Source organism: Pseudomonas nitroreducens, assembly GCF_014204515.1.
Taxonomy (GTDB): domain Bacteria; phylum Pseudomonadota; class Gammaproteobacteria; order Pseudomonadales; family Pseudomonadaceae; genus Pseudomonas; species Pseudomonas nitritireducens_A.
In genome coordinates this window covers 56,307-104,208 of record NZ_JACHLI010000028.1, presented here as the reverse complement: position 1 = coordinate 104,208, position 47,902 = coordinate 56,307, and the positions used below count along the sequence as shown (strand labels likewise).

The window sequence follows — 47,902 nt, the reverse complement described above, 5'->3', positions numbered from 1 at the left end:
GTGCTCGAACACTGCGGACCTGCAGCTTGCCTTGCGCCGCTCTCACCTCCGATCGTATCGGGAAAGGCAGACACAAGCGGACTCCGTCCGCGATGGGTGGGTTTGGCATCGCCGGGAGGTCGGAGCGGTGTCGACTCGATCGCGGACAGAGTCCGCTCCTACGGGAGCAGACCTGCAACGCGACTGGATCATTTTTTGATCGAATCCCTGCAGGCCACGCCACTCAATGCCTGCAGGCATTCATCCACAGGTTGGCGACAGGTTGCGCGAGCAACCGTCCCCAGCACCTGGGGACAACTCAGGCGCCCATCACCTTGCGGATATCCGCCGCCAGCGCCTCGACCCTGGCGATCTCGGTATCCCACGAGCACATGAAGCGCGCGCCACCGGCGCCGATGAAGGTGTAGAAGCGCCAGCCCAGCTGGCGCAGGGCTTCCAGCGCGGGTTCGGACATTTGCAGGAACACGCCGTTGGCTTCCACCGGGAACATCAGTTGCACGCCCGGCACGTCGGCGACGCGCTCGGCCAGCAGTTGTGCACAGCGGTTGGCGTGGCTGGCGTAGTGCATCCAGGCGTCATCCTGCAGCACGCCGACCCAGGGCGCGGCGAGGAAGCGCATCTTCGAGGCCAGCTGGCCGGCCTGCTTGCAGCGGTAGTCGAAACCTTCGGCCAGGTCGCGGTTGAAGAACAGGATGGCCTCGCCCACCGCCATGCCGTTCTTGGTGCCGCCGAAGCAGAGCACCTCGACACCGGCCTTCCAGGTCAGCTCGGCCGGCGTGGCGCCGAGGAAGGCGCAGGCATTGGAGAAGCGCGCGCCGTCCATGTGCAGGTGCAGGCCCAGCTCGCGGCAGGTGGCGCTCAGCGCCTGCAGCTCGTCCGGGCGGTAGACGGTGCCGACCTCGGTGGCCTGGGTGATGGTGACCACGCGCGGCTTGGGATAGTGGATGTCCTGGCGTTTCAGGGCGATCTCGCGGATCGCCTCGGACGTCAGCTTGCCCTGGGCGTCGGTGCGCGCCAGCAGCAGCTTGGAGCCGTTGGAGAAGAATTCCGGCGCACCGCACTCGTCGGTCTCGACGTGCGCGGTCTCGGCACAGATCACACTGTGGTAGCTCTGGCACAGCGCCGCCAGGGCCAGGGAGTTGGCCGCGGTGCCGTTGAAGGCGAAGAACACTTCGCAATCGGTCTCGAACAGCTCGCGGAAATAGTCGGAGGCGCGGGCGGTCCACTGGTCGTCGCCGTAGGCGCGCTCATGGCCGCGGTTGGCCTCGGCCATGGCCGCCCAGGCTTCGGGGCAGATGCCGGAATAGTTGTCGCTGGCGAACTGTTGGGTGTTGTCGGTCATGGGGCTGCCTGCACTGCGCAAAAAGGTCAGTCAGCAGCGTAGCGAAATCCCCGCTCCTCGTGCACCCGTCCGGCTTACAGGCGCTGGTTCACGTAGGCCGTGACGAACTGCCGGGCATCCTGGTTGGCGCTGAGCTCCTGGTCGAAGCAGACCTTCCGCCCGTCCTTCTCGCCGGGCAGCATCACTTCGCCGCAGTCGCCGTGCAGCACCAGGGCAATGTGTTCTTCGCGCTGGGCGTGGAGCTTGAACAGTGACTCGTCCAGCAGGCTGAGGCCGTCCATGCGCTGGATGCGCATGTTCCAGTCATGGTCCACGCCGCCGATGCGCACGAGGAACATGTTGGCCTTGCGCGGGCCGATCTGTTCCAGCCACACCTTGACGCCGTCCGCGCCGCTATAGGCTTTCACCTCGGGCATCGGTTGCACCGGCATCTGCGTGGCCTGGCCGGTCAGCGAAAAGACGGCCGCCAGTAGCAGCGGCAGGCTCTTGATAATGAATTTCATGGTCCTCCACCTCTTCCTGGCGTACGGGTTGATGAGCAACGCCGGGAATTTTCCCAATAACCAGGGAGGTGGGGGATCAGAGAGTCGGAGAGCTGCCTGTCAGATATCTCCCGATTGCTTACGGCAGCTTGGTCAGCGCCATCTGCTCGGAGATCGGCACGAACAGCTCGCGCAGGGACTGCGCGGTGCCGCCGTTGGGCTTGTCCGGCGAGGTCATGTTGAGCACGTAGCGACCCTTGATCAGGCCGGTCATGCTGGATTCGCCGGCCTTCTCGTCCGGGCCCGGCACGCTGATGGCCAGCGGGTCGCCCATGCGGGTGCTGTCGATCACCGGCAGGTACTGCTCACCGCCGAACTGCGCGGCGGTGCCGTTCTGCAGTGCGGCCTGGCGGGCCTGGTTGAGCAGCGACACGTTCTTCGCGGTGGTGTCGCGCAGCTTGGCCTGGGCAGCCAGGTATTGCTTGGCCGCCTCGCCCTGCTGGTCGGCGCCCGGCGCCGGCAGGCCGGTGTCGGTCAGGGTCACCACCAGTTGCTGGCTGCCGTCGGTCTTGCCGTAGACGATGGTGGCGCTGTCGTAGCCGCACTCGCGGGACAGGTAGGCATAGCCGTAGACGGCCTTGGCCGGCGGCAGCGCCCTCTCCAGGACGTGGCCGGTGCAGCTGTCGCCGGCCGGAGTAGCGGCAGTGTTGCTGGCGGCCTGGGGCGCTTCGGCCTTGGCGGGTTGGCTGTCGTCACCACAACCCTGCAGCGTCGCGGTGAGCAGCAGGGCGGAAAGCAGAGTCAGGGAACGGTTCATGGCGTCCTCGCATTTCGAAGACGCGCAGTTTAGTCCCTTGGCCGAACGGTTCCTATCGGCAGCTTCATTGCGGGGCTTTGCAGAGCCAGCGGCCGGCCTTCTCGTTGTAGCCGGCGTCGACCACCACCAGCTCGTCGTCGCGCGACTGCAGGCAGAAGGTCTTCATGAAGGTCGCCCGTGCGCCATCGCCAGCGCTGTCACGCCCACCAACCGTGACGTTGTACATCCCCGGCTGCAATGGCCGCGCCGGGGTTTTTTCGCTGAAACCGGGAATCGCCCGGCCGTAGGCGAAGCAGGTGTCGCTGCGCAGCGGCACACCCTGGTTAGCCTCGCCGCTGGCCGCCGACCAGAACGGCTCGTAGGGTTCGCGGGCCACCTCGATGTAATGCACCGCGACCTGCCGCTCATCCACCTGCAGCGTGCGGGGGAAGAACAGGCCAGGCGACTTGAACGCCGCGCCGCCGAAGCACAGCGTGCTTCCCTGCATCCAGACCCGTGCGTCGCCATCGAACAGGCGGGACATGGCATTGGCGGATTGGAGCGAGCAGATGCCAAAGCTGAAGATGGAAATCGCCGCGCACCATCCACGAATAGCAGAAGGACAGTCGCCGCCGGAATGACTCTTCATTTAGATACTCTTGTTACTCCAGAACCAAAGGCAAAACTTCCGCCATTGGCAGGCTAAAACTCTTTGAGTAATAAGCTTTGTAACCTAACGCAGAAATCTTGACCTTGCATGGAATAGAGGACCTTGCTCCCAGCAGCTCAACTAACCGTTCTCGACGCAAGTAACGGTAAGTCCCCCCCTCGTCAGCGGTCTCACCAAAGAAAAAATTAGCCTTGTACATAAAGCGGCCGTCAACGGATCCATCCCGATCCAAATGGCCTGCTCCAAAACTAGCTATTACATGATTCATTTCGAACACAGCCGGCTGTTCCAGCGAACACTCCAGTCCTTCGGAAGCCCTACTGATACCCTTAGAGCGGCTTAATATGGAGTCCAGGCTGATGTCGGAGGAAAAGTACAGGTAGAAGTAGTCTGGTTGTGGCGCTTTCTCGATGTGCGAATACCTCAAATCGACCAAGGGGTCGCTGGTGTCCTTCACGCACCCCACGAGGCAGAGAGACAAAACTATCGTTAGAAACAGATGCTGCCTCTTCACTTGAGGTACTCCATGATGCTGTCTTGCACGTACTCCAGTGCGGACCGACCACCGTATAGGGGGCTGACGAACATGAGACCGGCGTCCGCGTGATTGATATCAACGAATGCACTTATGTCTGGCCCCTTCATCACGTACCATCGCTCACCAAACTCTGCCACCGTATCTGACGCGTTCGGCAACTTGGGATGAGCAGCAACATTGATCCAGAACGCTGCCTTCGGCTCAGGAGCGTCACGGTAAATGTTGGAAAACAACCAAACCAGAACTCCTTCTCCTACGGGATCCAAAGTAACCAACATCGCAACTCTGTAGCCCTTCTCCGTCAGAATCCTGGATAGATGTGCGCCATTCCAAGCGCCGAGGCTATGCCCCACGATGTAAATCGGCATCGCCTTGGATGGTACTGCCCTGAGGAAATGCTCTTCGATTTCTGCATCTCCCTTCGCTTGCTTATAGTCCAGATGCGCTGAGAAATAGCTCTCTCCATACGGGTTCAGTTGCAGATCCAGAGCCCGTTTTGCGTCTAGAACGTTATTGTTCGGCCCCTGAGAGTAATACGACTCCTTGTCCGCCGCCCCGCCGATGAAGAACACCACAGCCTTCTTCACCACCACCGGAACCTGTTTCGCCGTTTGATCCGCTGCTGGTGTCAGCGTCCGGGTATCAGCAACCCTGGGCTCCTTCAGAACGGCATTGGCTCCTCCGCTCATGCTCCTCCTCCCACCAGAATCTGGACTTTCTCTGCCTCGCCCATGCAACTGACCATGTGCGTGAAACCCTGATCATCCGATATGCCTTTCTCCATGGCGCCGTTGGCGCGGCGTATCGCATACGGGTAGTTGGGCAGTGGCTCACCGGTTTGCGAGCAAACCAGCTGAAACTTGTCCTGGAAGCTATTGGGCAGGGGTGCCGGCGGGGTGAACGGCGCCGGCGTGTGCTGCGTGCCGACGAGCACGTCTCCCGACCCCGTGATAATCACTCCTCCATGCGCGGTGGCGCTCCCCAGGAAGGCGATGGGCTGGCCATTGACCAGAATAGTGGCGATGCCCTCCGTCACCACATCACCGCACGCCGTGCTGTCACCCACACGCAAGGCAGCCAGTCCATCGATGATGACGTTGGGAGAACCGGTGACGGCGGGGTTCACGCCATGGCCGGGCAAGGGACAGGCGTTCTGATCGCTCAGGCGAGCGGCGGGCTTGGACATGCTCGAACTCCTTTCGGCAACGCGCCAGGCTGGCGTGGTGTGTCGCATTCTGCGAGCCGACCGGCTGCGCATCCAGGCCCCTTGGGCATTTCCGGACATGTCCTATATGTCGCGCCTGGCGTATTCCTACATGTCGCAAACGCACCTACCCGCGACGTGCGCAGGCATCTGGACCGACAGGGCCAGTCATACCATCGCTGCCATGGGGGCCAGTCCGTGCCCGCACCAGCCATGGCGCTCCAGCGCGCCGCAGGGAGACCAGCGATGTTCAGCAAGCAAGACCAGATCCAGGGTTATGACGACGAACTGCTCGCGGCAATGGATGCCGAGGAAGCGCGCCAGGAGGACCACCTCGAGCTGATCGCTTCGGAGAACTACACCAGCAAGCGCGTCATGCAGGCCCAGGGCAGCGGGCTGACCAACAAGTACGCCGAAGGGTATCCGGGCAAGCGTTACTACGGTGGCTGCGAGCATGTGGATAAAGTCGAGCAGCTGGCCATCGACCGCGCCAAGCAGCTGTTCGGCGCCGACTACGCCAACGTCCAGCCGCACTCGGGCTCCTCGGCCAACTCCGCTGTCTACCTGGCGCTGATCAATGCCGGTGACACCATCCTGGGCATGAGCCTGGCCCACGGCGGCCACCTGACCCACGGCGCCAAGGTGTCGTCCTCGGGCAAGCTGTACAACGCCGTGCAGTACGGCCTGAACACCGACACCGGGCTGATCGACTACGACGAGGTCGAGCGCCTGGCCGTGGAGCACAAGCCGAAGATGATCGTCGCCGGCTTCTCCGCCTACTCCAAGACGCTGGACTTCCCGCGCTTCCGCGCCATCGCCGACAAGGTCGGGGCGCTGCTGTTCGTCGACATGGCCCACGTTGCCGGCCTGGTCGCCGCCGGCCTGTACCCCAACCCGCTGCCCTACGCCGACGTGGTCACCACCACCACCCACAAGACCCTGCGTGGCCCGCGCGGCGGCCTGATCCTGGCGAAATCCAACGAAGAGATCGAGAAGAAGCTCAACTCGGCCGTCTTCCCCGGCGCCCAGGGCGGCCCGCTGATGCACGTGATCGCCGCCAAGGCAGTGTGCTTCAAGGAAGCGCTGGAGCCCGGCTTCAAGGACTACCAGGCCCAGGTGATCAGGAACGCCCAGGCCATGGCCAAGGTGTTCATCGAACGCGGCTACGACGTGGTCTCCGGCGGCACCGACAACCACCTGATGCTGATCAGCCTGGTGAAGCAGGGCCTGACCGGCAAGGAAGCCGACGCCGCCCTCGGCCGCGTCGGCATCACGGTGAACAAGAATGCCGTGCCGAACGACCCGCAGAGCCCGTTCGTCACCTCCGGCATCCGCATCGGCACCCCGGCCGTCACGACCCGTGGCCTGAAGGAAGAACAGTGCCGCGAGCTGGCCGGCTGGATCAGCGACGTGCTGGATCACCTGGGCGATGCCGACGTCGAGGCCAAGGTGGCCACCCAGGTCGCCGGCCTGTGTGCGGATTTCCCGGTCTACCGTTGAGAAGTTTCAGCCGTATGTAGGAGCGAGCTTGCTCGCGATCCCGACAACTCATTCGCGAGCAAGCTCGCTCCTACAAAGAGCAGCCACGGCGACAAGAACAATCAGGAGCACCCCATGCAACGCTACTCCGGCTTCGGCCTCCTCAAGCACTCCCTGAGCCACCACGAGAACTGGCAGCGCATGTGGCGCACGCCCACGCCCAAGCCGGTGTATGACGTGGTCATCGTCGGCGGCGGCGGGCACGGCCTGGCCACGGCCTACTACCTGGCCAAGGAGCACGGCATCACCAATGTCGCGGTGGTCGAGAAGGGCTGGCTGGGCGGCGGCAACACCGCGCGCAACACCACCATCGTGCGTTCCAACTACCTGTGGGATGAGTCGGCGCTGCTCTACGAACACGCCATGAAGCTGTGGGAAGGCCTGTCCCAGGACTTGAACTACAACGTCATGTTCTCCCAGCGTGGCGTCTATAACCTCTGCCACACCCTGCAGGACATGCGCGACGGCGAACGCCGCGTCAGCGCCAACCGCCTCAACGGCGTGGACGGCGAACTGCTCAACGCCCAGCAGGTGGCCGAAGAGATTCCCTACCTCAATTGCACCAAGAGCGCCCGCTACCCGGTCATGGGCTCCACCGTGCAGCGCCGTGGCGGCGTGGCCCGTCACGATGCCGTGGCCTGGGGCTTCGCCCGCGCCGCCGACGCCCTGGGCGTGGACCTGATCCAGCAGACCGAAGTGATCGGCTTCCGCAAGCAGGACGGCGTGGTGATTGGCGTCGAGACCAACCGCGGCTTCATCGGCGCCAAGCGCGTCGGCGTGGTCACCGCCGGCAACTCCGGGCACATGGCCAAGCTTGCCGGCTTCCGCCTGCCGATCGAATCGCACCCGCTGCAGGCGCTGGTTTCCGAACCGCTGAAACCCATCATCGACAGCGTGATCATGTCCAACGCCGTGCACGGCTATATCAGCCAGTCGGACAAGGGCGACCTGGTCATCGGCGCCGGCATCGACGGCTACAACGGCTACGGCCAGCGCGGCTCCTACCCGGTGATCGAGCACACCCTGCAGGCCATCGTCGAGATGTTCCCGGTGCTCTCGCGGGTACGCATGAACCGCCAGTGGGGCGGCATCGTCGACACCACCCCGGACGCCTGCCCGATCATCGGCAAGACCCCGGTGAAGAATCTGTTCTTCAACTGCGGCTGGGGCACCGGCGGCTTCAAGGCCACCCCCGGCTCGGGCAACGTCTTCGCCGCCACCCTCGCCAAGGGCGAGCCGCACCCGCTGGCCGTGCCCTTCTCCATCGAGCGCTTCCACACCGGCGCGCTGATCGACGAACACGGCGCTGCGGCCGTCGCGCACTGAAAACCGCCCGAAGGGCGAAATCTGATGACCTTCTCCCTTCAGGGAGAGGGTGCCCGAAGGGCGGGAGAGGGTGTTCCAGGCGCGAGCCAGCCCTCGACCGAAACGAAACAACGGGAGAGCGACCCTCTCCCCAACCCTCTCCCTGAAGGGAGAGGGGGCCGGTCAGCCGGCAAGATCAGTTTCCGGAGGCTCCAACCATGCTGAATATCTTCTGCCCCCATTGCGGCGAGCTGCGTTCCGAAGAGGAATTCCACGCCAAGGGCCAGGCGCACATCCCGCGCCCGCTCGATCCGGCTGCCTGCACCGACGCCGAGTGGGGGGAATACATGTTCTTCCGCGACAACCCGCGCGGCATCCACCACGAGCTGTGGGTGCACGCCGCCGGCTGTCGCCAGTATTTCAACGTCACCCGCCACACGGTGACCTACGAGATTCTCGAAACCTACAAGATCGGCGAGAAACCCAGCGTGACCGCCACTGATGCCGAGAAGAAGTCCGCCGTCCAGCCCGCCGTGGAGAAGGCCTAAATGAGCCAGATCAATCGCCTGTCCCGTGGCGGTCGCATCGACCGCAACAAGCCGCTCACCTTCAGCTTCAACGGCCAGAGCTACCAGGGCTTCGCCGGTGACACCCTGGCCGCCGCCCTGCTGGCCAACGGCGTCGACATCCTCGGCCGCAGCTTCAAGTACTCGCGCCCGCGCGGCATCGTCGCCGCCGGCGCCGAAGAGCCCAACGCCATCCTGCAGATCGGCTCGCGCGAATCCACCCAGGTGCCCAACGTGCGCGCCACCCAGCAGGCGCTGTACAACGGCCTGGTGGCGACCGCCACCAACGGCTGGCCAAACGTGCAGAACGACCTCATGGGGATCTTCGGCAAGGTCGGCGGCAAGCTGATGCCGCCCGGCTTCTACTACAAGACCTTCATGTACCCGCAGTCCATGTGGCTGACCTACGAGAAGTACATCCGCAAGGCCGCCGGCCTGGGCCGCGCGCCCACCGAAGTGGACCCGGACAGCTACGACTGGATGAACCACCACGCCGACGTGCTGATCGTCGGCGCCGGCCCCGCGGGCCTTGCCGCCGCACTGGCCGCCTCGCGCAGCGGTGCGCGGGTGATCCTCGCCGATGAACAGGAAGAGTTCGGCGGCAGCCTGCTCGACAGCCGCGAGACCCTCGACGGCAAGCCGGCCGAGGAGTGGGTGGCCAAGGCCATCGCCGAGCTGCAAGGCAACCCGGACGTGATCCTGCTGCCACGCGCCACGGTCAACGGCTACCACGACCACAACTTCCTCACCATCCACGAGCGCCGCACCGACCATATTGGCGAGACCGCCCCGCTGGGTCAGGTACGCATGCGCGTGCACCGTGTACGCGCCAACCGCGTGGTCCTGGCCGCCGGCGCCCACGAGCGTCCGCTGGTCTACGCGAACAACGATGTGCCGGGCAACATGCTCGCCGGCGCCGTTTCCACCTACGTGCGCCGCTACGGCGTGGCACCGGGCAAGAAACTGGTGCTGTCCACCAACAATGACTACGCCTACCGCGTCGCCCTGGACTGGCAGGAAGCCGGTCTGCAGGTGGTCGCCATCGCCGACGCCCGCCCCAATCCGCGCGGCGAGTGGGTCGAGGAAGCGCGCAAGCGCGGTATGCGCGTCATCACCGGCAGCGCAGTGATCGAGGCACGTGGCAGCAAACGCGTGACCGGTGCGAAGGTCGCCTCCATCGACACCTTCCGCCACAAGGTCAATGCGCCCGGTGAGTGGCTGGACTGCGACCTGGTCGCCAGCTCCGGCGGCTACAGCCCGGTGGTGCACCTGGCGTCGCACCTGGGCGGCAAGCCGGAATGGCGCGAGGACATCCTCGCCTTCGTTCCCGGCCTGGCGTTCCAGAAGCGCAGCTGCGCCGGCGCGGTGAACGGTGTATTCCGCCTCGCCGATGCCCTGGCCGACGGCTACCAGACGGGCAGCCAGGCGGCGGTCGACGGCGGCTTCAAGGCCGTCGAAGGCGAGCTGCCGGTGGTCGCCGAGCGCGCCGAGGACGCTACCCTCGCGCTGTTCCAGGTGCCCCACGAGAAGTCCACCGCTCGCGCACCCAAGCAGTTTGTCGACACCCAGAACGACGTCACCGCCGCGGCCATCGAACTGGCCTGCCGCGAGGGCTTCGAGTCCATCGAGCACGTCAAGCGCTACACCGCGCTGGGCTTCGGCACCGACCAGGGCAAGCTGGGCAACATCAACGGCCTGGCCATCGCCGCCCGCGCCCAGGGCAAGAGCATCGCCGACACCGGCACTACGATGTTCCGCCCCAACTACACCCCAGTGACCTTCGGCGCCGTCGCCGGCCGTCACTGTGGCCACCTGTTCGAGCCCGTACGCTTCACCGCCCTGCACGCCTGGCACGTGAAGAACGGCGCCGAGTTCGAGGACGTCGGCCAGTGGAAGCGCCCGTGGTACTTCCCTAAGCGCGGCGAAGACATGCACGCCGCCGTGGCCCGCGAATGCCGCGCCGTGCGTGAGTCGGTCGGCCTGCTGGACGCCTCGACCCTGGGCAAGATCGACATCCAGGGCCCGGACGCCCGCGAGTTCCTCAACCGCGTCTACACCAACGCCTGGACCAAGCTGGACGTGGGCAAGGCCCGCTACGGCCTGATGTGCAAGGAAGACGGCATGGTCTTCGACGATGGTGTGACCGCCTGTCTGGCGGACAACCACTTCGTCATGACCACCACCACCGGCGGCGCCGCCCGCGTGCTGGAGTGGCTGGAGCTATACCACCAGACCGAATGGCCGGAGCTGAAGGTGTACTTCACCTCGGTCACCGACCACTGGGCCACCCTCACCCTGTCCGGCCCCAACAGCCGCAAGCTGCTGGCCGAAGTCACCGACATCGACCTGGACAAGGACGCCTTCCCCTTCATGACGTGGAAGGAAGGCAAGGTCGCCGGCGTACCGGCGCGGGTGTTCCGCATCTCCTTCACCGGCGAGCTGAGCTACGAGGTGAACATCCAGGCCAACTACGCCAAGGGTGTGCTGGAAGCCATCGTCGCCGCTGGCGCCAAGTACAACCTGACCCCTTACGGCACCGAGACCATGCACGTCCTGCGCGCCGAGAAGGGCTTCATCATCGTCGGCCAGGACACCGACGCCTCGGTCACCCCGGACGACCTGAACATGGGTTGGGCGGTGGGCCGCACCAAACCTTTCTCCTGGATCGGCTGGCGCGGCATGAACCGCGCCGACTGCCAGCGCGAAGACCGCAAGCAGCTGGTGGGCCTGAAACCCACCAACCCGATGGACCTGCTGCCCGAAGGCGCGCAACTGCTGTTCACCCCGCAGCACAGCGTCCCGGCGACCATGGTCGGCCACGTCACCTCCAGCTACATGAGCAGCAGCCTGGGCTACAGCTTCGCCCTGGCGGTGGTGAAGGGCGGCATCAAGCGCCTGGGCGAGAAGGTCTACGCCCCGCTGCCGGACGGCCGGGTGATCGAGGCGGAAATCTGCAGCTCGGTGTTCTACGACCCGAAAGGTGAACGGCAGAACGTGGATTGATTGAAAGCGGCTACAGGCGGCAGGCGACAAGCTGCAGGCCAAAGCCGCTTTGCCCTCTCCCTGGGGAGGGGGTGTGACCGAAGCTCCCGGATGGCACCGTGTGCCAGCACACACGGACATCCCCTCTCCCTTCGGAGCGGGGCGCGTAGCCAGGGTTCGGGAGAGGGCAGACTGACTTCCAGGGCGCACCGCGCGCCAAGGTGAACAGAACATGAGCAAAGCCAATCTCTACCAGCAACGCCCCGCCGACGGCATCCAGGCCGAGTCGCCCCTGCACCACGCCGAGCTGGACAAGCTCGCCGCGCGCAAGGTGGCCAACGCCGGCGTGACCCTGCGCGAGAAGAAATTCCTCGGCCACCTGACCCTGCGTGGCGACGCCCACGACCCGGCCTTCGCCGGCGGCGTGCACAAGGCCCTGGGCCTGGAGCTGCCGGTGGCCCTGGGCCTGGTGGCCAAGGGCGAGACCTCGCTGCAGTGGCTCGGCCCGGACGAGTGGCTGCTGATCGTCCCCGGCGGCGAGGAATTCGCCGTCGAGCAGCGCCTGCGCGAAGCCCTCGGCGAGGACCTGCACTACTCGGTGATCAACGTCAGCGGCGGCCAGACCCTGCTGGAGCTCGAAGGCGCCAAGGTCCGCGAAGTGCTGATGAAGTCCACCGGCTACGACGTGCACCCGAGCAACTTCCCGGTGGGCAAGGCGGTGGGTACCAACTTCGCCAAGTCCCAGCTGGTGATCCGCCACACCGGCGAGCACACCTGGGAGCTGGTGGTGCGCCGCAGCTTCTCCGACTACATCTGGCTGTGGCTGCAGGACGCCTGCGCCGAGTACGGCCTGCAGGTAGCGGCATAAACAGTGCTTTGCCCCTCTCTCTGGAGCGGGGCGCGCAGCCAGGGCCGGGGTGAGGGAGATCCCACCCCAACCTCTCCAGCGAGAGCCGCTCCAACGAGAGAAAAGCTTCGGAGCCAGACCATGAGCCGCACCCCCGATACCTGGATCCTCACCGCCGACAGCCCGAGCCTGCTGGGCACGGTGGACGTGGTCACGCGCTACCTGTTCGAGCAGCGCTGCTACGTCACCGAGCACCACTCCTTCGACGACCGCCTGGCGCAGCGCTTCTTCATCCGCATCGAATTCCGCGCCGGCGACGGCTTCGACGAAGCGGCCTTCCGCGCCGGCCTCGCCGACCGCGTCTCGCCCTTCCAGATGAACGTCGAGCTGACCCCGCCGGGCTACCGCAGCAAGGTGGTGATCATGGTCTCCAAGGCCGACCACTGCCTGAACGACCTGCTCTACCGCCAGCGCATCGGCCAGTTGCCGATGGACGTGGTGGCGGTGGTCTCCAACCACCCGGACCTGGAACCGCTGGCGCGCTGGCACGGCATCCCCTACCACCACTTCGCCCTCGACCCGAACGACAAGGGTGCGCAGGAGGCGAAGGTCTGGCAGGTGATCGAGGAAACCGGCGCCGAGCTGGTGATCCTCGCCCGCTACATGCAGGTGCTCTCCCCCGAGCTGTGCCGGCGCCTGGACGGCTGGGCGATCAACATCCACCACTCCCTACTGCCCGGCTTCAAGGGCGCCAAGCCCTACCACCAGGCCTACCAGAAGGGCGTGAAGCTGGTCGGCGCCACTGCCCACTACATCAACAACGACCTCGACGAGGGCCCGATCATCGCCCAGGGCGTCGAGCCCGTGGACCACTCCCACTACCCCGAGGACCTGATCGCCAAGGGCCGCGACGTGGAGTGCCTGACCCTGGCCAAGGCCGTGGGTTACCACATCGAGAAACGCGTTTTCCTGAATGCCAACCGGACGGTGGTGCTGTAGAGCGGCGGCAGGCTTCAGGCGACAGGCCGCAGGCGAGGAGCGGCGGCTTTGTGTAAGGAGGATAACGCTACCGGCGTTATCCGCCGCCAGCCATTGAACGGCGGATGGATGGAGCTCATCCGCCCTACGTTTCCAGCGGGACTGTGGTGCTCGCGATAAAGCACCCTCTCCCCAGCCCTCTCCCTGAAGGGAGAGGGGGCAAGAGCAGTGCGGAGTCGCCGGATGACACGGCACTCCCTCTACACACGGATATCCCCTCTCCCGCTTGCGGGAGAGGGCTAGGGAGAGGGGCTCTTGAAGCCCGGCTCCCAAGCACGAGCAACACCGACAGCCCCGCCGGCTGCCTGCAGTACCGACCGGCCCTGTCGCGCAACACACGACATCCCAGTGCAAAACCGCGTGGCGATCCACGCATTTGTACCCACAAACACAATGAGGAATGCGTATGTCTGGCAATCGTGGTGTGGTCTATCTCGGCCCAGGAAAGGTCGAAGTCCAGAACATCCCCTATCCGAAGATGCAGGACCCGCAAGGCAAGCAGATCGATCACGGGGTGATCCTGCGCGTGGTGTCCACCAACATCTGCGGCTCCGACCAGCACATGGTGCGTGGCCGTACCACCGCACCGGAAGGCCTGGTGCTGGGTCACGAGATCACCGGCGAGGTGGTGGAGATCGGCCGTGGCGTGGAAACCATGAAGATCGGTGACCTGGTCTCGGTGCCGTTCAACGTCGCCTGCGGCCACTGCCGTACCTGCAAGGAACAGCACACCGGCGTCTGCCTGACGGTCAACCCGTCCCGCGCGGGCGGCGCCTATGGCTACGTCGACATGGGCGGCTGGGTCGGTGGCCAGGCCGAGTACGTGATGGTCCCCTACGCCGACTTCAACCTGCTGCGCCTGCCCAACCGCGACGCGGCGATGGAGAAGATCCGCGACCTGACCTGCCTCTCCGACATCCTGCCCACCGGCTACCACGGCGCGGTGACGGCCGGCGTCGGTCCGGGCAGCACCGTGTACATCGCCGGTGCCGGTCCGGTCGGCCTTGCCGCCGCCGCTTCGGCCCGCCTGCTGGGCGCCGCCGTGGTGATCGTCGGTGACGTCAACCCGACCCGCCTGGCCCACGCCAAGGCCCAGGGCTTCGAGATCGCCGACCTGTCCAAGGACACCCCGCTGCACGAGCAGATCGCCGATCTGCTGGGCGAGCCGGAAGTGGACTGTGCGGTGGACGCGGTGGGCTTCGAGGCCCGTGGCCACGGCCACTCGGGCTCGCAGCACGAGGCTCCGGCCACCGTGCTGAACTCGCTGATGGGCGTGGTGCGGGTCGCCGGCAAGATCGGCATTCCGGGCCTCTACGTCACCGAGGACCCGGGCGCGGTGGACGCGGCAGCCAAGCAGGGCTCGCTGAGCATCCGCTTCGGCCTGGGCTGGGCCAAGTCGCACAGCTTCCACACCGGCCAGACCCCGGTGATGAAGTACAACCGCCAGCTGATGCAGGCCATCATGTGGGACCGCATCAAGATCGCCGACGTGGTCGGGGTGGAAGTCATCACCCTGGATCAGGCGCCCAAGGGCTACGGCGAGTTCGATGCCGGCGTGCCGAAGAAATTCGTCATCGACCCGCACAGTCTGTTCAGCGCCGCCTGACGGCGCAATCGACCCCCGGCCGCGACTCCACTTCCGCGGCCGTCTCTCCAGGGGAGCCGCAAGGCTCCCTTTTTTTCTGCCCGATCTCCGGCCCCGACACACCCTGTAGGAGCAAACCTGCGTCAGCCGGAAATCACTGTCGGAATCGGCGCTTGTAGGATGGGTGGAGCGGAGCGATACCCATGCTGGCGGTGCCAAGAATTGATGGGTATCGCTTCGCTCCACACCATCCTACAAAGGCAGTCAGGGCCTGGGCGCGGGGCAGTTGAAATCGCCTTCCTGGCAATCGGAAAGCGTCTGCAGTTCCTTGATACGGTTGTCGGTCATGGCCTTCAGACAGTTGCTGTACGCCATCGGGTAACCCGAGCCGCCCTTGGCGCCGGCCGTCTCGAACTGGCAGCTGAGGTCGCGGTAGTTCAGCCAGGCCTTCTGCGCGGCGGTCAGGGCCTTCTTCTGGCCGGCGTCCAGGCGCTGGCGATACTGCCCGTAGATGTCGTTGAGGCGCTTGTCGCTGGCCTTGTAGGCGGAGCCAATGCAGGCGTTGATTGCGGCCTGAGTCTGGGCGTCGGCGCAATCGTCGGCGGCCTGGGCGAAGGAGGAGATGGCCAGCAGGCCGAGGGGAAGGAGCAGGTACTTCATGGGGCGCTATCCGTTGTATTGGATGGAACCCCCACTCTAGCCGCTTCGGCCAGAAAGCGGCGGATAACGCTTGAGGCGTTATGCGCCCTACGCAAGCGATCGATCCGGGCCGAAACGTAGGGCGCATAACCGCTTGCGGTTATCCGCCGCCACGTCGCGTACGGCTAGCCCAGCAGCTTCACCGCCATCCGCTCCAGCGCCTGGCGCTGGAAGGCGCGGAAGTCCGCGTCCGGTTGCTGGCCTTCGAGCATCGGCAGGAAGGGATCGACCACCTCGGTGCGCACGCCAGCCATTTCCTCGATCACCGCGTGGCCGCAGAACGGCACGTAGGCTTCCGCGTAGCCGCCTTCGTGGACCACCACCAGTTTGCCATCGCACAGGCGCCCGGCGGCATCGCGCACGGCGGCGGTCATGAAGCGGAAGGTCTCGCTGTGGGCGAGCATGCGCGCCAGCGGGTCCACGCCGTTGGCGTCGAAGCCGCTGGCGACCACGATCAGCTCGGGCTGGAAGCGCTCCAGCGCCGGCACGATGAGGGTCTCCATGGCCACGCGGTAGGCGTCGTCACCGCTGCCCGGATAGAGCGGCACGTTGAGGTTGTAGCCCTTGCCCGCGCCCTCGCCGATGTCGTCCACCGCACCGCTGCCGGTGGGGTAGCAGTCGGCCTGGTGGATCGACAGGGTCAGCACGTCGTCGCGGCCGTAGAAGATCGTCTCGGTGCCGTTGCCGTGGTGCACATCCCAGTCGAGCACCGCCACGCGCTGGATGCCGTGGCGCGCCTTGGCCGTTTCCACCGCCACGGCGATGTTCGCCAGGTAGCAGAAGCCCATGCCGCGATCCGGCAGGCAGTGGTGGCCCGGCGGCCGGGACAGCGCGTAGGCGTTGTCCAGCTCGCCGCGCAGTACCGCATCCACCGCGGCGATGGTCAGGCCGGCGGACTGCCGGGCGATGTCGTAGGTGCCATGGCTGACCATGGTTTCCTCGCCCATGTCGCCGTGGCCGGCTTCGCTGTACGCCTTGAAGCGCTCCAGGTAGCTGGCCGGGTGCACGCGCAGCAGGTCTTCCTCGCTGGCCAGCTGCGCGCTGGACAGGTGCAGCTGGCTGCTGAGGCCGGAGACGTCCATCAGGCTTTTCAGCCGACGCTTGCTCTCCGGCGACTCGGCGTGGCCGCCGCCCACGGGCGGCTGCAGCCAGCCGCCGACGGGAAGGATCAGCGCATGCAGCCCGGTCGCGTGCCAGAAGCAGCGCTCGTCGAAGAAGAACCCGGTACGACGACTCATGCGCGGGCCGCCTTCAGGGCGCGCTGGCGCTTGCGGCTGAACAGCCAGTAGACCGGTGAGACCACGCCCAAGCCGACCACCCAGGAGACGTCCGCGCCGTTCATGGCCTGCGCCGCGGCGCCGGTGTAGAGCGCGGTGGACATGAACGGCACCTGCACCAGGATGCCGAGGATGTAGCAGTTCACCGCGGTCCAGTTGAAGGTGCCGTAGATGCCGCCGTCGCGGCGGAAGAACGACAGCACGTCGTACTCTCCGTGGGCGATCAGGTAGTAGTCGACCAGGTTGATCGCGCTCCAGGGCACCAGCACGTAGAGCAGCAGCAGGATGAAGTTGGTGTAGTTGGCCATGAAGTTGTCCTGGCCGAGCAGGGCGATGGTCAGCGAGCCGCCGAACAGCGCCAGGGCAATCACTGCGCGCCAGCCGGCCTTGGCCGACCAGGCGGGAATCAGCGTCTGGCCGACGGTGATGGCCGAGAGGGTGCCGCAGTACAGGTTCATCGAGTTGGTGGCGGCGATGCCGATGGAGAACATCGCAACCATGATGGCGCTGAAGCCGCCGGTCATCTCGATCAGGCCGGCTATAACGTCGCCCTCGCCCACCGACAGGCCGACCAGCACGCCCAGCAGCATCGGCAGGATCGAACCCAGGCAGCAGCCCCAGTAGCTCGACCAGAACGCGGTGCGCGAACCGGTGCCCTGCGGCATATAGCGCGAGTAGTCGGACACGTAGGGCGCATACGCCAGTTGCCACAGCGCGGCGATGGACAGCGCACCGAGGAAGCCGGGGATGTTGTTCTCGTTGCGCTGCAGCAGGTCCGCCGGCAGGCCGTGGACGAACACCAGCCAGACGAAGCTGACCAGCAGCACCGCGCCGGACAGCCAGGACATCACGCGGGTGTAGCCGTGGATCAGGCGGTAGCCGAACACTGTGGCGATCACGCTGATCGCGCCCACCAGCAGGATGCCGGTGTTGGTGCCGATGACCTCGAAGCGCGCGTGCAGCGCCTGGCCGCCGAGCACCAGGTTCGAGGCGAAGAAGCCCAGGTACATGATCACCACCAGGGCAACCACCAGCAAAGAGCCGAAGGAGCCGAACTGGCCGCGGGTCTGCACCATCTGCGGTACGCCCAGCTGCGGGCCCTGGGCCGAGTGCAGCGCCATGAACACGCCACCCACCAGGTTGCCGAGCACCAGCGCCAGCACGGCGGCGAAGAACGGCAGCTTGAACACGGTGACCGCCAGGGCGCCGGTGACCACGGTCAGCAGCATGATGTTGCTGCCGAACCAGATGGTGAAGAGGTCGCGGGCGCGGCCGTGTCGTTCGTGGGCGGCGATGGGCTGGATGGTGCTCAGCTCCAGCGTCGTCGCCTGGTTTTGCGTCGTTGTCATTGTGCTTCTCACGCGTCGTTGGCAAGGCAGGCCCGGCGCGGACGCCGGGCTTGGATCAGGTAGGGGAACTCAGCGGGCGGCCCAGGCGTTGAAGCGCTGTTCCAGCTCTTCGCCGTGGTCGACCCAGAAGGCCGCGTCCACCGAGCGGGCGCCTTCGAGGTTGGCCGGTGCGGTGGGCAGCGCATCGCGCACGTCCGCCGGCAGCAGGTCCAGCGTGCCCTTGTGCACCGGGCCGTAGGGGATGTTCTCGGAGAAGGTCTTCTGGGTCTGCGGCTGGCTGGCGAAGGCGATGAACTTCTCGGCCAGCGCCTTGTTCGGCGTGCCCTTCACCACGGCCCAGTATTCCGGGTCGTAGAGGCTTCCCGGCCAGACGATGCCCAGCTTCACGCCTTCCTTCTGCGCGGCGGCGATGCGGCCGTTGTAGGCGGCGCTCATCACCACGTCGCCGGCGGCCAGCCACTGCGGCGGCTGCGCCCCGGCTTCCCACCACTGGATGTTGCCCTTGAGCTGATCGAGCTTGGCGAAGGCGCGGTCGACGCCTTCCTTGGTGCCGAGCACCTTGTACAGGTCTTCCTGCTTCACGCCGTCGGCCAGCAGGGCGATCTCCAGGGTGTACTTGGCGCCCTTGCGCAGGCCGCGCTTGCCCGGGTATTCGGCGGTGTTCCAGAAATCGGCCCAGGATTGCGGGGCCTTGGCGACCTTGGCGCCGTTGTAGGCCATGACCATGGACCAGACGTAGGTGGCCACGCCGCACTCGCTGAGGGTGCCGGGAACGAAGTTCTTCGCGTCGCCGATGGCCGCCGGGTCGATGTGCTCGAACAGGCCTTCGTCGCAACCGCGCAGCAGCTCGGGGCTCTCCACCTCGACCACGTCCCAGGTGACCTTGCCGACGTCGACCATGGCCTTCACCTTGGCCATCTCGCCGTTGTACTCACCGGCGACAATCTTGCCGGCGCCGCTGGCCTCGAAGGGCTTGAAGTAAGCCTGCTCCTGGGCCGCCTTGGTGGCGCCGCCGAAGGAGATGACGGTGATGCTTTGAGGCTCTGTTGAAGAAGCCTGGGCATTGACGCTACCGACAGCGGCAGCGAGAGCACAGGTTAGAGAGACACGCGTGAGCAAGGACACTTTCATGGAACGACTCCCACAGCCGGATTGGCGTTGTTGTGTTGCTGGGCAGTACCCCCGGCCAGAAGCCGGGCAAAAGGGTTCCATCGCGCGGGCGTCTTCGCGCTCGCGGCGTTGTTGTCGGGAATTCTTGAGCCTGTAGGGCGCATAACCTGGAACAGGTTATCCGCCGGTCAATCCACGGCGGATAACGCTGGCGCGTTATGCACCCTACAGGTGGCTCTGGCGCCTTACAGCACGCCGATTTCCTGTGCCGTGCGGTCTACCGCGCGGCGGGTCTTGTCCACCAGCTCGTCGATCTCGGCACGGCCGGCGACCAGCGCCGGGGCCATGATCATGCGGCCGAGGGTGGAACGGATGATCACGCCTTCCTCGAAGCCGATGGTGCGGCAGCGCCAGGCGATGTCGTTCTCGTTGTCGAAGCGCTTGCGGGTGGCCTTGTCCTGGACGAACTGCAGCGCGGCGACGAAGCCGGCGCCCTGGATGTCGCCCACCAGCGGGTGGTTGCCGAAGACTTCGCGCAGGCACTGCTGCAGGTACGGGCCGGTGTCGTTCTTCACCGCAGTCACCCAGCCCTCGTCACGCAGCGCGCGCAGGTTGGCCACCGCCACCGCTGCCGCCACCGGGTGGCCGGAGTAGGTCAGGCCGTGGGCGAACACGCCGCCCTCTTCCACCAGCGCCTGGGCAATGCGCTTGCTCAGCACCAGGCCGCCCATGGGGATATAGCCGCTGGTCAGGCCCTTGGCGATGGACAGGGTATCGGGCTGGAAGCCGAAGTGCTGGTGGGCGAACCACTCGCCGGTACGGCCGAAGCCGCCGATCACTTCGTCGGCGCACAGCAGCACGTCGTACTGGCGGCAGATGCGCTGGATTTCCGGCCAGTAGCTTTCCGGCGGGAAGATCATGCCGCCAGCGCCCTGGAACGGCTCGGCGATGAAGCCGGCGACGTTGTCGGCGCCCAGTTCGAGGATCTTCTCTTCCAGCTGCAGCGCGCAGCGACGGCCGAACTCGGCCGGGGTCAGGTCACCGCCGGCGGCGAAGAAGTAGGGCTCGTCGATGTGCGCGATGTCCGGGATCAGGCCGCCCATCTCGTGCATGAACTTCATGCCGCCCAGCGCGGTGGCTGCCAGGGTGGAGCCGTGGTAGCCGTTCCAGCGGCCGATCATGATCTTCTTCTGCGGCTTGCCTTCGATCTGCCAGAAGCGGCGCACGGTGCGGATCAGCACCTCGTTGGCCTCGGAGCCGGAGTTGGTGTAGATCGCGTGGCTGTAGTGGTCGGGCAGCAGGCTGAAGAGGGTTTCGGAGAGTTCGATCACCGCCGGGTGGGTGGTGTGGAAGAACATGTTGTAGTACGGCAGCTCGCCCAGCTGGGCGGTGGCCGCGGCGGTCAGGTCCTGGCGGCCGTAGCCCAGGTTGGTGCACCACAGGCCGGACATGCCGTCGAGGTACTTGTTGCCGTCGTTGTCCCACAGGTGCAGGCCTTCGCCGCGCACCATCACGCGCGGGCCTTCGGCGTTCAGCGCCTTCTGGTCGAGGAAGGCATGGATGTGGTGGGCCGCGTCCGCCTTCTGGTAGTCACGGGTGTCGCGGTTGGCTCTGGTCTTGTCGGTCATCGACTTTCTCCTCTATCCCTCGGCGGTGCTCCGGCAGCCGGCCTGAGGGGTCTTCAGGGGATCGAGGGCGACGGACTTACCTGGGCAGTCTCACCGGCCGTCTCGAACGGTTCGGTTAGGAATTCTCGTGTTGCTCAGGCGCCGGGCACTGGCCCGGCGGCCTGTCTTGCAGCTAGTCGCGCAGCTGGAACCAGGTGGTCTTGAGCTGCGTGTATTTGTCGAAGGAGTGCAGCGACAGGTCGCGGCCGAAGCCCGACTGCTTGCCGCCACCGAACGGAATCGCCGGGTCCAGCGCGTCCACGGTGTTCACCGACACGGTGCCGGCGTTCAGTTTGCGCGCTACGCGGTGGGCACGGTGCAGGTCGTCGCTCCACAGGGAAGCGGCCAGGCCGTAGATGCTGTCGTTGACCAGGCGCACAGCTTCTTCTTCGCTGTCGAAGGGCATGACTGCAAGCACCGGGCCGAACACTTCGTCGCGGGCCAGGGACTGCTCCGGGCGCACGCCGGTGAAGATGGTCGGCTCGATGAAGTTGTCCGAACCATTGAAGCTCAGCTGGCGGCCACCGCAGGCGAGCGTCGCGCCGTCGCCCTGGGCGCGGTCGATGCAGGCCAGGATGCCGGCGGTCTGCTTGTTGTCGACGATGGAGCCGGCGCGGCTGGCCGGGTCCAGCGGGTCGCCCGGCGCCCAGTCGCGGGCCTTGGCGATCAGGCGTTCGACGAACTCGTCGTGGATCGAGCGTTCCACCAGCAGACGCGAGTTGGCCGAGCAGACTTCGCCCTGGTTGAAGAAGATGCCGAAGGCGGCCTTCTCGGCGGCCAGGTCGAGGTCGCGGCAGTCGGCGAACACCAGGTTCGGGCTCTTGCCGCCGCACTCCAGCCAGACCTGCTTGAGGTTGGACTGCGCGGAATACTGCATGAAGTACTTGCCGACCTGGGTCGAGCCGGTGAACACCAGGGCGTCCACGTCCGGATGCAGGCCCAGGGCCTTGCCGGCGGTTTCGCCCAGGCCCGGCACGACGTTCAGCACGCCTTCGGGGATGCCGGCTTCCAGCGCCAGCTCGGCCAGGCGCAGGGCGGAGAACGGCGACTGTTCGGCGGGCTTGAGCACCACCGAGTTGCCGGCGGCCAACGCGGGCGCCAGCTTCCAGGCGGCCATGTCGAGGGGGAAGTTCCACGGCACCACGGCGCCGATCACGCCCAGCGGCGTGCGGGTGATGGTGGCCAGGGCGTTCTGCGCGGTCGGCGCGACCTGGTCGTAGAGCTTGTCGAGGCTTTCGGCGTACCAGGAGAACACGCCGGCGGCGCCGGGCACGTCGATGTTCCAGGCGTCCATCACCGGCTTGCCCATGTTCAGGGTATCGAGCAGGGCCAGTTCGTCGCGGTTGGCCATCATCAGCTCGGCGAGTTTCTGCAGCACGGCCTTGCGCTCACGCGGCGCCATGCGCGCCCAGGGGCCGGTCTCGAAGGCCTGGCGGGCGGTGCGCACGGCAGCGTCGATCTCGGCGGCACCGCAGGCGGCGACATTGGCCAGCAGGCGATTGGTCGCCGGGTCGATGGCCGCGAAGGTCGCGCCATCCTGCGCCGCCACGCGGCGGCCGCCGATCAGCGCGCTGTCGATGAAGGTCTGCCGGGCAGCACGCTGCCGCCAATCGTTGAGCTCGTACACCAGGGCACTCCTGCTTCGCTCGCCCTCGAGGGACGTTGTTGTTCGAATGTGGATTGGATGGTCGCCCAAGGCCCTGCCAAGGAAAATTATTAAATTTGTCTTCGGGATATATGAAAAAGCTGGGCAGCCACGCACCGGCCCGGAGCGTTGTGCGCCATCGCGGTGCACGTCTGCGCACCGCTGCAGGGCCCGTCGTCAGCGGGTCAGCGCGTCGTACAGCTCGGGCCGGCGACCCGCCAGGTAGGGGAAAGTCTCGGCCTGACGGGCGCGTTGCTGCGGGTCGAGATCGACGATGAGCAGACTCTCCGCGGGCCCGGCGGCAGCCAGACGCTCACCGTCCGGCGCGACGATGCAGGAGCCGCCGAGGAAGGCCAGCCCGTCCTCGACACCGCAGTGGTTGCAGTAGGCGACGAACAGCTGGTTCTCCACCGCCCGCGCCGGGACTATCACGCCCGGCACCGCGCCGTATTCCGGGGTCAGCGCGGTGGGAATCAGGATCAACCCGGCGCCGTTCAGCGCGTGGGTGCGTACGGCTTCCGGGTACTCCACGTCGAAGCAGATCAGCAGGCCGATGCGCCAGCCGGCATAGTCGAACGGGGCTTGCAACGCATCGCCGGCGCTGAACACCTCGCGCTCCATGGCACCGAACAGGTGCGCCTTGCGATAGTGCCCGATGGCCGCGCCGGACGGACCGATCACCTGCACCGAGTTGTACGGCTTGCCGCCCTCGGGATGGCGCTCGGCGTAGCCGTAGGCGATGGCCAACCCGAAGCGCTGCGCCAGTTCGCCGATGCGCCGGGCCGACGGCCCGTCCGCCGCTTCGGCCAGCGCGTTCATGCGCTGCGGCATGTTGTAGCCGCCCAGCCACAGTTCTGGGCAGAGCAGCAATTGCGCGCCGGCAGCCGCTGCGGCGCCGGCCTGGCGCTCCAGTTGCTCGAGGTTGCCGGCGACATCGCCGGGGAGGCCGCAGGTCTGCCAAAGGGCCATGCGCATGAGCTTTACTCCAGGCTGCGTGTACGGGATTTGCAGGGCGTTTTCACCCGCTGCGCTGGAGTATGCCCGCGCCCGGAGGGTCGCAGCAGGCGGCCAAGGCCATGAAAAATGTGCTCGCCGGCGAGGAAAATCTTCGCCATTGGCCGCCCCCGCCGGCCGGCGCAACGCGGTATCTTGTATAAAAAAGCAGCAACGAGGCGTGCAGTGGCTTCCTATACCTTGCGGCAATTGAAGTATTTCGTGACCACCGTGGAATGCGGCAGCGTGGCCGAGGCGTCGCGCAAGCTGTACATCGCGCAGCCGTCCATTTCCACGGCGATCAAGGGCCTGGAAGAGAGCTTCGGCGTGCAGCTGTTCATCCGCCACCACGCCCAGGGCGTGTCGCTCACCCCCAGCGGCGCGCGCTTCTACCGCAAGGCGCAGGAACTGCTGCGCATGGCCCACGAGTTCGAGCAGAACGCCCTGGCCGACAACGACGTGGTGGCCGGGCAGATCGACATCGGCTGCTTCGAGACCGTCGCCCCGCTCTACCTGCCGCGGCTGATCTCAGGCTTCCGCGAGCGCTATCCCGGCGTGGAAATCCGCATCAGCGACGGCGAGCAGCAGGAACTGGTGCAGGGCCTCACCGGCGGGCGCTTCGACCTCGCGCTGCTCTACGAGCACGACCTCGATGCGACCATCGCCACCGACCCGCTGATGCCCGCCCAGCGTCCCTACGCGCTGCTGCCGGAGAACCACCGCTTCGCCAAGCAGGACAAGGTGTCCCTGCGCGACCTGGTGCTGGAACCGATGATCCTGCTGGACGTGCAGCCCAGCCGCACCTACTTCGTGCGCATCTTCGAGGAGCTGGGGCTGAACCCGCACATCGCCTTCAGCTCGCCATCGATCGAGATGGTGCGTGGCATGGTCGGCCAGGGTTTCGGCTTCTCGGTGCTGGTCACCCGTCCGCATTCGGAATGCACCTACGACGGCAAGAAGGTGGTGATGGTCAACATCGCCGAGGACGTCAGCGCATCCGGCCTGGTCGCCGCCTGGCTCAAGCGCGCCCAACTGACCAAGCCGGCGCAGCTGTTCGTCGACTATGCGCGGGAGGAGTTGAGCGGGAAGCACTGAGGCTGCTTTTCGCTTTTCGTAGGAGCGAGCTTGCTCGCGAACCAGCCAACCTCCTGAGCGATGGGCCTCCCCTCACCCTAACCCTCTCCCAAAGGGAGAGGGGACAGTCTGGCAGGCTCTGAAAGCTCGGCGCTCGCCGGCTGACTCCATAAACGCCCCAGCGCTGCGAACGGCCCCCTCTCCCACTGGGAGAGGGCTGGGGTGAGGGAAAAGCCCAAACACCAGGCCCTCCCGTCACTCCCCGTGCCCTGCACCGAAATCCGGCGTTACAATCTCGCCCCCTTTCGTATTCGTCATACCCCGCCCCATGTTGATCTGGAAAGAGCGCGTGCAGCGCCTCATCACCCTCGTCCTCGGCCTGCTGCAGCGCTACCCGCGCCTGATCGCCCTGTTCGGCTTCTGCTCCGGCGTCTTCAGTTTCATCATGGTGGACCGCCACCGCGCCGGCTTCGCCCGTGCCATGGCCATCGTCATGCTGGTCAGCTGGATCTGGCTGATGCTGGAAAACCTGCTCACCGACCGCTTCAAGCGCCGCTTCGGCTGGGAAGTCCCGCCCGGCCTGCTGCGCTACGCGACCCAGCTGATCCACCAGGAAAGTCTGTTCTTCTGCCTGCCGTTCTTCTTCGTCACCACCACCTGGAACAGCGGCCAGGCACTGTTCACCGGCGTGCTGACGCTGGCGGGGCTGGCGGCGATCACCGACCCGATCTACTACAAGTGGCTGTCGGTGCGGCGCTGGACCTTCCTCGGCTACCACACCCTGACGCTGTTCGCGGTGCTGCTCACCGCGCTGCCGATCATCCTCCACCTGAGCACCCCGCAGAGCTACCAGGCGGCGCTGGGCATCGCCGTGCTGCTGTCCTTCCCGAGCCTGGCGGTGACGGTGAAGATCCACAAATGGTGGCGCTGGTTCGCACTGATCGGCCTGACCCTGTCCATCGGCGCGGTGGGCTGGTTCGCCCGCGCCTGGGTGCCGCCCTCGACCCTGTGGATGACCGAGATGGCTGTGACCGAGAGCTTCGACAACGCCCAGCGCACCCCCGGCGACAGCCTGGACACTGTCAGCGTCGCGCAGATCAAAAGCCAGGGTCTTTACGCCTACACCGCGATCAACGCACCGCGCGGGCTGAACGAGCGCATCTACCATGCGTGGCGCCTGAACGGCCAGGAAGTCGACCGCATTGCCCTGGACATCAAGGGTGGCCGCGAGGCCGGCTACCGCGCCTGGACGCACAAGCAGAACTTCCCCAACGATCCCAGCGGCGACTGGCAGGTGCAGGTGCTGACCGAGGCAGGGCAAGTCATCGGCACGCTCAGGTTCGAGGTCACGCCCTGACCCTTCGGTATCCTTGACCCGCCTCGGCGCTTTCCCCTACAAGAGTCTCTTCCGAGAACAAGAAGCGCCGAGAGAGTCATGACCGATACCGCCCTGCACCCATTCGACCGCGCCGTCGCCCTGCAACCCGTGGCCGGCCACCCCGGCCTCTACGACGGCCAGACCAGCCAGGACTACTGGAACATGGTCGGCCCCTTCGGCGGCATCACCGCCGCCCTGTTGCTGCAGGGCGCGCTGCGCCATCCGCAACTGCTCGGCAGCCCGGTATCGCTGACGGTGAACTATGCCGCCGCGGTGGTCGCCGGCGCCTTCCAGGTCGAAGCCATCCCGGTGCGCACCAACCGCTCCACCCAGCACTGGCTGCTGCAACTGACCCAGGCCGATGAGTCCGGCGAGCAACAGGTCACCACCACCGCCACCCTGGTCACCGCGCTGCGCCGCGAGACCTGGAGCCTGACCGATATCCCCGCGCCCAACCTCGCCCCACCCAGCGACTTCGAGCCGATGAGCCCCGCCGCCAAGGGCGTGGCCTGGCCGAAGCAGTACGAGATGCGTCCGGTGTCCGGCGCCTTCCCCACCAAATGGGACGGCAGCGGCGAGACCAGCCGCAGCCAGCTCTGGCTACGCGACGCTCAGGGGCGTGCGCTGGACTTCCTGTCCCTGGCGGCGATGAGCGACATCTTCTACCCGCGCGTCTGGCTGCGCCGCGCCACCCCGGTGCCGGCCGGCACCGTGTCGATCACTACCTACTTCCACACCGACGCCGCGCAGATGGCCGAAGTCGGCAGCGGCTACCTGCTGGGCGACGCCCGCGCGCAGGAATTCCGCAACGGCTTCTTCGACCAGAGCGCCCAGCTGTGGAGCGAGTCCGGCGCTCTGCTGGCGACCAGCAACCAGATCGTTTACTACAAGGAGTAACCCGCTCCGCCCCTCGTAGGATGGCGTGGAGCGAAGCGATACCCATCATCTTCGCCGCAATCCCGCGATGGGTATCGCAAGCTCCGCCCATCCTACGTTTTCCCTTTCCCGGAAAAGGGAGCGGCGCATGAAAAAGCCCGGCACAAGGCCGGGCTTTTTCATGAACAGCACCAAGGCTCAGACCTTGCGCACGAACTCCGACTTCAGCTTCATCGCGCCGATGCCATCGATCTTGCAGTCGATGTCGTGGTCGCCATCCACCAGGCGAATGTTCTTCACCTTGGTGCCGACCTTCACCACCAGGGACGAGCCCTTGACCTTGAGGTCCTTGATCACGGTGACGGTGTCGCCGTCCTGCAGCAGGTTGCCGACCGAATCCTTGATCACGCGGGCATCGCTGTCAGCCTCGCCCGAGCCGTCGGCGGACCACTCGTGGGCGCACTCGGGGCAGACCAGCTGGGTGCCGTCTTCATAGGTGTATTCGGAATTGCATTGGGGGCAGGGCGGCAACTGGCTCACGGCGGTTCTCACAGTGGAAACGGTAAAAAGACCGCAGAGTATATAAGGTTTCTCGACTTCCCGCTGGGCACGCTGGCAAGGCACAAGGCCAGCACCGTTACAAAAGCGTAAGAATCCATCGTTATAAAGGGCAGCCTCTTCGATAAGAAAAAGGACGCCACGCCATGCTGCACAAGCCCTCCCCGCTCGCGCTGAGCATCGCCCTGGTGCTGGCGAGCCTCGCCGCTGAAACCGCCGCTGCCGTTCCGCTATCGCCCGTCATCAGCGACGCGCAGACCGCCAGCCGGACCCTGGCCAACCAGGACAGCCTGACCGTCACCAGTACCGGCAGCCTGGTCACCAGCGGCAAGAGCGTGGATCTCAAGGGCGCCGCCAGCGGCACTGGCGTGGTCATCGACAACAGCGGCCTGATGCAGTCCACCACCGGCCGAGTGTTCGACACTTCCGGCAGCGACAGCACCACGCGCTTCTACCAGATCATCAACCACGAAGGCGGGCGCATCCTCGGTTACGACGACGCCATCCGCATGAACAACCCGTTCAGCGCCGGCAGCGTACTGGTCGACAACGCCGGCAGCATCTATTCCGCTACCGGCCAGGCGCTGGACTTCGACAAGCTGCAGAGCGCGGCGACCGTCAGCATCGTCAACCGCGCCAGCGGCGTGATCCACAGCGACGGCAACGACGCCATCCGCCCTGGCGGCAATGCGAAGATCACCAACTACGGCGAGATCAGCAGCTCGGACATGATCACCGCCGACACCAAGAATGACGGTATCGACTTCCAGGGCGCGTCTGGTGGCTACGTGGAAAACCACGGCCTGATCAGCGGCGGCCGCCACGGCATCACCACCGATGTCGGCGCCACCCTGATCAACTACGCCGATGGCGTAATCATCGGCCGCAACGGCTCGGGCTTCGGCTCCGACGGCGACGGCACGGTGATCAACTACGGGCGCATCAGCGGCGCCTACAACGGCCTGGTGGAAAATGGCGACGGCGATGGCGTGGACATCGACTACACCGGCCACATCGAGAACCACGGCATCATCGAAGGCCTGGGCGCCGCCGGCGAGAAGGACGGCTCGCCCAACGGCAGCGAAGGCATCGCCATGGGCGGCGGCTCCATCATCAACTACGCCGGCGCGGTGATCCGCAGCGTCGACCGCGGCATCCTGGTCGACGATGGCAACGGCAACAGCGGTTTCGGCAAGACCTACCTGGAAAACCACGGCACGATTTCCGGCGAGAAACTCTCCGGCGTGACCCTCTCCGGCGACCTCGACGACACCGTGATCAACGACGGTCTGATCCACGGCGGCAATGGCGTGGCCCTGGAGATGGGCGGTGGCAACGACAGCCTGATCCTGCTCGCCGGCAGCCGCTTCGAAGGCCTGGTAGATGGCGGCAGCGGCCGCGACAGCGTGACCCTCGATGATGCCGCTGGCGGCAGCTTCGGCAACAGTGCCCACTTCGAATGGCTGGACGTGAAACAGGGCAGCTGGACGCTCTCCAGCACCGACGACTTCAGCGAAGGCGGCGAAGTGTTCGGCGGCGCCAGCCTGAGCAACACCGGGAGCATCCTCGGCACCCTGCAGATCGACCAGGGCGCCACCTACACCGGCAGCGGCAGCGTCGGCGGACTGAACGTCGCCGGCACCCTCGTCGCCGCGCCGGCAACCGGCGCCGCCCACGTGACCGGCAACCTGAACCTGCAGAGCGGCTCGACCCTGGCCTTCGGCGTGGAGCCCAGCGGCGCCCACGCCACCGTACAGGTGGACGGCAAGACCAGCATCGATGGCTCGCACCTCGCCGTGCAGGCCGGCAGCGGCAACTGGCCGTGGCAGAGCAGCGTGCAGGTGATCAGCTCCAGCGGCGGCATCAGCGGCCAGTTCGCCGACGTGCAGAGCAACTTCGCCTTCCTCACCCCGACCCTGAGCTACAGCGCCAACAGCGTCGACCTGCAACTGACCCGCAACGACGTGCAGTTCGGCGACCTGGCCAGCAGCGGTAACGGTCGCAACGCCGCCTCCGCCCTGCAGAGCCAGAACGGCGGCGCGCTGTACAACGCGCTGATCACCAGCGACTCCAGCAACGCCACCGCCGCCCTGGAACAACTGGCCGGCGCCAGCAACGCCAGCCTGGCCGCCGCGACCATCGCCGGCAGCCAGCAGGTCGGCGGCGCCATGCTCAACGCCGTGCGCCAGCTGGGCAGCAGCAGCCTGCTGGCCGCCACCGAGCACAGCGACACGCCAATGCTCGCCGCCACCGGCGTACCCAGCGAAGCACGCAACCTGAACGACCCGAACGCCGCCGGCCGCCTGTGGCTGCAAGGTATCGGCAGCCACGGCAAGCTCGACGCCCACGACAACAGTGGCGACCTGCAACAGAACACCGGCGGCACCCTACTCGGCGCCGACTGGGCAGTGACCCCGGACTGGCGCCTGGGCGTGCTCGGCGGCTACTCGCACACCGACCTGGACGGAAGCGGCGGCGTCTCCGGTGATATCGACAGCTGGCACCTGGGCGCCTACGCGCTGCATCAGGATGGTCCGCTGGCGCTGCGCCTGGGTGCGGCCTACAGCAGCCACGACGGCGAGAGCAAACGCCGGGTCGAGTTCGACGGCTTCAGCGATCGTCCGAAGGGCGACTACGACGCCGACAGCTGGCAGGCCTTCGCCGAGACCGGCTACGCCATGGGCAGCGGCCGCCTCAGCGCCGAGCCCTACGCGCGTCTGGACTATCAGCGCTACGAACGCGATTCCTATAACGAGAAGGGAGGCGCCGCCGCGCTGCATGTCGACTCCCAGGACCAGGACAACCTGAGCAGCACCCTCGGCCTGCGCATCGCCCGCCTCGACACCCTGAGCAACGGCATGAGCTTCACCCCGCGCCTGGGCCTGGGCTGGCGCCACACCTTCGGCGACATCGACAGTGAAACCCGCCAGTCCTTCCTCGCCGGCGGCGACGCCTTCAGCGTCCAGGGCACCGCACTGGACCGCAACAGCCTGCTGCTGGACGTCGGCTTCGACATCGGCGTCTCGGCACGCAATACCCTCGGCCTCGGTTACAGCGGCCAGATGGGCGGCAACACGCAGAACCATGCGCTGATCGCCCAGTGGCAGATGGCGTTCTGACGCTGGCGAAGCGGATCGAAGCAATGCCCGGCCATCGCCGGGCATTTTCCTTCATCCAAATGCCCGACTGTTAATCAGAAAAGTCTCATCACCTATCAGACCGTTCCAGCTACCCATGGGTGCTCCACAAGGCAAAGCTTGCAACCCGGTCAACCGACCGAACTCTGCCAATCGTCATCCAGTGAGCACTCCATGAAAAAGCTGTTCATCCTGTTCGCCGCCTGCGCCATGCTCGCGGCCTGCGACAAGAAAGACGAATCCACCAGCCAGAGCGCCGCTCCGGCAGCCTCCTCGCAATCCTCCGCGTCCCCCGCCAGCACTCCTGCAGCAGCTCCTGCGGCTCCTGCAGCCCCGCAAGCCAGCGCAGCCAGCTCCGAGCTGCCGAAGGAATGCGATGATTACGTCGCCCGCGTCAAAGCCTGCGTGACCAAGGCCGGTGGCGCTGCTGCCCAGTTCGATCAGGCGCTGGAGCAATCCAAGGCGCAGTGGAACGCCGTGTCCGACAAATCCCAGCTGGTAGCCGGCTGCAAGGCCGCCAACGACCAGTTCGGCCAGATGGCGGCAGCACTGAAGTGCGAGTGATCGCCCGCCGCTGAGCGACCGCCGGCCCACTGCGGCCGGTCGGTCCTAGTCCGCCGCCGGTATCTGACTCAGGTAGGCCGCCAGCGCAGTGATGTCCGCATCGCTGAGCAGCGCCGCCACGCCCAGCATGGGTGATCCGGCGCGGCTCGGGTCGTTGTCGCGGTAACGCTGCAGGGCATGCGTCAGGTAGGTCCCGGGTTGCCCGGCAATCCGCGGAAAGCCGTCATGCCCCATGGCGCCGGCGCCATGGCAGGTCACGCAGACCGTGGCAAAGCGTTGTGCCCCCTGCTCCACCAGCGCCGGATCAGGCGCCGCTTCGGTGCGTGGCAGGACCTTCTGCTGGCTGAAGTAGTAGGCGATGTTGACCCGCTCGTTGAGGGTCAGCAGCTTGGCCGCCTGGTTCATCACGAAATCGGTGCGCTGGCCATCGACGTACTTCTCGAAGGCATCGAAGAGATACTGCGGGTTCTGCGCGGCCAGGTTGGGGATGTAGTCGCGCTTGCTGTTACCGTCCTTGCCGTGGCACTTGCTGCACAGCAGGATGCGCTCCTCGGCGGCCGCATAAGCCTGCTCGCGCTTGGCCGGGTCCTGCTCCAGGACGGCGAGCCGGTCCATCATCTCCGATGCTTGGGCGCTGGCGCACAACAGCATCCACAACAGAACGACTCTCCCCATCACCGCACCCTGGTCAGTTTTCCCAGCGTCGACGCTAATGGGTTTGCCTAGGAAGTTTCCGACGCAGATCAAGCAAAGCGACGAATCCTGCGGGCAAAAAAAAGGGGGAGCATCGTGCTCCCCCGTGGGACTGAACCTTAAAGACCCGTCTGTCCTTGGTCAGCCTTCAATTTCAACCAGGATCTCACCGGGGTTGACCCGGTCGCCCTTGGCTACGTGGATGGCCTTCACGGTACCGGCGATACCCGCCTGCACCTCGGTCTCCATCTTCATCGCTTCGGTGATCAGCACGGCCTGGCCGGCCTTCACGCTGTCGCCTTCCTTCACCAGCACATCGACGATATTGCCCGGCATGGTGGTGCTGACATGGCCCGGCTCGCTGGCCTGCTTGCGCTTGTTGCCACCGCCGCCGATGAACTCGTTGAGCGGCTCGAACACCACTTCCTCCGGCATGCCATCCACCGACAGGTAGAAGTGGCGCTTGCCGTCGGTCTTCACGCCGACGCCGGTGATGTCCACGCGGTAGCTCTCACCGTGCACGTCGACCACGAACTCGGTCGGTACGCCTTCACCGCCAGCAGCAGCGACGCCCTTGCCGTTGGGGATCGGCAGCAGCTCTTCGGGTTTCAGGGTGCCGGCGGCGCGCTCCTCGAGGAACTTGCGGCCGATGTCCGGGAACATGGCGAAGGTCAGCACGTCCTCTTCGGACTTGGCCAGGCTGCCGATCTCTTCGCGCAACTTGTTCAGTTCCGGCTTGAGCAGGTCGGCCGGGCGCACGTCGATGACTTCCTCGTTGCCGATGGCCTGGCGGCGCAGCGCTTCGTTGATCTTGCCCGGCGCCTTGCCGTAGCGGCCCTGCAGGTAGAGCTTCACCTCGTTGGTGATGGTCTTGTAGCGCTCGCCGGCCAGCACGTTGAAGAACGCCTGGGTGCCGACGATCTGCGAGGTCGGGGTGACCAGGGGCGGGAAGCCGAGGTCTTCGCGCACGCGGGGGATTTCCGCCAGCACTTCGGCCATGCGGTTCAGCGCGCCCTGCTCCTTGAGCTGGTTGGCCAGGTTGGAAATCATCCCGCCCGGAACCTGGTTGACCTGCACGCGGGTATCCACGCCGGTGAACTCGCTCTCGAACTGGTGGTACTTCTTGCGCACGGCGTGGAAGTACATGCCGATTTCCTGGATCAGCTCCAGGTCCAGGCCGGTGTCGAACGGGGTGTCGCGCAGGGCGGCAACCATGGATTCGGTGCCCGGGTGGCTGGTGCCCCAGGCCATGCTGGAGATCGCGGTGTCGATGCGGTCGGCGCCGTTTTCCACGGCTTTCAGCTGGCACATGCTGGCCACGCCGGCGGTGTCGTGGGAGTGCACCACCACGTCCAGCGGCAGCGCATCCTTCAACGCCTTGACCAGTTGGCCGGTGGCGTAAGGCGTCAGCAGGCCGGCCATGTCCTTGATGGCGATGGAGTCCACGCCCATGTCGGCCATGGCCTTGCCCTGGGCAACGAAGGCGTCGATGGTGTGCACCGGGCTGGTGGTGTAGGCGATGGTGCCCTGGGCGTGCTTGCCGGCAGCCTTCACCGCTTCGATGGAAACGCGCAGGTTACGCACGTCGTTCATCGCGTCGAAGATGCGGAACACGTCGATGCCGTTGACTGCCGCCTTGGCGACGAAGGCCCGCACCACGTCATCGCTGTAGTGGCGGTAGCCGAGCAGGTTCTGCCCGCGCAGGAGCATCTGCAGGCGGGTGTTGGGCAGCGCGGCCTTGAGCTTGCGCAGGCGCTCCCACGGGTCTTCCTTGAGGAAGCGCACGCAGGCGTCGAAGGTGGCGCCGCCCCAGACTTCCAGCGACCAGTAGCCGACCTGGTCGAGCTTGTCGCAGATCGGCAGCATGTCTTCGGTACGCATCCGGGTCGCCAGCAGCGACTGGTGGGCGTCGCGCAGGATGGTATCGGTGACGGAGACTTTCTTGGCAACGGTCATGTACGAATTCCTCACAGGCCAGCGTGGGCGGCAATGGCGGTAGCGATGGCGATGGCCAGGTGCGACGGGGTGCGCTTGATGGAGTACTGGGTCAGTTCCGGGTGGCTTTCGACGAAGCTGGTGTTGAACTGGCCGTTACGGAATTCCGGATTCTTGAGGATTTCCTGGTAGTAGGCGGCGGTGGTCTTCACGCCCTGCACGCGCATGTCGTCCAGCGCCCGCAGGCCGCGGTCCAGCGCCTCTTCCCAGGTCAGCGCCCAGACCACCAGCTTCAGGCACATCGAGTCGTAGTACGGCGGGATGGTGTAGCCGGTGTAGATCGCCGTGTCGGTGCGCACGCCGGGGCCGCCGGGCGCGTAGTAGCGGGTGATCTTGCCGAAGGACGGCAGGAAGTTGTTCTTCGGATCTTCCGCGTTGATGCGGAACTGCAGGGCGAAGCCACGGTGGATGATGTCTTCCTGCTTGACCGAGAGCGGCAGGCCGGAGGCCACGCGGATCTGCTCGCGGACGATGTCGATGCCGGTGATTTCCTCGGTGATGGTGTGTTCCACCTGCACGCGGGTATTCATTTCCATGAAGTACACCTCGCCATCGGCGAGCAGGAACTCCACGGTGCCGGCGTTCTCGTAGCCCACGGCCTTCGCCGCGCGCACCGAGAGATCGCCGATGTAGGCGCGCTGCTCGGGGGTGAGCTGCGGGCTGGGGGCGATCTCGATGAGCTTCTGGTTGCGGCGCTGGATCGAGCAGTCGCGCTCGAACAGGTGCACGGTGTTGCCGAAGGAGTCGGCGAGAATCTGCGCCTCGATGTGCTTCGGGTTGACGATGCACTTCTCGAGGAAGACTTCGGCGCTGCCGAAGGCCTTGGTGGCTTCAGAAATGACGCGGGGGAAATTCTGTTCCAGCTCTTCGCGGCTGTTGCAGCGGCGGATGCCACGGCCGCCACCGCCGGAGGTGGCCTTGAGCATCACCGGGTAGCCGATGCGCTCGGCTTCGGACAGCGCTTCGGCCAGATCGGCGACGTTGCCCTCGGTGCCGGGGGTGCAGGGCACGCCGGCAGCGATCATGCTGCGCCGCGCTTCGGTCTTGTCGCCCATGCGGCGGATGACTTCCGCCGACGGGCCGATGAACTTGATCCCACGTTCGGCGCAGATATCCGCCAGCTCGGCGTTCTCGGAGAGGAAGCCGTAACCCGGGTGCAGGGCGTCGCAGCCGGTTTCCACCGCCAGGTTCACCAGGGCGCGCGGATTGAGGTAGCCGGCCAGCGGATCGGCGCCGAGGCTGTGGGCTTCGTCGGCGCGCTTGACGTGCAGGGCGTGACGGTCGGCATCGGAATAGACGGCCACCGAACGGATGCCCATCTCGGCGCAGGCGCGCACGATCCGGACAGCGATCTCCCCACGGTTGGCGATCAGGATTTTCTTGATCACTGCGGCTTTCCCTCGGCCCGGGCCTTTTGGACCCCGGCGTAAAAACCCATCGGCAGCGCCGCTGACGGCAGCTGGATTCTCTTGTGGATATTGCTGGGCCGGAGCGGGTTCCGGCGTGTTTTTACCCTAGCGCGGGAGGGAGGATTAACCAAAATCAATAATTATTGGGGTAGCCATAAAGAATGATTTATAGTTGCTCGAAAATGTCGCGATCAGGCCGAGTTCTATGCGTAAGTCATTGATGCGTATGACCCTTCGCCAGCTGCAGGTTTTCCGCGCGGTCTGCGAAAGCCGTTCCTACAGCCGCGCCGCGGAGGAAATGGCCCTGACCCAGCCGGCGGTCAGCCTGCAGATCCGCCAGCTGGAAGAACTGGTCGGCCAGCCGCTGTTCGAGTACATCGGCAAGAAGCTCTACCAGACCGATGCCGCCGACGCCCTGCTGCGCGCCACCACCGACATCTTCCAGCGCCTGGAAGTGCTGGACATGAACCTCTCCGACCTCAAGGGCTCGCTGCAGGGCCAGCTGCGCCTGGCGGTGGAATCCAGCGCCAAGTACATCACTCCGCACCTGTTCGCCGCCTTCCACGCGCAGCACCCGGACGTCAGCCTGAACCTCACGGTGGTCAACCGCGCCCAGGTGATCAAGCGCCTGTCGGACAACCGCGACGATCTGGTGATCATGTCCCTGGTGCCGCAGGACATGGCGCTGGAGTTCCTGCCCTTTCTCAACAACCCCATTGTGGCCGTGGCGCCGCCGGACCACCCGCTGTGCAACGCCGCCAAGCTCTCGCTGAAGGACCTTGAACCCTATCCGCTGCTGATCCGCGAACCCGGCTCGGGCACGCGCAAGGCCTGCGAGGAACACTTCCAGCAGAAACGCGCGCACTTCCCGCAGACGCTGGAATTCGCTTCGCTGGAGGGCTCAAGGGAAGGGGTGCTGGCGGGGCTGGGACTGGCGCTGCTGCCGCGCCACGCGGTGAGCCGCGAACTGCAGTCCGGGCTGCTCCACGAGTTGCCGGTGGAAGAGCTGCCGCTCTACCGCAGTTGGTGCCTGGTGCACGCCCGCGGCAAGCGCCTGAGCCCGGTGGCCCAGGCGTTCGTCGCCTTCATCCGTGAAGAGCGGGCGCTGATCAGCCAGCTGGCCGAACGCTTCGCCGGGCCGCCTTCGCCGAAGTGAGGTAGGCGGCGGCGATCAGATCGGGGTAATCGGAGGTTTCGAGGGCGAGGCGCTGGGCCTCCACGCGGTCCTCGATGGCGCGACGGAACTGCATGCGCCGCTGGTCTTCGAGCTTGCGGCGGGTCTTGCTATCCACTTGGAGCTGGGTGTCGTCGATATGGCGGGGCATCTCGCATCTCCCAAGGCCGAAGGGCTGGAGACGCCAGCATGCTGACGGGGGATGACCGTTTGACGACGGGGTGGTGAAGCGCGGGTGACGGCGACGAGTGGTCGAAAAGCCCCTTTGCCGGGAAACCCGAGCTGGGGCTTCCCCCTCACCCCAGCCCTCTCCCTAAGGGAGAGGGAGCCGAACGTGCCGGCTGATGCTGCGGTGCCACCTCACACCTTACGGTCCCCTCTCCTCCTGGGAGAGGGTTAGGGTGAGGGTCTGTTCGTCGCGAACCAGCGGTCAGGACGCCTCTTCCGGCCGCTCCTCATGGTTCTTCACCACCTTCGGCGACAGGCGCAGGCTACGCAGGCTGCGTTTCACGCTCTTGAGGTGATTCACCAGGTCCGGACCGCGCGCCATGGCCACGCCCATTGCCAGCACGTCGATCACCACCAGGTGGGCGATACGCGAGGTCAGCGGGGTGTAGATGTCGGTGTCTTCGTGGACGTCCACCGCCAGGTTCACCGTGGCCAGGTCGGCCAGCGGGGTCTGGCTGGGGCACAGTGTGATCAGCGTGGCGCCGGCCTCGCGCACCAGGTTGGCGGTCACCAGCAGGTCCTTGGAGCGGCCGGACTGGGAGATGCAGATCGCCACGTCCGAAGGCTTCAGGGTCACCGCCGACATGGCCTGCATGTGCGGGTCGGAGTAGGCCGCGGCCGACAGCAGCAGGCGGAAGAACTTGTGCTGGGCGTCCGCCGCCACCGCGCCGGAGGCGCCGAAGCCGTAGAACTCGACGCGCTGGGCATGGGCGATCGCCGCGATGGCGCGCTCCAGGGCGTGGGTGTCGAGGTGCTCGCGCACTTCCATCAGCGAGTGCAGGGTGGTGTCGAAGATCTTCAGGCTGAAGTCCGCCACCGAGTCGCTCTCGTTGATCGAGAACTGGCCGAAGCTGGCGCCGGCGGCCAGGCTCTGCGCCAGCTTTAGCTTGAGGTCCTGGAAACCGCTGCAGCCGATGGCGCGGCAGAAGCGCACGATGGTCGGCTCACTGACACCGACACTGTGAGCGAGGTCCGCCATGGAGCTGTGCATGACCGATGCAGGGTCCTGCATCACGTGATCGGCAACCTTGAGCTCCGACTTGCGGAGCAGATGACGCGACTGGGCAATGTGCTGCAAAAGGTTCACAGGATTAGGCTCGGTGATAGTTGTCTGAGATTTCTGTAGTCTTGTTGTAGTTATACTACAAAGCCACCCGTAAAGCCCAGGGAATAAGTCCGTGATGATGCCCGCCAGCCCTAGTCTCCCCAGCTCCTGCGACATCCTGGTGTTCGGCGGCAGCGGTGACCTGGCGCTGCACAAGCTGCTCCCGGCGCTCTACCACCTGCACCGGGAGAATCGCCTGCCGGCCGACACGCGGATCTTCGCCCTCGCCCGCAGCCAGCGCGACAACGCCGCCTACCTGGCCCTGGCCGAGCGCAACTGCCGCGCCCAGGTGGCGCGCAGCGACTTTTCTGCCGAGGCCTGGCGCAGTTTTGCCCAGCGCTTGGAGTACGTGGCGATGGACGCCTCGCAGAGCGCCGATTTCGGCCGCGTGGCCAAGGCCCTCAAGCGCAGCGAAGGCCGCGTGCTGGTGCACTACCTGGCCACCGCCCCCAGCCTGTTCGCCCCCATTGCACAGAACCTGAAGAACGCCGGCCTGGCCGGGCCGCTGGCGCGCATCGTGCTGGAGAAGCCGCTGGGCCATTCACTGGAGTCGGCGCTGGCGATCAACCAGGCCATCGGCGAGGTGTTCGACGAATCGCGGGTGTTCCGCATCGACCACTACCTGGGCAAGGAAACCGTGCAGAACCTGATGGCGCTGCGCTTCGCCAATACCCTGTTCGAGCCGGTTTGGCGCAACGGCCACATCGACCACGTGCAGATCACCGTCAGCGAAACCCTCGGCGTGGAGAACCGCGGCGGCTACTACGACCACGCCGGGGCGATGCGCGACATGGTGCAGAACCACCTGCTGCAACTGCTCTGCCTGGTGACCATGGAAGCGCCGGTACGCTTCGACGCCGAGTCGGTGCGCAACGAGAAGCTGAAGATCCTCCAGGCGCTCAAGCCGATCTCCGGCCAGGACGTCCAGGACCGCACCGTGCGCGGCCAGTACACCGCCGGGCACATCGGCGGGCAGGAAGTACCGGCCTACTGGTTCGAGAAAAATGTCGACAACGACAGCGATACCGAGACCTTCGTCGCCGTTCAGGCAGAGATCGACAACTGGCGCTGGGCCGGCGTGCCGTTCTACCTGCGCACCGGCAAGCGCATGGCGAAGAAGTGTTCGGAGATCGTCATCCAGTTCAAGCCGGCGCCCAATGGGCTGATCGGCAGCGCGGGTGGTGCGGCCAACCGCCTGTGGATAAGGCTGCAGCCCGAGGAGCGCATCAGCGTGCAGCTGATGGCCAAGGCACCGGGCAAGGGCATGCAGCTGGAGCCGGTGGAGCTGGACCTCAACCTGGCCCAGGCCTTCAGCACCAACAAGCGCCGCTGGGACGCCTACGAGCGCCTGCTGCTGGACGTGATCGAGGGCGATTCGACGCTGTTCATGCGCCGCGACGAGGTGGAAGCGGCCTGGCGCTGGGTCGACCCGATCATCAAGGGCTGGCACGAGCACTACCTGAGCCCGCGCCCCTATGCCGCCGGCAGCAACGGCCCGGAGCAGGCGCAGACGTTGCTGGAGCTGCAGGGGCGGCGCTGGCTGGAGTGATGTTGTCGGATGAATGCCACGCCGGATGAGGCCAATCCACGCGCCAGGAAGACCAAGCTTTCGTAGGAGCGGACTCCGTCCGCGATGGGTTCGCCTCGCGCCGGATGCCATCGCGGACGGAGTCCGCTCCTACGCCAACGGCCCCTTGTAGGAGCGAGCTTGCTCGCGAACAGGGCCAGCTCAGGGTTATGCAGTTCGCGAGCAAGCTCGCTCCTACGAAAAGCACCTCCGTTGACCTCGCTCAGCACGCGCAGCCCGCGGATTTCCTAGAGTGGCGGCCTTTTTCCCACCACGCGTTCCGCCACCATGTCCCCCACGCCGCTTTCCCCCGAACTGCTCTGCCCCGCCGGCTCGCTGAAGAGCCTGCGGCACGCCTTCGCCTATGGCGCCGACGCCGTCTATGCCGGCCAGCCGCGCTACAGCCTGCGGGTGCGCAACAACGAATTCGACCACGCCAACCTCGCCACCGGCATCAACGAGGCCCATGCCCTGGGCAAGCGCCTGTACGTGGTGGTCAACATTGCCCCGCACAACGCCAAGCTGAAGACCTTCCTGCAGGACGTCGAGTCGGTGATCGCCCTCGGGCCGGATGCGCTGATCATGTCAGATCCCGGCCTGATCATGCTGGTTCGCCAACATTTCCCCGAGGTTGATGTCCATCTCTCGGTGCAGGCCAACGCGGTGAACTGGGCCAGCGTGGAGTTCTGGCGCCAGCAGGGACTCAAGCGGGTGATCCTGTCCCGCGAGCTGTCCCTGGAGGAAATCGGCGAGATCCGCGAGCGGGTGCCGGGCATGGAGCTGGAAGTCTTCGTCCACGGCGCGCTGTGCATGGCCTACTCCGGGCGCTGCCTGCTGTCGGGCTACATCAACCGTCGCGACCCCAACCAGGGCACCTGCACCAACGCCTGCCGCTGGGAATACCAGACCCACGCCGCCCACGAGGACGAATTGGGCCACGCGGTGCGCAAAGTCGAGCCGACCCTGGGCATCGGCGCGCCATCGAAGGACATCGTCCTGCTCGAAGAAGGCGACCGCCCCGGCGAATTGATGGAGGCCTTCGAGGACGAGCACGGTACCTACATCATGAATTCCAAGGACCTGCGCGCCATCCAGCATGTGCAGCGTCTGGCGCAGATGGGCGTGCATTCGCTGAAGATCGAGGGCCGCACCAAGTCCCACTACTACGTCGCGCGCACCGCCCAGGCCTACCGCCAGGCCATCGACGATGCCGTCGCCGGTCGCACCTTCGACCGCGGCCTGATGGACACCTTGGAGTCCCTCGCCCACCGCGGCTACACCGAGGGCTTCCTGCGCCGCCACGTGCACGACGAGTACCAGAACTACCAGTACGGCCACTCGCTGTCCGAGCGCCAGCAGTTCGTTGGGGAGTTCACCGGCGAGCGGCGCAATGGCCTGGCCGAGGTGCGGGTGAAGAATCGCTTCGAAGTCGGAGACAGCGTCGAGCTGATGACCCCGGCTGGCAACCGCACCTTCCGTCTCCACGCCATGGAGAACAATCGCGGCGAAGCCATCGGCGTCGCGCCGGGTGACGGGCATGTGGTGCATATCCCGCTGCCCGAGGAACTGGACCTGCAATACGCCCTGCTGATGCGCAATCTCCGTGGCTGCTCCACGCGGGATGCGCGCGAGTCAGCGGCCGGCGGTTGTGGCAACGATTGCGGCAAGTGCGGGTGTGGCGGCAGTTGATCGCGCCGATGCATACCCTGTAGAGCGATCCTGCTCGCGAACGGATTGACCGGCAGCTCGGGGGCTGCGCGGTTCGCGAGCAAGCTCGCTCCTACACCTGCCTCACCAGCCGTCCGGCTCGAACGTAGGATGGCGTGGAGCGCAGCGATAGCCATCAGTCCGGGCGCTGGCAGCATGGGTATCGCTTAGGCTCCACCCATCCTACGGGGTCGAGTTCTCTGCTGGCGGCAAGCCTCGCGGACGGAGTCCGCTCCTACGGGTGAACGCCATCGCGTACGGGCCGTACGACGAAACCTCAGGCGAGCGCAGGAGCGGACTCCGTCCGCGATCGACCCACCGCCCGCACCATCAACACGCCCCCTGCTGACTGTAGGGCGCATAACCCGGAACGGGTTATCCGCCACGATGGCGGATAACGCCCGAAGCGTTATGCGCCCTACCCGATTCCAACCTGCGCGGTTATGGATTCTGCAAAAACACCACATAGCCCCTGAACCACCGACTCTTCGCCAGGTAGTCCGGTGCCTGCCACTGCCCGTACTGCGCCAGGCCAATGCGGAAGGGCAGCTGCAGTCGCGCCACGCGTGGCAGGTAGGCCTGGTAGTTGGGGATGGTGTGGCGCCCCTGGTAGGTCTGCACCACCACCTCGTCCACCACCCCGGCCAGGCGGTTGAGGGTTTCCGGCGCGGCGTTGCTGCCCCAGTCCATCAGCCCGGTGATGCTCAGCCGGCAATCCTTCGGCAGGCGCGTACGCAGGTCCTGGAGGAAGTCGACGTACTCGTTCAGGTAGCGCGTGCGCGCATCGAAGTCGATCTGCACGCCGACCACCGGGTTGCCGGCCGCGCGCCAGCGGCGCAGCTGGGACAGCAGGGTGCGGTAGATGTCCTCGTTCCAGCGCAGGGTGTGGGCGCGGTAGACCACCCAGACCTCGCCCTGCTTCAGGCGCGGGATGGCGATACCCTGGGCGATCAGGTGGGCGCGGCCATCGCGGTGGCGCGGTGCGCTGACCTGTCCCTGCAACACATAGAGGGTGCGTGCCCCGGCCAGCACCGGCTGCGGCGCGACGCCGCTCCACAGCCAGAAGGCATCATGCCCGGCGGCGTCCACCACGGCGGCGCTGGCGTGGCCGGCGAACAGCGCCAGGGTCAGGGCCAGGACGCGCCGCACGGGCTTACCAGTAGTACTTCAGGGCCTTGGCCCAGGGCGTCGCCGAGTATTGCCCCTTGAGGGCGCGGAACCACTGCTTGCGCTGCGCCGGGGCAATGTCCTGGTTGCCGCAGCCGTTGAAGCCGCTGGGCGCGTAGCAGTTGATGGCGCGGAACAGCGCGTAGGCGCGGTCCTCTTCCGGCGCCTGCTTGTCGGCGATGACCTTGAGGTAGCCGTCCATGCGCGAATAGGCGCTGCCGGCGAACAGCGACTCGCCGCCGCCCAGCTCGCGCTGGCTGGGCTGGGTATCCAGGGGGAAACCGTCGAGGTTGTTGCGCAGGATGAACTCGCCCAGGCAGTTCAGTGCCCGGGGCGGCTGCGGGTTCTGTTGCAGGTCACGGGCGATGTCGACGATGGCCGGGCATTCGTAGCCGGTGTCGTTCTTGCCGCCCGGCCACTGGAACAGCGACAGCGGCAGGCTGCCGTAGAGGTAGCCGATGCTGGCGCCCAGCGGCTTGCCGCTGCCGTCGGTGGGCAGCAGCGCGAGGTCGTCGATATAGGCCTGGTACTGGCCGTGCAGCAGGTCCTTGTAGAGCAGGGCGAACAGCGCGGTATCGCGCTCCTCCACCGAGACGCCGGTGGATTTCGCCTGCTGGCGCAGCAGCTCGGGGCCGGCGATGTGGCGCAGGAGGATTTCGCGGATGATCGGCGTGCGCACCGGCGAGCCCTCGGCGAACACCTTCACCAGGCGGTCGCTGCGCTCGTAGTTGAAGGCCAGCGCCAGCTCCAGCTGCTCGCGCTGCAGCGGCTGCTCGGCGAGCGGCGAGCGGCAACAGGCGCAGCCAGAGCTTCTCGGCGCCGATCCAGTCGTTACCGGCCTCCAGGGCGAAGCCGCGCAGGGTCTGCTGGCTGAAGGCGAGGTAGTCGAGCCTGGAGGGCAGTTGCTCGGGCAGGGATTGCAGCGCCTGCTCGGGATTTTCCTCGACATACAGCTGGTAGGCCGCCGTCAGGTAGTCGTGCAGGCCGGGGTACTTGGCGAACAGGTCCTTCTGCGCCGCCAGGCCGGCGCTGTCCAGGGCGCGGGGTTCGCTGGAGTCGCGGTGACGCATCTGCATCAGGTCGAGTACCGCCAGCAGGCGCGCATCGCGCACGTCGGCCGGGTGGGCGGTGACCAGCAGCTTGTTGTCGACTTCCTGCACCAGCTGGGCGAGGTCGTCGGCATCTTCTCGGGAGAACAGCGCGGCGTACTCGCCGGCCAGCCGCGATTCGTCGCTCATCAGCCAGTAGACGCGGCGCACCAGGCCCTGGGCCGAGGCGGCGTACTGCCCCTGTGGATAAGCCTTGAGGTAGTCGCCCAGCGCGGTCTCGGCCTGGGCGAGGAGCTTCTTGTCGACCTTGCGCAGGTCCGGGTAGCCCATCTCGTCGAAGGCATTCTGCTGCGCCTGGTTGAGCAGCGCACGGGCGACCATGTAGCGCGCGGTTTCCTTCAGCCAGGGCTGATCGCTCTCCAGCAGTCCACGGAAGGATTTCAGCGCCTCGCCGAAGCGCCCGCTGTAGAAGTCCGCCGCGCCCTTCAGGTAGCTGCGGTAGGCCTTGGCCTGGGCGCCCTGCAGGTCGCCGGGCAGCAGCACGCTGAGCTGGGTCTCGTCCCACTGGCAGGCACCCAGCAGGGTCAGGCGCGCACCGGCGAGCCCCTGGCGGTCGGTGCCGGTGAGGCTGTCGGTCAGCAGCAGCTGGCTGAGGAAATCGCGGGCGGTGTCGACGTTGTTGCTGCGGCAGCGGCTGCCTTCGCCGCTGGCGAAGCTGTCGGCCGTGGCGGGCAGGCTGTCCGCCGGCAGGCCGATGCGCGCGGCCAGGTCGGCCAGTTGGGCGGTGCTGGCATTGCCGGTGGTGGACTCGCCGGCCGCTGCGCCCTCGCTCCAGCGCGCCAGCGGGAACGGCACCTGGCCGTAGCCCAGCTGCTGTTCGTCGTCCGACAGGGCGCGGTTGGGGATACTCGCCTGGCCAGCATCGGCCAGCAGCAGCTGCAGGTTGACCCGGCTGTCGTTGCCCGGACTCAGGAACGGCAGGTTGTTGCACACGTCCAGCGAGTCGCGCTTGAGGTTCCAGCTGGGGTAGCAGGAGTCGTCGCTGCTCGCGCGCGCTTCCTGCACGGCGAGGCAGCCGGTGATCAGGGCCAGCAGGGTGAGTCCGTGCAGACGCATGAAGAATCCTTGTCCGTTGGGGCCCGCACCGCGGGCACGGCGAATCAGCTCAGAGGGGGAATCTTACAACGCCGCAACGGCACTTGCCCGCTTCACCGGGAACAAGACTGTAAACGCGATCCAGCGCACAGCCGCCCCTGCGACACGTTGTCCAGCCGCACCCTTGTTTGCTGCGGCGCAAAGAATCTTCCTACCCAGCGGGTATTTCTGTGGCCACGACAGTTCGTCGATCACGGAGATACACCCCATGCATGATCAGGAAGAGATGTCCCTATCCCGCCGCACGCTGCTGGCCGGCGCCGTGGTGCTCGGCAGCGGCCGGGCGCTGGCCGAGGCGGAGGCGGCGCCCCAGTCCATGGGCCCGGCGCCGGACCTGTCCAAATTCCAGCGAACCAAGGTGGAGCTGCTGACCCCACCGCTGGTGCATGCCCATGAGCAACGCGCCAAGGGCAAGCCGAAGGTGGTCGAGTTCACCCTGACCATCGAGGAGAAGACCCTGGAGCTCGACGATGACGGCACCCAGGTGCACGCCATGACCTTCAACGGCTCGGTGCCCGGCCCGCTGATGGTGGTGCACCAGGACGACTACGTCGAACTCACCCTGGTCAACCCGGCCAGCAACAGCATGGCCCACAACATCGATTTCCATGCCTCCACCGGCGCCCTGGGCGGCGGCGGGCTGACCCACGTCAGCCCCGGCGAACAGGTCAAGCTGCGCTTCCGTGCGACCCGTCCCGGGGTGTTCGTCTACCACTGCGCGCCGGGCGGGGCGATGATCCCCTGGCACGTGGTGTCGGGCATGAACGGCGCGATCATGGTGCTGCCGCGCGATGGCCTGAAGGACCGCCACGGCAAGCCCCTGCAGTACGACAAGGTGTTCTATGTCGGCGAGCAGGACTTCTACGTGCCGCGCGACAAGGACGGCAAGTTCAAGCGCTACGCCTCGCCGATGGAAGGCTTCAACGACATGCAGGAAGTCATGAAGGGGCTGATCCCCAGCCACATCGTGTTCAACGGCAAGGTCGGCGCCCTGACCGGCAAGAATGCGCTGCAGTCCAAGGTCGGCGAGACCGTGCTGATCGTCCATTCCCAGGCCAACCGCGATACCCGTCCGCACCTGATCGGCGGTCACGGCGACCACGTCTGGGCCACCGGCAAGTTCAACAACCCGCCCGAGGAAGACCTGGAAACCTGGTTCATCCCCGGCGGCGCGGCCGGTGCGGCGCTCTACACCTTCCGCCAGCCGGGGCTGTACGCCTACCTCAACCACAACCTGATCGAGGGCGTGCTGCTGGGCGCCACTGCGCACTTCCAGGTCGAGGGGCAGTGGAATTCCGACCTGATGAGCCAGATCGAGCCACCGACGCCGATCAAGTAAGACCCTGGGCCGGCCCACACGGGCCGGCCCTTCCCTTCGGTGAGCCAAGGATGCTGCAACCATGCACAAGGCGCCCCTGATCGGCGTACCCGCCGCGCTGCTGCTGGGCGCCGCCGCCCTGCTGCTGATGCCCCGCCACGACAGCGGGCTCGCGCCGGAAACGGTGCAGCTGAGCCCGCGCGCCTTCACCTTTCGCCCGGCCGGCGACTACTGGCAGGAGAAACGCGCGATCGATGCGCCATCGTCGGTCGAAAACCTGCAACCGCGCTTCGAAGTGATGAAGTTCCAGGTCAGCCAGGCCGAGTACGCCCGCTGCGTGGCGGAGAGCAACTGCCTGTCGCTCGGCGAACCCGCCACGACCGCTGCCGAACTGCCGCAGACCGGAGTCAGCCTGCTGGACGCGCAGTTCTACGCCGACTGGCTGTCGCGCCGCACCGGGCAGACCTGGCGCCTGCCCAGCGACCGCGAATGGGCGTTCTTCGCCGGCTCGCGCTGGGCCGACGACGCCCTGCGCATCGACGGCGACGACGGCAGCAACCCGGCGCGGCGCTGGCTGGCCCGCTACAGCTTCGAGGCGCAGACCCGCACCGTCGGCCCGGCGCAGCCGCAACCGCGGGGCAGCCATGGCCTCAACGAATTCGGCATCGCCGACCTGGGCGGCAACGTCTGGGAGTGGACGCAGAGCTGCCACCAGCGCGTCAATCTCGACGCCGCGGGCGCAGCGCTCAGCCGCATCGAGGCCTGTTCGATCCGCATCGCCGAGGGCCGCCATCGCGCCGCGCTCAACGACTTCGTCCGCGACGCCCGCGGCGGCGGTTGCGCCGCCGGGCAGCCGCCGGACAACCTGGGCTTCCGGCTGGTCAGGGACATCCCTTGATTCCCCTCAAGTTTCGCCACGGCGCTTAATGGTTATGCTGCGGCGAACCGCCGGGAATCCTTGCCGTGACCGCCCATCCCCCTCTCAACCGCGCGTGGCTGGCCAGCCTGCCGCCCTTCGCCGGCAGCAACCGTGACGAGCAGGCCGACATCCTGCGCCACGCCAGCATCCTGCGCGTGCGCGGCGGCGGCGCCGTGTTCGAGCAGGGCGCCCCGGCGGAGGCCTTCTACCTGCTGGTCCATGGCCGCCTGAAAGCCACCCAGGTGACCTGCGACGGCCAGCGCGTGCTGGTGCGGGTGGTCAATCCCGGCGACCTGTTCGGCTTCGTCCGTGCCCTGGGCCGGCGCGACTACCCGGCCACCGCCACGGCGACCCAGGAAAGCCTGGTGCTGGCCTGGCCCACCACGCAATGGGAACCGCTGCTGGCGCGCCACCCCGGCTTCGCCCTGAACACCGTGCAGGCCATCGGCGAGCGCCTGCAGGAAGCCCACGTGCGCTTCTGCGAGCTGGCCACCGAGGAAGTCGAACGGCGCGTCGCCCACACCGTGCTGCGCCTGGTGCAGCAGTCCGGGCGGCCGGAGGCCGAGGGCATCCGCATCGACTTCCCGGTGACCCGCCAGGACATCGCCGAGATGACCGGCACCACCCTGCACACCGTCTCGCGCATCTTGAGCGCCTGGGAGGATCGCGGACTGGTCATCGGCGGCCGGCAGAAGCTGCTGGTGCGCGACCCGCAGCAACTGATGGCGGTGGCCGGCGGCGACGAACGGGAGGCCGCGACCCTCGCCACTTGACTGCAATCAAGGAGTCGCGGGCGCCGGCTTCCCTAGACTGGCGGCCTCCTCCCAGGACGGACGGCCACACGGCCGCCGTGCCCCACCCCAGCCGAGGCCCGCCATGACCGATCCCCTCACCCAACGCACCCTGAGCGACCTGGCCTTCAGCCTGCCGGGCAGCTGCGCGCTGTTCCACGACTACAAGCTCGACTTCTGCTGCGCCGGCCAGCGCAGCCTGCTCGACGCGGCCAGCGAACAGGGCCTGGATGCCCAGCGCATCGCCGAGGAACTCCAGGCGCTGCCCCCGGCCAACGACCAGACCGACTGGCGCCTGACCAGCAACGACCAGCTGATCGACCACATCCTCGAACGCTACCACCAGGTCCACCGCCAGCAGTTGCCGGCGCTGATCCCGCTGGCCGAGCGCGTCGAGAACACCC

General features: G+C 66.3%; 40 protein-coding genes and 2 pseudogenes (1 of these 42 running past the window's edge). 19 read left to right on the top strand and 23 right to left on the bottom strand.

Translation table 11 applies throughout. The features are described from left to right. Positions 1 to 298 precede the first annotated feature (298 nt). From HNP46_RS26940 to HNP46_RS26910, 7 genes are all read right to left on the bottom strand, one after another. Positions 299 to 1,342: a low specificity L-threonine aldolase gene (locus tag HNP46_RS26940; RefSeq protein ID WP_184595118.1), complete on the bottom strand. Its 1,044-nt coding sequence runs from the start codon at positions 1,340 to 1,342 to the stop codon at positions 299 to 301. Positions 1,343 to 1,416: 74 nt separating this feature from the next. Next, positions 1,417 to 1,845, bottom strand: a complete 429-nt coding sequence (locus tag HNP46_RS26935) for a hypothetical protein (RefSeq protein WP_184595116.1) — start codon at positions 1,843 to 1,845, stop codon at positions 1,417 to 1,419. A 118-nt stretch (positions 1,846 to 1,963) separates the two neighbouring features. After that, positions 1,964 to 2,641 (bottom strand): hypothetical protein, encoded by a 678-nt coding sequence (locus tag HNP46_RS26930; protein WP_184595114.1) that lies wholly within the window; start codon positions 2,639 to 2,641, stop codon positions 1,964 to 1,966. Between the two features lie 64 nt (positions 2,642 to 2,705). Then, positions 2,706 to 3,269 (bottom strand): hypothetical protein, encoded by a 564-nt coding sequence (locus HNP46_RS26925; protein WP_184595112.1) that lies wholly within the window; start codon positions 3,267 to 3,269, stop codon positions 2,706 to 2,708. A 13-nt stretch (positions 3,270 to 3,282) separates the two neighbouring features. Next, the gene (locus HNP46_RS26920; protein WP_184595110.1) at positions 3,283 to 3,747 is read right to left on the bottom strand and encodes a hypothetical protein; all 465 of its coding nucleotides are present in this window, start codon (positions 3,745 to 3,747) and stop codon (positions 3,283 to 3,285) included. 53 nt (positions 3,748 to 3,800) lie between these two features. Beyond that, on the bottom strand, positions 3,801 to 4,517 hold the full coding sequence (locus tag HNP46_RS26915; protein ID WP_184595108.1) for an alpha/beta hydrolase: 717 nt from the start codon (positions 4,515 to 4,517) through the stop codon (positions 3,801 to 3,803). Further along, entirely contained in the window at positions 4,514 to 5,014 is a 501-nt protein-coding gene (locus HNP46_RS26910) for a PAAR domain-containing protein (RefSeq protein WP_184595107.1), read from the bottom strand. The genes HNP46_RS26915 and HNP46_RS26910 overlap by 4 nt, the downstream gene beginning before the upstream one ends. A gap of 264 nt (positions 5,015 to 5,278) precedes the next feature. Between HNP46_RS26910 and glyA the strand changes: the two genes are divergently transcribed. The 7 genes from glyA (at position 5,279) to fdhA (ending at position 14,915) form a co-directional block, all read left to right on the top strand. After that, entirely contained in the window at positions 5,279 to 6,532 is a 1,254-nt protein-coding gene (gene glyA, locus HNP46_RS26905; RefSeq protein ID WP_184595105.1) for a serine hydroxymethyltransferase, read from the top strand. A gap of 114 nt (positions 6,533 to 6,646) precedes the next feature. Continuing rightward, positions 6,647 to 7,897: a sarcosine oxidase subunit beta gene (locus HNP46_RS26900; RefSeq protein WP_184595103.1), complete on the top strand. Its 1,251-nt coding sequence runs from the start codon at positions 6,647 to 6,649 to the stop codon at positions 7,895 to 7,897. Positions 7,898 to 8,094: 197 nt separating this feature from the next. Beyond that, positions 8,095 to 8,424: a sarcosine oxidase subunit delta gene (locus tag HNP46_RS26895; RefSeq protein ID WP_184595101.1), complete on the top strand. Its 330-nt coding sequence runs from the start codon at positions 8,095 to 8,097 to the stop codon at positions 8,422 to 8,424. Then, positions 8,425 to 11,445: a sarcosine oxidase subunit alpha gene (locus tag HNP46_RS26890; RefSeq protein WP_184595100.1), complete on the top strand. Its 3,021-nt coding sequence runs from the start codon at positions 8,425 to 8,427 to the stop codon at positions 11,443 to 11,445. Between the two features lie 211 nt (positions 11,446 to 11,656). Continuing rightward, the gene (locus HNP46_RS26885; protein ID WP_184595098.1) at positions 11,657 to 12,292 is read left to right on the top strand and encodes a sarcosine oxidase subunit gamma; all 636 of its coding nucleotides are present in this window, start codon (positions 11,657 to 11,659) and stop codon (positions 12,290 to 12,292) included. A 120-nt stretch (positions 12,293 to 12,412) separates the two neighbouring features. Next, positions 12,413 to 13,270, top strand: a complete 858-nt coding sequence (locus HNP46_RS26880) for a formyltetrahydrofolate deformylase (protein ID WP_184595096.1) — start codon at positions 12,413 to 12,415, stop codon at positions 13,268 to 13,270. 445 nt (positions 13,271 to 13,715) lie between these two features. Next, a complete protein-coding gene (gene fdhA, locus HNP46_RS26875; protein WP_081519115.1) occupies positions 13,716 to 14,915 on the top strand; it encodes a formaldehyde dehydrogenase, glutathione-independent in 1,200 nt (399 codons plus the stop codon). A gap of 243 nt (positions 14,916 to 15,158) precedes the next feature. Here the strand turns inward: fdhA and HNP46_RS26870 are convergent, their stop codons facing one another. The 8 genes and pseudogenes from HNP46_RS26870 to HNP46_RS26840 form a co-directional block, all read right to left on the bottom strand. Continuing rightward, positions 15,159 to 15,554: a lysozyme inhibitor LprI family protein gene (locus HNP46_RS26870; RefSeq protein ID WP_184595094.1), complete on the bottom strand. Its 396-nt coding sequence runs from the start codon at positions 15,552 to 15,554 to the stop codon at positions 15,159 to 15,161. Between the two features lie 164 nt (positions 15,555 to 15,718). Then, positions 15,719 to 16,831 (bottom strand): class II histone deacetylase, encoded by a 1,113-nt coding sequence (locus HNP46_RS26865; RefSeq protein ID WP_184595092.1) that lies wholly within the window; start codon positions 16,829 to 16,831, stop codon positions 15,719 to 15,721. Next, positions 16,828 to 18,219 carry a purine-cytosine permease family protein gene (locus HNP46_RS26860; protein WP_184595090.1) on the bottom strand — a complete coding sequence of 464 codons (1,392 nt, stop codon included), beginning with the start codon at positions 18,217 to 18,219 and terminating at the stop codon, positions 16,828 to 16,830. The genes HNP46_RS26865 and HNP46_RS26860 overlap by 4 nt, the downstream gene beginning before the upstream one ends. Before the next feature lie 69 nt (positions 18,220 to 18,288). Continuing rightward, entirely contained in the window at positions 18,289 to 19,350 is a 1,062-nt protein-coding gene (locus HNP46_RS26855) for an ABC transporter substrate-binding protein (RefSeq protein ID WP_184595088.1), read from the bottom strand. A gap of 224 nt (positions 19,351 to 19,574) precedes the next feature. Further along, a complete protein-coding gene (locus HNP46_RS26850; RefSeq protein ID WP_184595086.1) occupies positions 19,575 to 20,957 on the bottom strand; it encodes an aspartate aminotransferase family protein in 1,383 nt (460 codons plus the stop codon). 12 nt (positions 20,958 to 20,969) lie between these two features. After that, positions 20,970 to 21,079 (bottom strand): annotated as a pseudogene (locus tag HNP46_RS36250) (hypothetical protein); the annotation flags it as partial. 50 nt (positions 21,080 to 21,129) lie between these two features. Then, positions 21,130 to 22,623, bottom strand: coding sequence for an aldehyde dehydrogenase (locus tag HNP46_RS26845; RefSeq protein WP_184595084.1), 1,494 nt, complete (start codon positions 22,621 to 22,623; stop codon positions 21,130 to 21,132). A gap of 195 nt (positions 22,624 to 22,818) precedes the next feature. Next, positions 22,819 to 23,616: a carbon-nitrogen hydrolase family protein gene (locus tag HNP46_RS26840; RefSeq protein ID WP_184595082.1), complete on the bottom strand. Its 798-nt coding sequence runs from the start codon at positions 23,614 to 23,616 to the stop codon at positions 22,819 to 22,821. Positions 23,617 to 23,820: 204 nt separating this feature from the next. Here HNP46_RS26840 and HNP46_RS26835 point away from each other — a divergent pair, with 204 nt between their 5' ends. From HNP46_RS26835 to HNP46_RS26825, 3 genes are all read left to right on the top strand, one after another. Beyond that, entirely contained in the window at positions 23,821 to 24,729 is a 909-nt protein-coding gene (locus HNP46_RS26835) for a LysR substrate-binding domain-containing protein (RefSeq protein ID WP_184595080.1), read from the top strand. A gap of 307 nt (positions 24,730 to 25,036) precedes the next feature. Further along, positions 25,037 to 26,065 carry a DUF5924 family protein gene (locus HNP46_RS26830; RefSeq protein ID WP_184595078.1) on the top strand — a complete coding sequence of 343 codons (1,029 nt, stop codon included), beginning with the start codon at positions 25,037 to 25,039 and terminating at the stop codon, positions 26,063 to 26,065. A gap of 78 nt (positions 26,066 to 26,143) precedes the next feature. After that, a complete protein-coding gene (locus HNP46_RS26825; RefSeq protein WP_184595076.1) occupies positions 26,144 to 26,983 on the top strand; it encodes an acyl-CoA thioesterase in 840 nt (279 codons plus the stop codon). 177 nt (positions 26,984 to 27,160) lie between these two features. Here HNP46_RS26825 and HNP46_RS26820 read toward each other — a convergent pair whose 3' ends face one another. Continuing rightward, positions 27,161 to 27,502, bottom strand: coding sequence for a zinc ribbon domain-containing protein YjdM (locus HNP46_RS26820; protein WP_184595074.1), 342 nt, complete (start codon positions 27,500 to 27,502; stop codon positions 27,161 to 27,163). A gap of 164 nt (positions 27,503 to 27,666) precedes the next feature. Here HNP46_RS26820 and HNP46_RS26815 point away from each other — a divergent pair, with 164 nt between their 5' ends. Together HNP46_RS26815 and HNP46_RS26810 are read left to right on the top strand one after the other, a co-directional pair. Continuing rightward, positions 27,667 to 30,639 carry an autotransporter outer membrane beta-barrel domain-containing protein gene (locus HNP46_RS26815; RefSeq protein ID WP_184595071.1) on the top strand — a complete coding sequence of 991 codons (2,973 nt, stop codon included), beginning with the start codon at positions 27,667 to 27,669 and terminating at the stop codon, positions 30,637 to 30,639. Positions 30,640 to 30,831: 192 nt separating this feature from the next. Continuing rightward, the gene (locus tag HNP46_RS26810) at positions 30,832 to 31,221 is read left to right on the top strand and encodes a DUF5339 family protein (RefSeq protein WP_184595070.1); all 390 of its coding nucleotides are present in this window, start codon (positions 30,832 to 30,834) and stop codon (positions 31,219 to 31,221) included. A 45-nt stretch (positions 31,222 to 31,266) separates the two neighbouring features. Here the strand turns inward: HNP46_RS26810 and HNP46_RS26805 are convergent, their stop codons facing one another. From HNP46_RS26805 to HNP46_RS26795, 3 genes are all read right to left on the bottom strand, one after another. Next, positions 31,267 to 31,896 carry a c-type cytochrome gene (locus HNP46_RS26805; RefSeq protein WP_260403275.1) on the bottom strand — a complete coding sequence of 210 codons (630 nt, stop codon included), beginning with the start codon at positions 31,894 to 31,896 and terminating at the stop codon, positions 31,267 to 31,269. Positions 31,897 to 32,055: 159 nt separating this feature from the next. Continuing rightward, positions 32,056 to 33,870 (bottom strand): sodium-extruding oxaloacetate decarboxylase subunit alpha, encoded by a 1,815-nt coding sequence (oadA, locus tag HNP46_RS26800; RefSeq protein ID WP_184595068.1) that lies wholly within the window; start codon positions 33,868 to 33,870, stop codon positions 32,056 to 32,058. An 11-nt stretch (positions 33,871 to 33,881) separates the two neighbouring features. Beyond that, positions 33,882 to 35,297: an acetyl-CoA carboxylase biotin carboxylase subunit gene (locus HNP46_RS26795; protein WP_024766119.1), complete on the bottom strand. Its 1,416-nt coding sequence runs from the start codon at positions 35,295 to 35,297 to the stop codon at positions 33,882 to 33,884. Positions 35,298 to 35,538: 241 nt separating this feature from the next. On the opposite strand from HNP46_RS26795, the gene HNP46_RS26790 reads away from it, so the two are divergent. After that, a complete protein-coding gene (locus HNP46_RS26790; protein WP_138213613.1) occupies positions 35,539 to 36,474 on the top strand; it encodes a LysR family transcriptional regulator in 936 nt (311 codons plus the stop codon). Here the strand turns inward: HNP46_RS26790 and HNP46_RS26785 are convergent. Further along, positions 36,428 to 36,643, bottom strand: coding sequence for a PA3496 family putative envelope integrity protein (locus tag HNP46_RS26785; RefSeq protein WP_184595066.1), 216 nt, complete (start codon positions 36,641 to 36,643; stop codon positions 36,428 to 36,430). The genes HNP46_RS26790 and HNP46_RS26785 overlap by 47 nt on opposite strands. Positions 36,644 to 36,922: 279 nt before the next feature. Further along, positions 36,923 to 37,807, bottom strand: a complete 885-nt coding sequence (gene hexR / locus HNP46_RS26780; protein WP_017521521.1) for a transcriptional regulator HexR — start codon at positions 37,805 to 37,807, stop codon at positions 36,923 to 36,925. A gap of 97 nt (positions 37,808 to 37,904) precedes the next feature. On the opposite strand from hexR, the gene zwf reads away from it, so the two are divergent. Then, positions 37,905 to 39,374: a glucose-6-phosphate dehydrogenase gene (gene zwf / locus HNP46_RS26775; RefSeq protein WP_184595134.1), complete on the top strand. Its 1,470-nt coding sequence runs from the start codon at positions 37,905 to 37,907 to the stop codon at positions 39,372 to 39,374. Between the two features lie 306 nt (positions 39,375 to 39,680). Continuing rightward, positions 39,681 to 41,081 carry a tRNA 5-hydroxyuridine modification protein YegQ gene (gene yegQ / locus HNP46_RS26770; protein ID WP_184595064.1) on the top strand — a complete coding sequence of 467 codons (1,401 nt, stop codon included), beginning with the start codon at positions 39,681 to 39,683 and terminating at the stop codon, positions 41,079 to 41,081. A 459-nt stretch (positions 41,082 to 41,540) separates the two neighbouring features. Here the strand turns inward: yegQ and HNP46_RS26765 are convergent, their stop codons facing one another. Further along, the gene (locus HNP46_RS26765) at positions 41,541 to 42,248 is read right to left on the bottom strand and encodes a DUF3142 domain-containing protein (RefSeq protein WP_184595062.1); all 708 of its coding nucleotides are present in this window, start codon (positions 42,246 to 42,248) and stop codon (positions 41,541 to 41,543) included. Positions 42,249 to 42,252: 4 nt separating this feature from the next. Beyond that, positions 42,253 to 44,431 (bottom strand): annotated as a pseudogene (locus tag HNP46_RS26760) (outer membrane assembly lipoprotein YfiO). Positions 44,432 to 44,678: 247 nt separating this feature from the next. Between HNP46_RS26760 and nirK the strand changes: the two are divergent. The 4 genes from nirK to ytfE form a co-directional block, all read left to right on the top strand. After that, positions 44,679 to 45,809: a copper-containing nitrite reductase gene (gene nirK, locus HNP46_RS26755; RefSeq protein WP_184595060.1), complete on the top strand. Its 1,131-nt coding sequence runs from the start codon at positions 44,679 to 44,681 to the stop codon at positions 45,807 to 45,809. 61 nt (positions 45,810 to 45,870) lie between these two features. Then, positions 45,871 to 46,686: an SUMF1/EgtB/PvdO family nonheme iron enzyme gene (locus HNP46_RS26750; RefSeq protein ID WP_184595058.1), complete on the top strand. Its 816-nt coding sequence runs from the start codon at positions 45,871 to 45,873 to the stop codon at positions 46,684 to 46,686. 65 nt (positions 46,687 to 46,751) lie between these two features. Further along, positions 46,752 to 47,480, top strand: coding sequence for a Crp/Fnr family transcriptional regulator (locus tag HNP46_RS26745; protein WP_184595050.1), 729 nt, complete (start codon positions 46,752 to 46,754; stop codon positions 47,478 to 47,480). Positions 47,481 to 47,583: 103 nt separating this feature from the next. Continuing rightward, positions 47,584 to 47,902: the start of an iron-sulfur cluster repair protein YtfE gene (gene ytfE / locus HNP46_RS26740; RefSeq protein WP_184595048.1), read on the top strand. The gene runs 353 nt beyond the window's last position; only the first 319 of its 672 coding nucleotides appear in the window; its start codon is at positions 47,584 to 47,586; its stop codon lies beyond the right edge, outside the window.

Coding starts and splice junctions, on each gene's coding strand:
- yegQ (WP_184595064.1), top strand. CDS start 39,681: ATGTCCCCCACGCCGCTTTCCCCCGAACTGCTCTGCCCCGCCGGCTCG.
- HNP46_RS26750 (WP_184595058.1), top strand. CDS start 45,871: ATGCACAAGGCGCCCCTGATCGGCGTACCCGCCGCGCTGCTGCTGGGC.
- HNP46_RS26895 (WP_184595101.1), top strand. CDS start 8,095: ATGCTGAATATCTTCTGCCCCCATTGCGGCGAGCTGCGTTCCGAAGAG.
- HNP46_RS26870 (WP_184595094.1), bottom strand. CDS start 15,554: ATGAAGTACCTGCTCCTTCCCCTCGGCCTGCTGGCCATCTCCTCCTTC.
- HNP46_RS26925 (WP_184595112.1), bottom strand. CDS start 3,269: ATGAAGAGTCATTCCGGCGGCGACTGTCCTTCTGCTATTCGTGGATGG.
- HNP46_RS26880 (WP_184595096.1), top strand. CDS start 12,413: ATGAGCCGCACCCCCGATACCTGGATCCTCACCGCCGACAGCCCGAGC.
- oadA (WP_184595068.1), bottom strand. CDS start 33,870: ATGACCGTTGCCAAGAAAGTCTCCGTCACCGATACCATCCTGCGCGAC.
- HNP46_RS26790 (WP_138213613.1), top strand. CDS start 35,539: ATGCGTATGACCCTTCGCCAGCTGCAGGTTTTCCGCGCGGTCTGCGAA.
- HNP46_RS26865 (WP_184595092.1), bottom strand. CDS start 16,831: ATGAGTCGTCGTACCGGGTTCTTCTTCGACGAGCGCTGCTTCTGGCAC.
- HNP46_RS26910 (WP_184595107.1), bottom strand. CDS start 5,014: ATGTCCAAGCCCGCCGCTCGCCTGAGCGATCAGAACGCCTGTCCCTTG.
- HNP46_RS26885 (WP_184595098.1), top strand. CDS start 11,657: ATGAGCAAAGCCAATCTCTACCAGCAACGCCCCGCCGACGGCATCCAG.
- HNP46_RS26890 (WP_184595100.1), top strand. CDS start 8,425: ATGAGCCAGATCAATCGCCTGTCCCGTGGCGGTCGCATCGACCGCAAC.
- HNP46_RS26830 (WP_184595078.1), top strand. CDS start 25,037: ATGTTGATCTGGAAAGAGCGCGTGCAGCGCCTCATCACCCTCGTCCTC.
- HNP46_RS26850 (WP_184595086.1), bottom strand. CDS start 20,957: ATGACCGACAAGACCAGAGCCAACCGCGACACCCGTGACTACCAGAAG.
- HNP46_RS26840 (WP_184595082.1), bottom strand. CDS start 23,616: ATGCGCATGGCCCTTTGGCAGACCTGCGGCCTCCCCGGCGATGTCGCC.
- HNP46_RS26930 (WP_184595114.1), bottom strand. CDS start 2,641: ATGAACCGTTCCCTGACTCTGCTTTCCGCCCTGCTGCTCACCGCGACG.
- HNP46_RS26860 (WP_184595090.1), bottom strand. CDS start 18,219: ATGACAACGACGCAAAACCAGGCGACGACGCTGGAGCTGAGCACCATC.
- HNP46_RS26805 (WP_260403275.1), bottom strand. CDS start 31,896: ATGGGGAGAGTCGTTCTGTTGTGGATGCTGTTGTGCGCCAGCGCCCAA.
- HNP46_RS26940 (WP_184595118.1), bottom strand. CDS start 1,342: ATGACCGACAACACCCAACAGTTCGCCAGCGACAACTATTCCGGCATC.
- fdhA (WP_081519115.1), top strand. CDS start 13,716: ATGTCTGGCAATCGTGGTGTGGTCTATCTCGGCCCAGGAAAGGTCGAA.
- HNP46_RS26855 (WP_184595088.1), bottom strand. CDS start 19,350: ATGAAAGTGTCCTTGCTCACGCGTGTCTCTCTAACCTGTGCTCTCGCT.
- zwf (WP_184595134.1), top strand. CDS start 37,905: ATGCCCGCCAGCCCTAGTCTCCCCAGCTCCTGCGACATCCTGGTGTTC.
- nirK (WP_184595060.1), top strand. CDS start 44,679: ATGCATGATCAGGAAGAGATGTCCCTATCCCGCCGCACGCTGCTGGCC.
- HNP46_RS26815 (WP_184595071.1), top strand. CDS start 27,667: ATGCTGCACAAGCCCTCCCCGCTCGCGCTGAGCATCGCCCTGGTGCTG.
- HNP46_RS26825 (WP_184595076.1), top strand. CDS start 26,144: ATGACCGATACCGCCCTGCACCCATTCGACCGCGCCGTCGCCCTGCAA.
- HNP46_RS26900 (WP_184595103.1), top strand. CDS start 6,647: ATGCAACGCTACTCCGGCTTCGGCCTCCTCAAGCACTCCCTGAGCCAC.
- HNP46_RS26785 (WP_184595066.1), bottom strand. CDS start 36,643: ATGCCCCGCCATATCGACGACACCCAGCTCCAAGTGGATAGCAAGACC.
- HNP46_RS26810 (WP_184595070.1), top strand. CDS start 30,832: ATGAAAAAGCTGTTCATCCTGTTCGCCGCCTGCGCCATGCTCGCGGCC.
- glyA (WP_184595105.1), top strand. CDS start 5,279: ATGTTCAGCAAGCAAGACCAGATCCAGGGTTATGACGACGAACTGCTC.
- HNP46_RS26935 (WP_184595116.1), bottom strand. CDS start 1,845: ATGAAATTCATTATCAAGAGCCTGCCGCTGCTACTGGCGGCCGTCTTT.
- HNP46_RS26915 (WP_184595108.1), bottom strand. CDS start 4,517: ATGAGCGGAGGAGCCAATGCCGTTCTGAAGGAGCCCAGGGTTGCTGAT.